At 46.5% G+C, this 56,711-nt stretch carries 56 protein-coding genes, 1 other RNA gene, 4 pseudogenes and 1 other annotated feature (1 of these 62 cut by a window edge); of the genes and pseudogenes, 20 read left to right on the top strand and 41 right to left on the bottom strand.

From position 1 onward, the window contains the following. Positions 1-255: the 5' portion of a sensory rhodopsin transducer gene (locus tag MHB72_RS18555; RefSeq protein ID WP_023856290.1), read on the bottom strand. 135 nt of this gene lie to the left of the window's left edge; only the first 255 of its 390 coding nucleotides appear in the window; the start codon lies at positions 253-255; its stop codon lies beyond the left edge, outside the window. 54 nt (positions 256-309) lie between these two features. Further along, on the bottom strand, positions 310-2,379 hold the full coding sequence (locus MHB72_RS18560) for a bifunctional aldolase/short-chain dehydrogenase (protein ID WP_216919499.1): 2,070 nt from the start codon (positions 2,377-2,379) through the stop codon (positions 310-312). Between the two features lie 357 nt (positions 2,380-2,736). On the opposite strand from MHB72_RS18560, the gene MHB72_RS18565 reads away from it, so the two are divergent. Then, positions 2,737-3,936, top strand: coding sequence for an MFS transporter (locus MHB72_RS18565; RefSeq protein ID WP_216919497.1), 1,200 nt, complete (start codon positions 2,737-2,739; stop codon positions 3,934-3,936). A 19-nt stretch (positions 3,937-3,955) separates the two neighbouring features. Here MHB72_RS18565 and MHB72_RS18570 read toward each other — a convergent pair whose 3' ends face one another. Beyond that, on the bottom strand, positions 3,956-5,182 hold the full coding sequence (locus MHB72_RS18570) for an MFS transporter (protein ID WP_216919495.1): 1,227 nt from the start codon (positions 5,180-5,182) through the stop codon (positions 3,956-3,958). 525 nt (positions 5,183-5,707) lie between these two features. Between MHB72_RS18570 and MHB72_RS18575 the strand changes: the two genes are divergently transcribed. Both MHB72_RS18575 and MHB72_RS18580 read left to right on the top strand, forming a co-directional pair. After that, on the top strand, positions 5,708-6,457 hold the full coding sequence (locus MHB72_RS18575; protein WP_025810757.1) for a tRNA-dependent cyclodipeptide synthase: 750 nt from the start codon (positions 5,708-5,710) through the stop codon (positions 6,455-6,457). Then, entirely contained in the window at positions 6,454-7,674 is a 1,221-nt protein-coding gene (locus MHB72_RS18580; RefSeq protein WP_216919493.1) for a cytochrome P450, cyclodipeptide synthase-associated, read from the top strand. Before MHB72_RS18575 ends, MHB72_RS18580 begins: the two co-directional genes overlap by 4 nt. Here MHB72_RS18580 and MHB72_RS18585 read toward each other — a convergent pair. From MHB72_RS18585 to MHB72_RS18595, 3 genes are all read right to left on the bottom strand, one after another. Next, complete coding sequence (locus MHB72_RS18585) at positions 7,671-8,126, bottom strand: metallopeptidase (protein ID WP_105979781.1); 456 nt, start codon at positions 8,124-8,126, stop codon at positions 7,671-7,673. The genes MHB72_RS18580 and MHB72_RS18585 overlap by 4 nt on opposite strands. A 16-nt stretch (positions 8,127-8,142) precedes the next feature. Continuing rightward, positions 8,143-8,622, bottom strand: coding sequence for a MarR family transcriptional regulator (locus MHB72_RS18590; RefSeq protein ID WP_254121973.1), 480 nt, complete (start codon positions 8,620-8,622; stop codon positions 8,143-8,145). A 114-nt stretch (positions 8,623-8,736) separates the two neighbouring features. Beyond that, positions 8,737-9,915: an amidase gene (locus tag MHB72_RS18595; protein WP_025810754.1), complete on the bottom strand. Its 1,179-nt coding sequence runs from the start codon at positions 9,913-9,915 to the stop codon at positions 8,737-8,739. Positions 9,916-10,098: 183 nt separating this feature from the next. On the opposite strand from MHB72_RS18595, the gene MHB72_RS18600 reads away from it, so the two are divergent. Then, a complete protein-coding gene (locus MHB72_RS18600) occupies positions 10,099-11,148 on the top strand; it encodes an oxidoreductase (protein WP_048350124.1) in 1,050 nt (349 codons plus the stop codon). A 31-nt stretch (positions 11,149-11,179) separates the two neighbouring features. Here the strand turns inward: MHB72_RS18600 and MHB72_RS18605 are convergent, their stop codons facing one another. The 4 genes from MHB72_RS18605 to MHB72_RS18620 form a co-directional block, all read right to left on the bottom strand. Beyond that, positions 11,180-11,815: an FMN-dependent NADH-azoreductase gene (locus tag MHB72_RS18605; RefSeq protein WP_020452970.1), complete on the bottom strand. Its 636-nt coding sequence runs from the start codon at positions 11,813-11,815 to the stop codon at positions 11,180-11,182. Positions 11,816-12,255: 440 nt separating this feature from the next. After that, on the bottom strand, positions 12,256-13,224 hold the full coding sequence (trhO, locus tag MHB72_RS18610) for an oxygen-dependent tRNA uridine(34) hydroxylase TrhO (protein ID WP_105979775.1): 969 nt from the start codon (positions 13,222-13,224) through the stop codon (positions 12,256-12,258). 196 nt (positions 13,225-13,420) lie between these two features. Then, positions 13,421-13,576: a hypothetical protein gene (locus tag MHB72_RS18615; protein WP_228767692.1), complete on the bottom strand. Its 156-nt coding sequence runs from the start codon at positions 13,574-13,576 to the stop codon at positions 13,421-13,423. A 25-nt stretch (positions 13,577-13,601) separates the two neighbouring features. Next, a complete protein-coding gene (locus tag MHB72_RS18620) occupies positions 13,602-14,195 on the bottom strand; it encodes a sigma-70 family RNA polymerase sigma factor (RefSeq protein ID WP_020452972.1) in 594 nt (197 codons plus the stop codon). A 157-nt stretch (positions 14,196-14,352) separates the two neighbouring features. Between MHB72_RS18620 and MHB72_RS18625 the strand changes: the two genes are divergently transcribed. The 5 genes from MHB72_RS18625 to MHB72_RS18645 all read left to right on the top strand — a co-directional run bounded on the left by MHB72_RS18625 (position 14,353) and on the right by MHB72_RS18645 (position 18,364). Continuing rightward, positions 14,353-14,502, top strand: coding sequence for a YvrJ family protein (locus MHB72_RS18625; protein WP_020452973.1), 150 nt, complete (start codon positions 14,353-14,355; stop codon positions 14,500-14,502). A 93-nt stretch (positions 14,503-14,595) separates the two neighbouring features. Continuing rightward, positions 14,596-15,750: an oxalate decarboxylase family bicupin gene (locus MHB72_RS18630; RefSeq protein WP_020452974.1), complete on the top strand. Its 1,155-nt coding sequence runs from the start codon at positions 14,596-14,598 to the stop codon at positions 15,748-15,750. Positions 15,751-15,822: 72 nt separating this feature from the next. Further along, positions 15,823-16,221 carry a YrvL family regulatory protein gene (locus tag MHB72_RS18635; protein ID WP_020452975.1) on the top strand — a complete coding sequence of 133 codons (399 nt, stop codon included), beginning with the start codon at positions 15,823-15,825 and terminating at the stop codon, positions 16,219-16,221. A gap of 64 nt (positions 16,222-16,285) precedes the next feature. After that, on the top strand, positions 16,286-16,771 hold the full coding sequence (locus tag MHB72_RS18640) for a DUF6022 family protein (protein WP_023856306.1): 486 nt from the start codon (positions 16,286-16,288) through the stop codon (positions 16,769-16,771). 147 nt (positions 16,772-16,918) lie between these two features. Then, complete coding sequence (locus MHB72_RS18645; RefSeq protein ID WP_216919489.1) at positions 16,919-18,364, top strand: alpha/beta fold hydrolase; 1,446 nt, start codon at positions 16,919-16,921, stop codon at positions 18,362-18,364. Positions 18,365-18,540: 176 nt separating this feature from the next. On the opposite strand, the gene MHB72_RS18650 is transcribed toward MHB72_RS18645, so the two are convergent. After that, positions 18,541-19,764: a glucuronoxylanase gene (locus tag MHB72_RS18650; protein WP_105981375.1), complete on the bottom strand. Its 1,224-nt coding sequence runs from the start codon at positions 19,762-19,764 to the stop codon at positions 18,541-18,543. 100 nt (positions 19,765-19,864) lie between these two features. Further along, entirely contained in the window at positions 19,865-21,412 is a 1,548-nt protein-coding gene (locus tag MHB72_RS18655; RefSeq protein WP_161513282.1) for a glycoside hydrolase family 43 protein, read from the bottom strand. A gap of 990 nt (positions 21,413-22,402) precedes the next feature. Between MHB72_RS18655 and MHB72_RS18660 the strand changes: the two genes are divergently transcribed. The 4 genes and pseudogenes from MHB72_RS18660 (at position 22,403) to MHB72_RS18675 (ending at position 23,629) form a co-directional block, all read left to right on the top strand. Beyond that, positions 22,403-22,945, top strand: coding sequence for a YcxB family protein (locus tag MHB72_RS18660; RefSeq protein WP_216919487.1), 543 nt, complete (start codon positions 22,403-22,405; stop codon positions 22,943-22,945). Between the two features lie 88 nt (positions 22,946-23,033). Continuing rightward, positions 23,034-23,132: pseudogene (locus MHB72_RS18665) on the top strand (T7SS effector LXG polymorphic toxin); the annotation flags it as partial. 11 nt (positions 23,133-23,143) lie between these two features. Beyond that, positions 23,144-23,239 (top strand): annotated as a pseudogene (locus MHB72_RS18670) (hypothetical protein); the annotation flags it as partial. Between the two features lie 99 nt (positions 23,240-23,338). Continuing rightward, positions 23,339-23,629, top strand: coding sequence for a hypothetical protein (locus tag MHB72_RS18675; RefSeq protein WP_216919689.1), 291 nt, complete (start codon positions 23,339-23,341; stop codon positions 23,627-23,629). Positions 23,630-23,685: 56 nt separating this feature from the next. Here MHB72_RS18675 and MHB72_RS18680 read toward each other — a convergent pair. The 8 genes and pseudogenes from MHB72_RS18680 to MHB72_RS18715 form a co-directional block, all read right to left on the bottom strand. After that, positions 23,686-23,811: pseudogene (locus MHB72_RS18680) on the bottom strand (peptidoglycan-binding domain-containing protein); the annotation flags it as partial. Positions 23,812-23,939: 128 nt separating this feature from the next. Beyond that, positions 23,940-24,295, bottom strand: a transfer-messenger RNA (tmRNA) gene (ssrA, locus tag MHB72_RS18685). A gap of 116 nt (positions 24,296-24,411) precedes the next feature. Continuing rightward, positions 24,412-24,885: an SsrA-binding protein SmpB gene (smpB, locus tag MHB72_RS18690; protein ID WP_009329604.1), complete on the bottom strand. Its 474-nt coding sequence runs from the start codon at positions 24,883-24,885 to the stop codon at positions 24,412-24,414. Between the two features lie 115 nt (positions 24,886-25,000). Beyond that, a complete protein-coding gene (gene rnr / locus MHB72_RS18695; RefSeq protein WP_216919485.1) occupies positions 25,001-27,304 on the bottom strand; it encodes a ribonuclease R in 2,304 nt (767 codons plus the stop codon). Positions 27,305-27,317: 13 nt separating this feature from the next. After that, positions 27,318-28,064 (bottom strand): alpha/beta hydrolase, encoded by a 747-nt coding sequence (locus tag MHB72_RS18700; protein ID WP_216919483.1) that lies wholly within the window; start codon positions 28,062-28,064, stop codon positions 27,318-27,320. Between the two features lie 140 nt (positions 28,065-28,204). Continuing rightward, the gene (gene secG / locus MHB72_RS18705) at positions 28,205-28,435 is read right to left on the bottom strand and encodes a preprotein translocase subunit SecG (protein ID WP_003185418.1); all 231 of its coding nucleotides are present in this window, start codon (positions 28,433-28,435) and stop codon (positions 28,205-28,207) included. A gap of 163 nt (positions 28,436-28,598) precedes the next feature. Then, the gene (locus MHB72_RS18710; protein WP_020452985.1) at positions 28,599-28,880 is read right to left on the bottom strand and encodes an AbrB/MazE/SpoVT family DNA-binding domain-containing protein; all 282 of its coding nucleotides are present in this window, start codon (positions 28,878-28,880) and stop codon (positions 28,599-28,601) included. A gap of 28 nt (positions 28,881-28,908) precedes the next feature. Then, positions 28,909-29,142 carry a helix-turn-helix domain-containing protein gene (locus MHB72_RS18715; RefSeq protein ID WP_085959538.1) on the bottom strand — a complete coding sequence of 78 codons (234 nt, stop codon included), beginning with the start codon at positions 29,140-29,142 and terminating at the stop codon, positions 28,909-28,911. Positions 29,143-29,294: 152 nt separating this feature from the next. Between MHB72_RS18715 and MHB72_RS18720 the strand changes: the two genes are divergently transcribed. Together MHB72_RS18720 and MHB72_RS18725 are read left to right on the top strand one after the other, a co-directional pair. Next, complete coding sequence (locus MHB72_RS18720) at positions 29,295-29,696, top strand: transcriptional regulator (protein ID WP_020452987.1); 402 nt, start codon at positions 29,295-29,297, stop codon at positions 29,694-29,696. A 172-nt stretch (positions 29,697-29,868) separates the two neighbouring features. After that, the gene (locus MHB72_RS18725; RefSeq protein WP_023856314.1) at positions 29,869-30,267 is read left to right on the top strand and encodes a helix-turn-helix domain-containing protein; all 399 of its coding nucleotides are present in this window, start codon (positions 29,869-29,871) and stop codon (positions 30,265-30,267) included. Between the two features lie 48 nt (positions 30,268-30,315). Here the strand turns inward: MHB72_RS18725 and MHB72_RS18730 are convergent, their stop codons facing one another. The 4 genes from MHB72_RS18730 to MHB72_RS18745 are packed head-to-tail and all read right to left on the bottom strand — an operon-like array spanning position 30,316 to position 33,755. Next, the gene (locus tag MHB72_RS18730; protein ID WP_020452989.1) at positions 30,316-30,993 is read right to left on the bottom strand and encodes an ABC transporter permease; all 678 of its coding nucleotides are present in this window, start codon (positions 30,991-30,993) and stop codon (positions 30,316-30,318) included. 16 nt (positions 30,994-31,009) lie between these two features. Further along, positions 31,010-31,927 (bottom strand): osmoprotectant ABC transporter substrate-binding lipoprotein OpuCC, encoded by a 918-nt coding sequence (opuCC, locus tag MHB72_RS18735; RefSeq protein ID WP_020452990.1) that lies wholly within the window; start codon positions 31,925-31,927, stop codon positions 31,010-31,012. Positions 31,928-31,940: 13 nt separating this feature from the next. Further along, entirely contained in the window at positions 31,941-32,594 is a 654-nt protein-coding gene (locus MHB72_RS18740) for an ABC transporter permease (RefSeq protein ID WP_145654554.1), read from the bottom strand. Between the two features lie 21 nt (positions 32,595-32,615). Beyond that, positions 32,616-33,755, bottom strand: coding sequence for a betaine/proline/choline family ABC transporter ATP-binding protein (locus MHB72_RS18745; protein ID WP_020452992.1), 1,140 nt, complete (start codon positions 33,753-33,755; stop codon positions 32,616-32,618). Positions 33,756-34,012: 257 nt separating this feature from the next. Here MHB72_RS18745 and MHB72_RS18750 point away from each other — a divergent pair, with 257 nt between their 5' ends. Next, positions 34,013-34,552 (top strand): GbsR/MarR family transcriptional regulator, encoded by a 540-nt coding sequence (locus tag MHB72_RS18750; RefSeq protein WP_340903593.1) that lies wholly within the window; start codon positions 34,013-34,015, stop codon positions 34,550-34,552. Between the two features lie 51 nt (positions 34,553-34,603). On the opposite strand, the gene MHB72_RS18755 is transcribed toward MHB72_RS18750, so the two are convergent. Next, the gene (locus MHB72_RS18755) at positions 34,604-35,236 is read right to left on the bottom strand and encodes an NAAT family transporter (protein ID WP_020452994.1); all 633 of its coding nucleotides are present in this window, start codon (positions 35,234-35,236) and stop codon (positions 34,604-34,606) included. A 160-nt stretch (positions 35,237-35,396) separates the two neighbouring features. Between MHB72_RS18755 and MHB72_RS18760 the strand changes: the two genes are divergently transcribed. Beyond that, positions 35,397-36,176: a zinc ribbon domain-containing protein gene (locus MHB72_RS18760; protein WP_026580124.1), complete on the top strand. Its 780-nt coding sequence runs from the start codon at positions 35,397-35,399 to the stop codon at positions 36,174-36,176. A 42-nt stretch (positions 36,177-36,218) separates the two neighbouring features. Here the strand turns inward: MHB72_RS18760 and MHB72_RS18765 are convergent, their stop codons facing one another. Then, positions 36,219-37,997, bottom strand: a complete 1,779-nt coding sequence (locus MHB72_RS18765) for a zinc ribbon domain-containing protein (protein WP_216919480.1) — start codon at positions 37,995-37,997, stop codon at positions 36,219-36,221. 130 nt (positions 37,998-38,127) lie between these two features. Continuing rightward, entirely contained in the window at positions 38,128-39,075 is a 948-nt protein-coding gene (locus MHB72_RS18770) for an ABC transporter substrate-binding protein (RefSeq protein WP_065644304.1), read from the bottom strand. A 173-nt stretch (positions 39,076-39,248) separates the two neighbouring features. Between MHB72_RS18770 and MHB72_RS18775 the strand changes: the two genes are divergently transcribed. Then, positions 39,249-39,638, top strand: coding sequence for a hypothetical protein (locus MHB72_RS18775; protein WP_101561450.1), 390 nt, complete (start codon positions 39,249-39,251; stop codon positions 39,636-39,638). A 307-nt stretch (positions 39,639-39,945) separates the two neighbouring features. Here the strand turns inward: MHB72_RS18775 and MHB72_RS22925 are convergent, their stop codons facing one another. From MHB72_RS22925 to MHB72_RS18810, 8 genes are all read right to left on the bottom strand, one after another. After that, positions 39,946-40,029 (bottom strand): putative holin-like toxin, encoded by an 84-nt coding sequence (locus tag MHB72_RS22925; protein WP_412057055.1) that lies wholly within the window; start codon positions 40,027-40,029, stop codon positions 39,946-39,948. A gap of 188 nt (positions 40,030-40,217) precedes the next feature. Next, the gene (locus tag MHB72_RS18780; RefSeq protein ID WP_026580127.1) at positions 40,218-40,850 is read right to left on the bottom strand and encodes a type 1 glutamine amidotransferase family protein; all 633 of its coding nucleotides are present in this window, start codon (positions 40,848-40,850) and stop codon (positions 40,218-40,220) included. A 136-nt stretch (positions 40,851-40,986) separates the two neighbouring features. Then, positions 40,987-42,279 (bottom strand): phosphopyruvate hydratase, encoded by a 1,293-nt coding sequence (gene eno, locus MHB72_RS18785; RefSeq protein ID WP_020453001.1) that lies wholly within the window; start codon positions 42,277-42,279, stop codon positions 40,987-40,989. A gap of 22 nt (positions 42,280-42,301) precedes the next feature. Next, positions 42,302-43,837 (bottom strand): 2,3-bisphosphoglycerate-independent phosphoglycerate mutase, encoded by a 1,536-nt coding sequence (gpmI, locus tag MHB72_RS18790; RefSeq protein ID WP_020453002.1) that lies wholly within the window; start codon positions 43,835-43,837, stop codon positions 42,302-42,304. Then, positions 43,830-44,591: a triose-phosphate isomerase gene (gene tpiA, locus MHB72_RS18795; protein ID WP_020453003.1), complete on the bottom strand. Its 762-nt coding sequence runs from the start codon at positions 44,589-44,591 to the stop codon at positions 43,830-43,832. The genes gpmI and tpiA overlap by 8 nt, the downstream gene beginning before the upstream one ends. A 30-nt stretch (positions 44,592-44,621) precedes the next feature. Further along, complete coding sequence (locus MHB72_RS18800) at positions 44,622-45,806, bottom strand: phosphoglycerate kinase (RefSeq protein ID WP_020453004.1); 1,185 nt, start codon at positions 45,804-45,806, stop codon at positions 44,622-44,624. Positions 45,807-45,980: 174 nt separating this feature from the next. Next, complete coding sequence (gene gap, locus MHB72_RS18805; protein WP_020453005.1) at positions 45,981-46,988, bottom strand: type I glyceraldehyde-3-phosphate dehydrogenase; 1,008 nt, start codon at positions 46,986-46,988, stop codon at positions 45,981-45,983. Between the two features lie 33 nt (positions 46,989-47,021). Further along, complete coding sequence (locus MHB72_RS18810; RefSeq protein WP_020453006.1) at positions 47,022-48,062, bottom strand: sugar-binding transcriptional regulator; 1,041 nt, start codon at positions 48,060-48,062, stop codon at positions 47,022-47,024. A 292-nt stretch (positions 48,063-48,354) separates the two neighbouring features. On the opposite strand from MHB72_RS18810, the pseudogene MHB72_RS18815 reads away from it, so the two are divergent. Continuing rightward, positions 48,355-48,453, top strand: a pseudogene (locus MHB72_RS18815) (hypothetical protein); the annotation flags it as partial. A gap of 89 nt (positions 48,454-48,542) precedes the next feature. On the opposite strand, the gene MHB72_RS18820 reads toward MHB72_RS18815, so the two are convergent. Both MHB72_RS18820 and MHB72_RS18825 read right to left on the bottom strand, forming a co-directional pair. After that, entirely contained in the window at positions 48,543-49,550 is a 1,008-nt protein-coding gene (locus tag MHB72_RS18820) for an LLM class flavin-dependent oxidoreductase (RefSeq protein ID WP_216919478.1), read from the bottom strand. Positions 49,551-49,689: 139 nt separating this feature from the next. Continuing rightward, positions 49,690-51,057 carry an amino acid permease gene (locus MHB72_RS18825; protein ID WP_195258336.1) on the bottom strand — a complete coding sequence of 456 codons (1,368 nt, stop codon included), beginning with the start codon at positions 51,055-51,057 and terminating at the stop codon, positions 49,690-49,692. A gap of 61 nt (positions 51,058-51,118) precedes the next feature. Next, positions 51,119-51,375: a binding site (T-box leader), on the bottom strand. Between the two features lie 314 nt (positions 51,376-51,689). Between MHB72_RS18825 and MHB72_RS18830 the strand changes: the two genes are divergently transcribed. Further along, positions 51,690-52,163, top strand: coding sequence for a hypothetical protein (locus MHB72_RS18830; protein WP_096748327.1), 474 nt, complete (start codon positions 51,690-51,692; stop codon positions 52,161-52,163). 413 nt (positions 52,164-52,576) lie between these two features. Here the strand turns inward: MHB72_RS18830 and MHB72_RS18835 are convergent, their stop codons facing one another. From MHB72_RS18835 to MHB72_RS18850, 4 genes are all read right to left on the bottom strand, one after another. After that, positions 52,577-53,503 (bottom strand): ABC transporter ATP-binding protein, encoded by a 927-nt coding sequence (locus MHB72_RS18835; protein WP_020453010.1) that lies wholly within the window; start codon positions 53,501-53,503, stop codon positions 52,577-52,579. Further along, a complete protein-coding gene (locus MHB72_RS18840) occupies positions 53,503-54,192 on the bottom strand; it encodes an ABC transporter permease subunit (RefSeq protein ID WP_195258334.1) in 690 nt (229 codons plus the stop codon). Before MHB72_RS18840 ends, MHB72_RS18835 begins: the two co-directional genes overlap by 1 nt. Positions 54,193-54,528: 336 nt before the next feature. Next, entirely contained in the window at positions 54,529-55,251 is a 723-nt protein-coding gene (locus MHB72_RS18845) for a LutC/YkgG family protein (RefSeq protein ID WP_145930010.1), read from the bottom strand. Further along, complete coding sequence (locus tag MHB72_RS18850; RefSeq protein WP_145930009.1) at positions 55,248-56,681, bottom strand: LutB/LldF family L-lactate oxidation iron-sulfur protein; 1,434 nt, start codon at positions 56,679-56,681, stop codon at positions 55,248-55,250. The genes MHB72_RS18845 and MHB72_RS18850 overlap by 4 nt, the downstream gene beginning before the upstream one ends. Between the last annotated feature and the right edge of the window lie 30 nt (positions 56,682-56,711).

Raw genomic sequence — 56,711 nt, forward strand, 5'->3', positions numbered from 1 at the left:
ATAAGGAACATTTTCAGGAATGCGTTCTCCTGCTCGGTGCAAAGAACTTGTGCGAATATGCTTCGTTCTCTTGCCCTGAACCGTCTCGGGAATGCCTTCGAGCGGCGGACGGTCTTCAAAGTATACTGTGATCGCAAGGTTTGCGTCTTCTTCATGGCAATTTAAAACACAGATGGCTTCATGGCTCGTCAAGCTTCCGGAACTTTCCGGAGGAATAAAACCGTCCGGTATGATCCAGTGGGTCTCGCCCTTCATCTCCCTTTTCCCCCTTTGTTTTCTGAAAGGACGGCCGAAGCCGTTCCTTTCCAATTACCTTGAAAATGCGGCCGGCACTCCCCCGTCAACCGTCAGCATGCATCCCGTCGTTTTTGCCGTTTTTTCTGAAGCGAAATAAGCGATCGCTTCGGCGATGTCGGCGGGATAAATGTTGACGGAAAGAGTCGTACGTTTGCGGTAATGCTCTTCAAGCCGATCGGGTTCAATCCCGTAAGCGGCGGCTCTTTCTTCGCGCCACTTGGAGTCCCAGATGGCCGACCCTTGAAGCACCGCATCCGGAAGCACTGAATTCACGCGGATTCCATACGGTCCGCCTTCAGCGGCGATGCATCTCGCCAAATGAACCTCAAGCGCTTTTGCAGAGCTGTATGCCGAAGCGTTTTTGCCTGCATAAACGGAATTTTTCGAGCCGATAAACACCATGCTGCCGCCTGAACCCTGTCTTTTCATTTGCTTAAAAGCTTCTCTGGCGACGAGAAAATATCCTGTTCCAAGTACATTCATATTCAAATTCCATTCTTCGAGAGTCGTTTCATCAAGCGGGCTGGATGTCGCAAGCCCCGCGTTGTTGACGAGAATGTCGATCCCGCCGTAATTAAGGACGATTTCCTCGAATGCCGCCTGAACGTCCTCTTCTTTCGTCACATCCATACGGACGGCGGATGCTCGTTCCGCACCGTATTGTTCATTAATCTCTGCGGCTGTTTTTTCTGCACCTTCTATATTAATGTCAGCAACAGCAACATGCGCACCTTCTGAAGCAAGGCGGCGGCAGGTCTCGCTGCCGATTCCGCCCGCTCCTCCCGTCACAAATGCGATCTTGCGGGAAAATTCGGCTTCCGGCGGAGCAAGCGTTAATTTATAAAGCTCAAGCGGCCAATATTCGACATTGTAGGATTCCTCCTCATTTAGAGATACAAAGTTTCCAAGGACTTCTGTTCCCTTCATGACAGCAATCGCCCGCCGATATAAATCTCGGCTGACCTTTGCCATCGCCAGGCTTTTACCTGCTGCCACCATGCCGATTCCCGGGATTAGCATCACGCGCGGCGCCGGTTCAAACATCTCGTCTCCTTCATGCCGGTTTCTTTGAAAATAGGCGGCATACGATTCTTTAAACCTAGCAATCTCGGTTTTGATCCGTTCGACCAGCTTCTCTGTGTCCTGTTCAGCGGGATTCCACGGAATATAGGCAGGCGTCCGCTTTGTATGCACAAGGTGATCCGGACATGCGGCGCCGACCTGTGAAAGCGATGGAGCGCGCCTGCTGTTCGTGAATTCGAGTACATCATCAGCATCGCACCATGTGAGCAGCATGCGTTTCTCTCCGCTGACAGCGCCGCGGATAATTGGCAAGATATCGGCTAAAATCCGTTTCCGGTCCTCCGGTGCAAGCGGCTCGACCATCTGTCCGCCAAACGGCTGATGATCTTCTGAACGGCTTTTAATGTATGCTTCCGCTTCGCGAATCACAGCAATCGTCTGATCATAGCTTTCTTTCGCCGCTTCCCCCCAGGTGACGAGCCCATGCTTCTCCATTAAAACAAGCTCTGCATTCGGGTTGTTTTTCACACCTTCTGCTATCAGCTTCGATAAAGCGAAGCCCGGTCTGACATAAGGCACCCATACAAAGCGGCTGCCGAATATCTCCTCTGCGATCTCTTTTCCATTATCAGCGCAGCAGATGCTGATGATCGCATCGGGGTGGGTGTGATCGACATGCGGAAACGGCAAAAAAGCATGAAGAAGCGTTTCGATCGACGGCCGCGGGTGCTTTCCGTCCATCATGCAATGGGACAAATATGCCGTCATTTCTTCATCGGTCATGCTGCTCCGTTCCATCAGCGGACGAATATCATCGAGCCTCAGCCCGGTAAATTGGCCCGCTGACATCGTCGCCAAGTCCGAGCCGCTGCCTTTCACCCACATCACCTCGATGTCCCTGCCCCTAAAATCCTTTTCCGTCGTTTTCATCGATGTGTTTCCCCCGCCCCAGTTGCAGACCGATCGGTCAGAGCCGATCAGGTTGGAACGGTAGACGAGTTCGTCAAGACCCGGGCGCAGCGATGCAGCCTCAGTTTCTGACCATAAATATTCCACCATACGTATCACTCCGTTTTTGTTTGTTTATTTTTGAATATGTTTGTTTAAAGGGTAACATATTTTGTTTTGTTTTGTAAGCGCTTTTTTCAGAAGCCATTTTATGATAGAGCTGTTTCAATCGGTCTATAAATAAAAAACCCCCAACAGCAGGCAGCCGTAGGGGGGCAGGAATGTGGAATGTTTTAACCTTTGAAAATAAAATGTCAGATTTTAAGAAAGCGCTGGCATCATGATGATGACGCTTTTTGTCCCGCCGGCTAACCGTTTTGGGAACATATTGATCCACAACAAACGATTGAAAATCGGCTTTTAATCTTTTAATATATAAACTCATGTTTTTTAAAAGGAGGGGTCAGGATGAATAAAACACTGCACGCACCAGTCAAACTGATTATCGCAATTTTTATGATTTGCACATTTTCTATCGGCTTTACAGAGTACGTCGTTATGGGTATATTGACTTCCATTTCAAAGGATCTCTTTGTTCCGATTTCATCTACCGGCTTATTGGTAACGGCATATGCGGGAAGCGTTTGTCTGACGGGGCCGATCGTCACCATATTGTCGGTAAAAATGCCGCGAAAACCGGTATTGATCGGCTTGATGAGTGTGTTTGTACTGTCGAATGCGCTCAGTTTCCTGGCGCCGAACTTCACCGTTTTGTTGATCTCAAGAATCCTATCCGCTTCCATTCATGGCGCATTTTTTGCAACGACGATGGTGTTCGTCAGCGAAATGGTACCGCCCGAAAAGCGGGCCGCCGCTGCCGCTTCAATGAACGGCGGCTTGACCATCGCCCTGATGCTCGGCGTTCCGTTCGGTTCTTATTTAGGCGACCTTTTCAACTGGCGGATCGTTTTTCTGATGATCGCATGCCTCGGATTGATCGGCCTCGCCGGCATTTGGCTGACGGTGCCGCACAGAAAACCGAAAGTCGTCCCTAAATTGATCCATGAATGGGATGTGTTTAAAAATAAACAAGTTCTTTTCTCTTTTGCTATCACAATTTTCGGCTATTCAGGTGTATTCATCGCCTACACGTTTATTGAACCGATGCTGCGGCATTCTACCGGTTTTGGCAGCCTCGGCATTACAGCCGCCCTTTTCGCCTACGGATTTGGCGGAGTCGTCGGCAATTTCTACGCCGGAAAGGTGCCGTTTCACCTGTTAACCCGCTCCATGATCGGCGTGATGATCGCGCTCATGGCGATCCTTGCGGCCTTCCCTTTTGTCAGCGGACACCCTGCCGGCGCCATCATCGTGACGTTTTTATTCGGAGCCGGCGCTTTCGGAACGGTGCCCCTTTTGCAAACAAAGGTCGTGGCTGCGTCTGAACACGGAACAACGATCGCCACCTCTGTCAGCATCGCTGCATTTAACTTGGCCAACGCGCTCGGCGCATGGATCGGCGGACTCATTCTTCATGCATCAGAGTCCTACACATACCTTGCCACAGGCGGTGCGCTTATGACCATGTGCGGACTGACGCTGACGATGTTCGCCTTTGTGTCTGAGAAAAGACAAGTGAAAGAAGAAATGTGGAGAACGGATCTGTAATTAAAAAAGCTGCCCGGTTTTAAGACCTGGCAGCTTTTTTGTTTGGTTCTTGCAGCGTCTTTGTCTGAGCTGCTTTCCGCATGATCGCGATCATCAAAAGGGCGGACGCGGCATAGACGATGCCGAAACAGCCGAAAACGAAAACAGAAGATGACATTCCTAATAACACGCCTGATAGAACAGGACCGCAGGCCATTCCCGTATACCTGATAAAATTAAACATGCCCATCGCACTGCCGCGGTTCTCATCAAATTCATTTGCCATCATCGTAGAGAACAGCGGCGGGATCAGCCCCATCGTGACGCCGAAAAGAACGAGGGCCGCCGACAACGCGAAAAGTGAAAACGAGTGGGTAAAGCCAAAACAGACGACGCTGGCCGCGGCGGTCAGATTGCCGATCAGAAACAGGCGTCCGAGCGACAATCTCTTTTGTATCCACTTAAACAGCACGCTGCCGGCAACCGTACTGACCGCTATCGGCAAATACAGCAAGCCGACGATCTGCAGATCAAGGTGATAATGATCAGTCAGCAAAATCGGCAAATATACGATCACTGAAAAATAAATAAAGAAAAGAAGATAGCTTAATATCAAAACGGCATTTCCCGTCCTGTTTTTGAAAATATCCTTATAATGCGACAACAGGCTGCCCGCGCTGAGATTGGTCTTTTTCTCCGCATGGCTCTGCGGAAAGCAAAACGCATTTCCGAAAAGCAAAAGAACAGACAAGACTGTCAAAAACCAAAAAATTCCCGGATAATTATAGCGCTCCCCGATAAAACCGCCGAGAATAGGTGCCGCTGCCGGTGCAAGGGAAAGCAGCATTTGATAAGTCCCCATCGCACTGCCCCGCTTCGTTCCCTGGAACAGAGATCCGATTGTGGTTGCCGCAATTAATGGAAGCGCTGCCGTCCCTAAAGCCTGCAACACCCTGAAAAAAAGAAACAGTCCAAAGTCCCGTGCGACGGCGCAGCCGATTGTAGCAATGACCGTTACGATCATGCTCGCCATCATCACAAACCTCGATCCTTTAAAGTCGACAATTGAGCCGACAATGATCTGCATCACAGCTGTAATGAAGATGAACAGCGAGACGGACAGGTTGACCATCGATACGGAAACGTGAAACGAATCTCTGATTAACGGAATGATGGGTGAATAAATATTTTGATTCAACGATGCGAAAAAGGCGCTGATACACACAAAATACATAATGAAAGAAGCATTTAATTTCATTGGTCTCATGTCAAACCGCCTGCCTTGTTTTTGTTTATTCGTTAACAATTCCTTCAATATCGTTCACTGGTTAACAATATTAATTGTAGATGACTCCTTTATCAATGTCAATGAACATTTCTTACTGCAGCTTTAAAGTTTTTACAAACTTTTTACTTATCGGGTTTCTTCACTCGAAAAACGCCTTAAAAAAAGGTTCCTTCTGATCAAAATTCCTCAGATTCACAAAAAACGTTACGAATATTTTCATATTTTGAATTTGATTTGTGTTGACAACTGGAAAAGATAGGGATAAAATGACTATTGTTTACTAGTAAACTTTTATGCTGTACCTTGCCTGATTTTGAGCTCAAACTCTTGCCCTGCTTTAACTATTGAACAAATGTGATACCCCTTCATCATGACCCGCACCATCGCTTATTCTTCTCGATTCATCGTGAAGTTGAGACCAGCCTATTCCCAGCTCGATAAACCGCACGTATCCCATCATTGATTGCAAAAGAAGTCATTCTATGTCCGTTAAGGAGGAAATCAATGACAGAGCTTACAATGGAGAGCAAACACCGGCCATTCAAAACTGAAACTCTTACCCGAAACTGCAATGAAATACTAAAACGCAGACGCCATGTTCTCATTGGCATCAGCCCGTTTAACAGCCGATTTTCCGAAGATTACATTCATCGGCTTATCGGCTGGGCCGTCCGTGAATTTCAACATGTATCCGTGCTTTTAGCCGGAAAGGAAGCAGCCAACCTTCTCGAAGCGCTCGGCACCCCGAATGGGAAGGCCGAACGGAAAGTCAGGAAAGAAGTCTCACGGAACCGGAGATTCGCTGAAAAGGCGTTGGAAGCGCATGGCGGCAACCCCGAGGCCATTCATACATTTTCCGATTTCGCGAACCAGACCGCATACCAGCGTTTGCGGATGGAAGTCGAAGACGCCTTTTTTGACCAGCCGCATTTCCGCAAAGCCTGCCTGGAGATGTCGCATGCGGCGATCCTCGGACGGGCCCGGGGCATTCGGATGGATGTCCAGGAGGTCAGCGCCGCCATGCTGGAGCTGGCTGTTGAATACGTCATCGCTGAACTTCCGTTTTTCATCGCCGCCCCTGATATTTTAGGCGTCGAAGAGACGCTTCTTGCTTATCACCGTCCATGGAAGCTCGGCGAACAGATCTCCCGTCATGAATTTGCCGTCAAAATGCGCCCAAATCAAGGATATCTTATGGTTTCCGAATCGGACGAAAGTGTGGAATATAAAAGCATGCAGGAGGAACGAGTATGAATCAATCGCTAAAAACCTTCACCGTGTTGTCAGAACAATATCACGAGAATCCGTATCAATATTTCTCATACCTTCGGGAATCTGATCCCGTCCATTATGAAGAATCGCTGGACAGCTATTTTATCAGCCGCTACCAGGATGTGCGCCGCGTGCTCCAGAATCAGGACGTCTTTACAACGAAATCGCTTGCCAAACGGGCCGAGCCCGTCATGCGCGGACCTGTGCTCGCCCAAATGAAAGGCAAAGAGCACACGGCGAAAAGGAGAATCGTTCTGCGCCGTTTTATCGGGGAATCCCTTGATCACCTCACGCCGCTCATTAAAGATAATGCACAAAGGCTTTTGGCCCCTCATCTTGAGAAAGGGCGGATCGACCTTGTCAATGATTTCGGCAAAACGTTCGCCGTTTGTGTGACGATGGACATTTTAGGTTTGGACAAGAACGACCACCAAACAGTGAGAAACTGGCACAGCGGCGTGGCCGATTTCATTACCAGTTTGAATCAGGCGCCTGAGGACCGGGAGCATTCCCTTAAATGCAGTGAACAGCTCGCTGAATATTTGAATCCGATTATCGAGGAAAGGCGCAAAAACCCCGGCCATGATTTAATATCCATCCTTTGCACTTCCGAATACGAGGGAGTAGCGATGTCTGACCGCGACATCCGCGCGCTGATTCTCAATATATTACTTGCCGCCACGGAACCGGCGGACAAGACGCTCGCATTAATGATTTATCATTTGCTTCATCATCCCGATCAAATGAATGACGTGCTGGAAGACCGCACGCTCCTGCCTCAGGCCATCGCAGAGACGCTGCGCTACAAGCCGCCGGTGCAGCTCATCCCGCGCCAGCTTTCACAGGACGCGGTGATCGGCGGAGTCGAGCTCAAAGAAGGGACGACTGTATTTTGCATGATAGGCGCGGCAAATCGCGATCCTGAAGCGTTTGAGGAGCCAGACGAGTTCAACATCCATCGCACCGACCTGGAAGTCAAAAGCGCATTCAGCGGTGCTGCCAGGCATCTCGCATTCGGTTCAGGCGTCCACAACTGTGTAGGAGCGGGGTTTGCGAAGACGGAAATCGAGCTTGTCGCAAATATCGTCCTGGATCAGCTGAAGAATATCCAGCTGGAGGAAGACTTCGTTTACCGTGAGACAGGCCTTTACACACGCGGCCCCGTCTCGCTCAACATCAGATTTGATACGAAACATTAATCTTGTGAAAAAGCCTTCTCCTCCCGAGAGGAGGCTTTTTCAATTGCCGCTTCACTGATCTTCGCCAGCTCTTCAAAATCCTCCTTCCCTTCGATCGCATGTGAAAGTTCGTGGCATTGAACGATTTTAAAACCATTCATTTTAAACATCGCGATGATTTCAATTCTCCCCCGGTCTCCGTTTGTTTTGACAACATTGACCGTATACCTGACCGCTGCGCTTTGCAGTCGCTCGTCAAACAAAAACTCATGAAAGGGCGACACCGTTATGGTGCGGGCAACCTTTTTCAGCGTCCTCATGTGATCTTTAAACTGCACAAGGTCAATTTGACTGCCGTCGGTTACTTGAACATAATTCTCGCTGAAGTAATCGGGAATTTTTTCAGTATTCATTTCACTCAAGATGTCCTGATACATGCTGCTTAAAAACTGTTGGGCTTCACTTTTATTCATTCGCTTCTCCTCTTGATTAAATGTGTTTTGACCATTCGTTTAAAAAGCGGATGATGGTTTCCAGCTCGGATTCGGAAAACCGCTCAAACAGCTCGATATAGTGCTGCTTTGCAATTTCGTGCATCCTGTCATGAATGTCGGCCAGTTTCTTCCCCTCGTCTGTTAATCTGTAATACAATTCTTTGTTGTTGTTCGGTTTTTTGTGCGATTCGATCATCCCGTGCTTTGTAAGCACATTGACCGCTTTTGTCACTGCCGCTTTTGATATTTGAAGTTTTGCTGCCAGGAAAGCGTTGTTGACGTCTGCCTCGTTTTCGCTGATAAGCGAGATAATGTGAAGCTGGGTCAGTGTCCAATGCTTCCGGATGCTGTCGACTTCTTGAAAAGCTTCCTTTGCGAGCGCCTGCTGTTCATGCTGAGCCCGCTTTTCTCTTTTGAGAATAAAATCCTGAACGGCTTGAAATGCTTGCTCATACGTCTTGTTTTCCACGATCATCATATCCTTTTCATCATCGTTAACCGGTTAACTGTTTAATAGTTTACCAGTTAACAATAATTGAAGCAAGCAAAAAGCATATGATGCAGAAAAGATCCGCAGCATATGCTTCCCTCATACTTGAAGAGATAACACGTGCTTTTCAGTCCAAGCCAGAAGCTTCAGGTCCTGTTTGCGGCCGGCGATGAATGAAAGCCCCAAAGGCTCGCCGTTTTTTGCCGGTAACGGAACGGTAATCTGCGGAAGCCCGCCAAGCCCGGCAATACACGTCAGTTTCATCGTGCGCGCCCTTCTCTCATGTAATTCGTTTTCCGGCAGCCCGCGGAGCGGCGGCGTGCCGGGAGCAGTTGGAATGACGAGTAAGCCGTCTTCCGCGAGCCATTCCGACAGTCTCCTTTTCACCGCTTCTCTTTTCATAAACACATGCTCATGATCGCTTTTCCTAAGACTTGACGTCCATTCAAATCTTTCTGCGATTCCAGAGCCGAACACTGGATTTGTGCGCTCGATCCAAGCTCCATGCTCCTCCCAAATATCCAGACCCTGCAGCAACTTGAACATCTCCGCCCATTCCGCGAGGCCTCCGTCAGCGGCAATGCACCAGTCGAATTCGCCGTCTATCAGGCCTAATGCATGAGCGTATACTTGTGTCCGGTCGCTTTCTTCAAGCAGGCTCCACGCCTCTTTTTCAAAATAAATCCGCTTGAAACAGGCCCCTGCCTCCTCCTGTCCGCTAAGCAGGACGCGGCCTGCCGCATGAAGAATTCCGATATCTTTTGACATCCATCCGACAGTGTCAAAGCTTTTCGCCAGCGGTATGACTCCATTAACCGGCACCTCGCCGTGCGTCGGCCGAAATCCGAAAATTCCGCAGTAGGAAGAAGGGATTCTGACAGACCCTCCGGTGTCTGTTCCAAGGGCAAAATCGGCCATGCCGGAAGCTGCCGCCACGGCCGAACCGCTTGAAGATCCTCCAGGAATGTTGTCCTTGGCACAAGGATTGACTGGCGTACCATAATGGACATTTTCTCCGTCAAGGCTGTACATCAGCTCATCCGTGTGAGCAGCACCTTTAAGCCTTGCCCCTTCACGCAGCAGCAAGTCAACGGCTTCCGCGTTTTTTTCGGCAGGTTCGTGCGTCCTCAGCCAATCAGGATTTCCCGCCGCATTTGTATGGCCTTCTACCGCAAACACATCCTTTACCGCAAACGAAAGGTTTTTCAAGCTTCCTTCAGCTGATGCCGGCTCGACAGCCAAATCCTTGTTCATAAAAGCGCCCCAATCATACTCCATTTTCAAAATCCCCTCTTTTTGTTTTTAACGATAACCGGACACCTCTTCAAATTGAACAAAATTGTGACAAAATCTTCCGTTCTCCGGTTGAAAAAGGTCTTTAGGTTTGTTCCTATAGGCAAACAGGGTAAAATAAAGGTGTGTTAATTACATATTAAAAACGAACATGGGAGAGGAGAATGAATGGTGAACAAGGTTCGCACAGGAATATTAGGATACGGTTTGTCAGGTTCGGTGTTTCATGCGCCTTTATTATCTGTGTTAGAAGATTTTGAGATTCGAAAGGTGATGACTTCAAGAAAAGAACAAGTCAAACAAGACCTCCCCGAAACAGAAGCCGTCAGCTCGATCGAAGACATCACAAATGACCCTGACATTGATCTCGTCATCGTGACCACGCCGAGCGGCCTTCATTACGAAATGGCGAAAGAGTGCATCCGCGCCGGAAAGCATGTCGTCCTGGAAAAACCGATGACGGCAACAGCGGAAGAAGCTGAAAAGCTCATCAATGCCGCGAAAGAAAAAGGGGTGCTTCTCAGCGTCTACCACAACCGAAGATGGGATAACGACTTTTTGACGATCAAACAGCTCATCAAAGAAGGGCGCCTCGGAGAGGTTAACACATTCCACGCCTCCTACGACCGGTTCCGGCCGAATGTCAGACAGCGCTGGAGAGAGCAGAAAGGACCGGGCTCAGGCGCACTGTACGATTTGGGTTCACACCTGATCGATCAGGTGCTTCATTTATTCGGCATGCCAAACAGCGTCACCGCTCAAGTGACCGCTCAAAGAGCCAATGCGGAAACAGACGATTACTTCCATGTCGTCCTTCACTATGATCAGCGCCAAGTGATTCTCCACTCGGGTTCGATTGTTCCGGCCAACGGTCCCCGCTACCAAATCCACGGTTCAAAAGGAAGCTTTATTAAGTATGGTATCGACGGCCAGGAGGATGCACTCAGAGCGGGTCAAAAACCTGCAGGCGATGAGTGGGGAGCCGATCAACCCAAATATTACGGGGAACTGGCCACAGTCGAAGGTGACGAGGTCATTAAGGAAACAGTGGAAAGCATCCCGGGTTCATACTTAACCTATTACAAGCAGCTTGCTTCAAGTATTCTTGAAGGCGGCAGCCTGCCTGTCACGGCTGAAGAAGGACGCGACGTCATCCGCATCATCGAAGCCGCGCAAAAAAGCAGCGAAACGAATCAAACGGTGTTCTTACACAAATAAAATAAAACCGCGGATCACGTCCGCGGTTTTTTCAAAAGGTCCGGCCCAATTCTTTGGCGCGGGCAATTGCATTTCGTTTAATTTCTTCGGCTTTATCCGGCTCTGCATTATGCCCTTCTATAAATAAACCTTCAAATTCCGGCACTCCGAAAAACTGCATCATGATGCTGATATAGCGGTGCCCCATCTCAAGTTCCGCAGCCGGCCCTTCTGAATAGTAGCCGCCTCTCGCCTGGATGTGCAGGGCTTTTTTATCGGTTAACAGCCCGATCGGTCCCTGTTCGGTATATTTAAACGTCTTTCCCGCTACAGCGACCGCATCAAAGTACGCTTTCATCACCGGCGGAAAAGAGAAATTCCAAAGCGGCGTGACAAACACGTATTTGTCTCCCGCGATAAATTGCTCGCTCAGCTCATTCAAACGGCCGACTTTTGCCTTTTCGTGTTCAGAAAGCTGTTCAAATCCCGATCCCGACTGCAATTTTCCCCAGCCGCTGAAAACATCCGCATCAATCTGCGGAATGTTCTCCTTGTAAAGATCAAGATGTATGACTTCATCATCCGGATGAGCTTCTTTGTAAGATTCGATAAAAGCTTTTCCCGCCGCCATGCTGTATGATGCCCTTTCGTCATGCGGGTGAGCGGTAATGTAAAGGGTTTTTGTCATCTCTTTTGCTACCTGCCTTTTTGTATTGTTATTGGATAGTATGGGACGTTTTCAGGCAAATATTCAGAAAAACTCGGCTTATGCTGGAATCATCCGCCGGTCCAAAAACGTATAGCCGGGAATAGCTCGCAGACAGGATGCAAACTTCCCATACGGAAGTTTTACGACGCAGTTTGCACACATTGCTGATCGCCTGTTTCGCATTTTTGCACTAACGGCTGGATCAAAAGCGTTAATTGATACTTTCGTTCAGCAGTCTGATCGCCTGCAAATACTTTCATTCTGCTTGCAATTCACGAATAAAAAAAGGAACGCCTCGATTTTTCAGGTCAAGGCGTTCCTCCATTCAAAACGAAAGCAGACTCCCTTGCAGGAGCAATGCCATTTCTTAGATGCTTGCGGCATCTTCGTTTTTTAGATGATACTTTTATATACAGCTTTTATGACTGCGCTGTATGCCCCTCTTCTTCCAGCTTTTCGAGTCTCTCTTGCACCTCTTCTTCTGAAAGGCCGTGCTCTTTGACATACAGGTTGCGCGGATGAACCCGGCACTCGTGCGTGCAGCCCCGCAAATAGCGGTGTTCATTTTCTTCAGAGCAGATGATCTGCTTGTTGCATTCAGGGTTGGCGCAGTTGACATAGCGCTCGCAAGGCTCGCCGGTGAAATAATCCTTGCCGACGATGACATGCTCTTTCTGGTTGACCGGAACGCTGATTCTTTCATCGAAAACATAGCACTGCCCGTCCCACAGTTCACCTTGAACTTCAGGGTCTTTTCCATACGTCACAATCCCGCCGTGAAGCTGGGACACGTCTTCAAATCCTTCTTTTTTCAGCCATCCCGAAAATTTTTCGCAGCGGATACCGCCCGTGCAGTAAGTCAATATTTTCTTGCCTTCGAGCTTTTCTTTGTTATCACGGATCCATTCAGGCAATTCGCGGAACGCCTTAATGTCCGGTCTGACCGCGCCGCGGAAATGTCCCAAATCGTACTCATAGTCGTTCCGTGCGTCGACGACAATCGTATCTTCCCGCTGCATCGCCTCATAAAATTCTTTTGGCTCAAGGTATTTTCCCGTTAATTCATTCGGATCGATATCATCTTCCAGACGGAGCGTCACAAGCTCATCGCGATGGCGGACATGCATTTTTTTGAAAGCGTGCCCTTCTGATTCATCGATTTTAAACACCATATCTTCAAAGCGGGGATCGTTTTTCATTTCACTCATATAGCGGTCTGTCTGCTCTACGGTTCCTGACACGGTTCCGTTTATTCCTTCACCCGCCACAAGGATGCGCCCTTTCAGGCCCAAATCTTTGCAGAACTTGAGGTGATCTTCGGCAAATTGCTCGGGGTTGTCGATATGAACATATTTATAATACAACAATACTCGGTATTGATTTTTCATGATATCTTACCACCTATCTGATGCATGTTTTTATAGGAGAAAAAATGGAATATCGATCCATTTATTTTATCAAACCTTTGTTCATATTAAAACAAATCATCACCATGATTTCAATGAAGCTGCTTGAACATTCCCTTAATCAAATGCTAGAAATTTTAACACTTCCGGCCGTTTTACGCAAGTAAAACAACTCAGGTTAAAGGACTTTCAGCAATTCTGTTATAAACTCCCAAAACCCAGGAACTTCTTGACATAAAAGCATCTCCGCTTTTTCGCAAATTTTCATCTTCAGCTCCTGTTCAAGATCCTCCCTCTCTTGATAGGATGTGTTGTTTAATTTGCTTTTGATCATCGGCGTGAAATTTTCCAGCAATTTCTCAATCTCTTTTTCGTCGTGCAGACTCACTGTTATCATTCCCCTCTGCTTTAGAATTCAGCAGCTCTCTTATCTTTTCGAGTGCCCTTTTATGAATTCTTGAAATATTTTGCCTTGATTCTCCCAAAGAGTCAGCCATTTCCTGCATGGATACCCCGTGAATGTAAATTTGCGCAAGCACTTTTTTCTGCTTGTCCGTCAATTGCAAAAACGCTTCATAAAGCATCGGGTCTTGCAGATGTTCACTTAAATCCTCTTCCTGTTCCAAGACATCGTCTAACAGGTCCCCTCGGGGCGGCTCGGGCAAAGTCGGACTGTCGTCGATCATCAATGGAAAACGCTCTCGATTTTTCCGGACTCTTTTATCAAAGTCGACGGAGAAAATCCGGATCATCGAGTTGATGTATTTGATCATGCGGATGTTTTTGTAAAACCGCTTAAATTCGCGATCGAGACACTCTGCCTCTTCAGAATCCGGATGTTCCAAAACGTGGTTGAAAAGCCGCTCATACCGGGGGTTGCTCAAAAAATGCTTCACAAGCGGATGCCCTGTGATTTCCTTGATTTTCGCACGCAGTAACGTTTGATCAATCATAAAAACCGCCTCCTATTTATTTAGATGAAAGAAATGTAAAAAAAGTAAACTCATCTCTTCTTATTAACATGCAAACATAAGTTCCCATTCAGAGAAAATAGTTCTTTGCTTACATTTTTCAGACTTTCTTCACTTCTTAACATAGGAGGTGGTAAGAATGGACAGTGCATTCATTGAGGAAGCAGCGAAACAAATCGGCAATGTCGGCTTTCCAGCTGTATTGGCAATTTACCTGCTGACGCGTTTTGAAAAGAAAATCGATGAACTGATCGAATTGATCAAAGAAAAAAGTGACACCGATGATTGACATCGGCCTCACTTTTTTCACTTAACATGACAGAAGGGGAAAACGAAAGGCCTTTCAGCTCTCCTTTACATTTTGAGAAAGAGGGGATATCACATGGAAAAAAACAAATCAATTCCACAGCCGATCAGAGGAGAAAAAGGAGCGGAAACGAAAATTCCGCATAACGTTGAGCGCGATCGCCAAAATCCGGACATGCTTGCGCCGCCGGAAACCGACCACGGAACGGTGTCAAACATGAAATTTTCATTTTCCGATGTCCATAACCGACTCGAAAAAGGCGGATATGCACGGGAAGTCACCGTTCGCGAGCTGCCGATTTCAGACAAGCTTGCCTCTGTCAACATGAGGCTGAAACCTGGAGCCATCAGGGAACTTCACTGGCATAAGGAAGCCGAATGGGCATATATGCTGTACGGAAAAGCACGGATTACGTCTGTTGACCAAGACGGCAGAAATTTTATTGAAGATGTGAAAGAAGGAGATCTCTGGTACTTCCCGTCAGGTCTGCCGCATTCAATCCAAGCGCTTGAAGACGGCTGCGAATTCCTGCTCGTCTTCGATGACGGCTCTTTCTCTGAAAACAGCACCTTCCAGGTGACAGATTGGCTGGCCCATACGCCTGATGAGGTAATTGCCGCAAACTTCGGCATTTCAAAAGACGTCGTAGCATCTCTTCCAGATAAAGAAAAGTATATTTTCCAAGAAGTGATCCCTGGATGTCTTGAGAAAGACAAAGTCGAAAGCCCGAACGGAACGGTGCCTCAATCTTTCAGCTACAATTTGCTTGAACAGGAACCGATCGTATCTAGCGGCGGTAAAGTATGGATTGCCGATTCCACGAATTTCAAAGCGTCGAAAACAATCGCTTCTGCGCTGGTGGAAGTCGAACCTGGAGGCATCCGGGAGCTGCACTGGCATCCGAATACAGACGAATGGCAGTATTATATTTCCGGACAAGCGAAAATGACCGTTTTCGCGTCCGACGGGCATGCCAGAACATTTAACTACCAGGCCGGAGATGTCGGCTATGTGCCGTTTGCAATGGGACACTACGTCCAAAATACAGGAGACGAACCGCTTCGCTTCCTCGAAATCTTCAAAGACGACCACTATGCTGACGTTTCGTTAAACCAATGGCTCGCGCTCGTTCCGGAAGAGCTTGTCCGCCAGCACCTCGACGTCGGCAGCGAGTTTACAAACATGCTCTCTAAAGAAAAGCATCCGGTCGTGAAATTTGATAAGAAATAACCAGCCAGGCTTGCAGGAGACATATCCTGCAGGCCTTCGGCTGCTGTGTACATATTTAAAAGGAGTTGTATCATGAAACATTTCGTTATTTGCTGCTTATCGGTAATGTTCGTTTTTTTCGCCCACTTTCTCGGCATTTCGATCCTGTTTCATCTGCCGGGCGCATTTTATCAAACAGTCGGGTCCCTGCTTTTGTTTACGCTTTGTTATACCGCACTGACCTTTGTCCTGGAACCGGCTGAAAAGCTGCTCATCCACAGTATGAAGCTGCTGGGCATCAATCGGCGGATCACGTTTTTTGCAGCGGAAATGCTCACAATCGGATGTTTATGGGCCGCGATTTTTACAGCGGACGAATTGCTGGACGACGTTCTGCTGACCTCTTCGGCGGAAATCATGATTGCCGTTTCGTTTTTTACCATTGATAAAATCCTTTATCCACCGCAGAGGTCCGGTTCGCTCTTATATTGAGAATCCACTGTGCAGGAGAATGTTATATAATGGATTTCAAGTAATCAAAAGGAGGTTTTCGTTCTTGTATAAGGTACGTTTTAGACCCGACATGTCGATCAAAGAAATCGGTGAACAGGTGCAAAGCTATGTCGCCGCCAATTGGAAACAAACGCTTGACGATCATCGCGAAGCGCTTTTAAAGGTGTTTCCCGAATTGGAAGACGCGACTTACGGCGTCTACTTGGACCACCTGCTGCCTCCTGTATTTGAAAGCCTCGAACAGTCCGGCTTTACAACGATTCAAGATGCGGGAAAAGGTGATTTTTTCATCGGAAAAGGCTTAAACTTTAGACAGTCCATGGAAAAATGGGGAGCTGACGACTGCCGCTCACGGGTGTTTTGGGCTGTCATCTCCGATCAGCAAGAAAAGCCTGCCGGGACGCTGCTCTTTGACTTTTTTCACTCTCACGCCGGGTTTGACGTGCCTCTTTCTCCGAAGATTTACACATTGGAGGAAACAGAGAGAGACAGAATTGTCGCTCACGTGAAACAGATAAAGGAAAACTAGCTGATAGCGCCCCACAACATCATAAGCTGCAACCGCTGGGTAACCCGGCGGTTTTTTTAATGCAGAACAAGGAATATTTTTGCAACCAATCAAACCACACATTCGTTATGTATAAGACCACCAACATCTTACATAAGGGAGAAAATCATGAGAACTTTCGAAATATTATTAACACTCCTGTCTTTTGTCATGCTGTTTCAGCAAAAAATGCCGAGAAAGCTTGCGGCGGCAGCCGGATTTGCGAGTATTGGCGTGTTGGCGGGACAGCTTTTTTTTGAGGGATACAGATGGCAAATGGTTTTGATCTATCTGATCTCCGCCGCCCTCGCCTTTATCGCGATCTTCGGTAAAAGGCTTCAAATCAAGATGTGGAAGCCGCTGAAATATGGCTTGTATGTTCTAACATTCGCCATGCTGGCAATCTCCGTCTTCCTGTCTGTATACCTGCCCGTCTTCGATTTGCCTAAGCCTGACGGCGCTTATTCTGTCGGGACGAAGACGTTTCATTTGACCGACCGCGACAGAGAAGAAACGCTGACAAAAAATCCGCACGATAAAAGAGAACTGATGATCCAAGTATGGTACCCCGCCCAAGGTTTGCATGGACAGAAACGGGCACCTCTCTTTCCCGAAGACGCAAGCACATTTCACGAATATATCGAGAAGTTCGCAGATGGATTCGGTCTTCCCCCGTTTGCTTTGGACTATTGGCGCTACATCAAAACAAACTCATACGAAAACGTTGCGTTCTCATCAGCTGAAGCCCGATATCCAGTCGTCGTAATCAGCCACGGCTTCGGAACAAGCCGGCTGCTGCACGCTTCCCAAGCCGAACATCTGGCAAGCCATGGGTTTGTCGCAGTGGCGATCGATCATACGTACAGTACGATGGCAACGGCTTTTCCAGACGGACGGATGACAGGCTTAACAACCGAGCGATATATGAACGGAGTTTCCGAAAACAGCAGCAAGCTCGGGAACATTTGGACGCAGGACGCCGACTTTGTCATCAACCAGTTGGATCAGCTGAATCGCGATGCCTTTAAGGGAAAACTCGATATGGACAACATCGGGATGATGGGTCACTCATTCGGCGGCGCCACGGCGTTTAACGCCGCATATTCAAATCCCAAAATTAAAGCCGGAATCAACATGGACGGTTCACTGTACAATGTCAACGGCAAGCAGGCGATTTCAAAGCCGTTTCTATTCATGGAATCGAGCAGCTTTATGAACATTAAAGACAAGGCGCTCAGCGGAAAAATTTCTGATGAAGAAATCAAAAATTCGGGTTTAACGAAAGAAGAATTCAACAAGATGATTGAGGAACGAAAAAAGGAATACAAAATCATTGATCAAGCGTCAATGGTGTATATTGAAGGAACGGAGCATTACAACTTCACCGACTTGCAGCTTTATTCAAAACTTTTGAAGCAGCTCGGCATGACGGGCGACATCGACGGCGAACGAAGCGCGGATATCGTGAACCGGTACGTTTTGGATTTTTTCAACAAGCATTTAAAAGAAACCGGCGGCGGCTTGATCAGCAAGCCGAATCCGTCATATCCGGAGGTGAAGTTTCCGAAGGAATAAACCGAAAACGACAGAAAGGGTGCCGGCGGCGGCACCCTCTTTGTCTCATTAACAGATACACCCTGGATTGCTAGAACTAAATATTTTTCGTATGCCTTTTCACTAAATGGCCGCTAAGCCCGGCATATCGGAACTGTGCAGCTTGTAACTCCGCTTCATGCGCGGCGTCGTTAATATTAGCGGAGGTTAGCGACAAATGTTGTCACACTCTGAGCCGGAAGATGCGCCCAAAAATGATTGTCTGTTACATTGAGATTCGTTCCAGGTTGAAGGTTGCTGCTGCTGCTCGTGATCCATCTGGATACTTGAGAAACAGATCCATTCTGCAGAACGAAGTTTTGGTTAACCCCTGAGTTGTTTTTATTAATGGCAACTATAACGACTTTGTTGTCACCTTTATAGGCAGATACGTAAACGTTTGAAGCGGGGCTCTTTGTCGCATCAACCCTGACATAACCGGGACGGACAAACTTCGAGAAATGAGCCATATTGTAACCGCGCTTGCTGATCGTACCGTCTTCTTTCATAGGACCGTATGATCTGCGGATGTACCACCATACATAAGCCTGAAAATCTCCCTCTACCATCGAATTGTGAATATGGTGCGAAACATCCAATGCCTCAGGCCAGCGGTCCGCAGAATTATTGTCACTGTTCGGATAATATACTTCCGTCATCCAAAGATCTTTTCCTGCTCCTTTTTGTTTGAACAGTGGATAAGCGAAATTGTTAAGCTGTGTACCATAAAGATGAGCGCCAAGAATATCCATATTGGCAAGCGCCTTCGGATCATTCAAAATCGGATCCGATATATTTTTTAAGTATTGAAACGACTCAGGCGCGATGACACGGGCATTAATCGAGCCGGCGTTCTCTTTCATAAAGCGAAGTATTTCTTGCGGTGTCCACCACGTCCAGTCGTGTGCGTAATCAGGCTCGTTTTGGACGGAAATCGCATACAGATTCACGCCATTATTTTTCATGAAGGTAACAAAGTCGTTAAGATGCTTCGCGTATGCGGCGTACTTATCGTATCTCAGCCGTTTAGCTGATGTGTCTCCATTCCGATTGAAAGTCTCAACCATATCGCTTGGCGGATTCCAGGGAGAAGCAAAAACGATTGCTCCGTGTTTGATCGCACTCTTTGCCGTCTCCACTTCTCTGTACCAATTGTTTCTATTTTCATCAACATGAATTCTTAAAATTGAAAAGCCTAACTGATTCTGTCCATTGCCAAAGGCGGTTTCTCTTTGAGCTGCTGTAAGATCCCCGATCCAAGCCGGGTGATTCATCCCTCCAAAACCGCGAATCACTTGTTTTTCTGCAGATAGACGAACTGTTGCGTCACTGGCTGCTGAAACTTCAGAAGCGGCAGGCCCGGTTAACATGAGCGACAGCATCGTTACATATGCCAACAATACACAAATTAATTTTTTCACATGCTTTCATCCTCTCATTGTTGTGGTATATGAAAACCCTTCTGAGACCACCTTTTTGCTGTTACCGGTGCTCATTTTGTGTAAACTGCCAGTAATCAACATTAAACAAGTTGCCTGAACTGTTTCCGGTAAATACAAAATAGACGTTGTGAACACCGGTTGCGCCGCTCACAGTGGTTTCTATTTCTCTCCAAGTCTGCGCTCCGCCTGTGGAAGGTACATTCAGAGTTCCCACAAGCTTACCTGTTACACTGTCGAGACGGACTTCAATTTTACCGCCTGCAGTGGAAGCGACATTGGCTTTAAATGTCCTCGCTCCGCGCGTGCCGAAGTCAGCATTTCCTACAGCAATCCAGTCTCCGTTATGAATGCTTGTGACATTTTGATTATTTTCCGGTCCGCCGGGTGCTGAGGATTTCTCCGTCAAAATGCGTCCATTCCAGGCAAACGTTTCAGCTTCTACCCGGTTATACGGATTCAAATTGGCAAGCTGAGACACTCCCCTGTAATTTGCCGCCACCTCTTGAATGGACCCGTCTGCAAGATGGACCAGCTTATTGATATGGGGAGAACGGTATCCTTTGCCGGCTCCGAACAAAGCGAAACTGACAGTTTGAGCATGGTACACCACATACCACTCGTTTTTAAAATTGAAAACAGCATGATGGTTGTTTCCGCCAGCCCCGAAGAATGCACCCGGATTTTTCAGGAAATGCCCTCTATACGTAAAGGGCCCCATGGGACTTGAGCTGGTCATGTAGCCGATTTCACCCGGTGGTATATTGGCCGGGTGCGCACCGCTGAAATTGATGCAATAGGAATAGTAATATTTTCCGTTATGTTTATGAATTCCCGAGTCTTCAAACATGAAAGGCGCATCAATCACAGACGCGCTTCCAACAACGCTGGTCATACCGGTCCCCAATTTTATGACTCGTGCTGTTTTAGGATTTGCCCATTGCTCCTGCGTTGGATTTGAACCGCCAGGGATGCCTCCGCCGGCATACAGATAACCGGTGCCGTCGTCATCTACGAACACTGCCGGATCAAATAGCCAAACAACGCCGGACATTCCCGGTGTACTTGTTGTAACCAACGCTTTTCCGATCGGATCTGTCCACGGCCCGGTCGGGCTGTCTGCGGTGAGGACCCCGATACCTCCGCCGCCGTTTGCAAAGTAAAGGAAGAATTTATCCTTACCATTTATCTTTTTAACTGCAACTGACGGGGCCCAGGACGCGCCTGCCCATTTCGCAATCCCCCGGCCGCCATTAGCCCCGTTGGCACCTGCCACCGGAATGGCTCCGTGATCTGTCCAGTTCACCATATCCGCTGAAGAGATGACGAACACTTTGTTCAAATTGGCAAATGAATTATCCTTAATCGTTCCGTTGCTGTTATATTCATAATCGTCACTGGACATGTAGATGTAGACTCTTCCGTTATAGGTCAGCGCAAAGGGATCCGCTCCTAAATGATGGTCTATAAGCGGGTTAGAATTCCCTACATGTTTTGCAATGGTTGTGCTGGCAGCAAGTACAGATTTCCCAGGTATACAGCTCATGAATAGCACAAGAACCAATAAACATGCACCGCACTTCATTTTCATGACCAACATCCTCCTTTTATCTATAAAAATCAGGCGAGTTGCCGATTTTTCCGGCAGAAGCCCCTGTCTTTGGAAAGTGCGATCCGGCTTTGGGGCGATTTCTAATCTTGAAGCAGCTTCTTTCATAGCTCTATTCCTTCGCGAAGCCGGGCCTAGCCCTCTTCCGGAAGAACGCGTTCAGAATCTTGGCCAACCGCAATAACCTGACCGGTGATTTATCTGCCGGCGCTTTGCTCTTCTTTCTCCGCATCCCCTCCTGTAGTTCATATTTAATAACCGTTTTGCATAAGCGTTGATCATACAAACTTTTACATTTAGCACCTTCAAAAACTTACCATAATTTTTTAAGCATATTAAGTGTCTTTTATCATTTCTTTTTTGCACATCTAAAAATTAATTCTTATGAACTAATTTCATTTCAATTAAAAGAAAAAAGGACAAAGGTTTGTTTTGTAAACTGTTGGCGTAGAGGTGATTCATAATGCGGAAAGAAAAAGGAGCAGAAGAACATCTGCAGGCGACTAAGCACAGATATTGCAATTATTAAAGGAACGGGCGGCGACTTGACAAGCGAGCTGAATCCGGAGGAATGACCGAAAAGCTGAGTGCCGCTGAGGAAAGCGGCAACCTCTTATAATCAGGAGAAAATAAAGAAAAGACTTAAAGCAATCGCAGTCTGAACAAGCGAAATCAAAGCCAAGTGTCCAAACGGAGTCTTGGCTTTTTTAATGTATGTATCATAAATGAAATTAACAATAAAAAAGCAAACGTATCCTATTAGTGATTCAATGATGAGCATAGTAGACCTCCTTTTGGTCAGTTCTTTCGAATGTATATATAACCAAAGTTCGACATCATGCCCTCTGATCCCTTTTTAGCGATTACACGGTGCCTCTGCCATGCCGACTCCAATGAAAGAAAAGCCAATTTCTGCGAATAAATGGGGCTTTATGCTAAAATTAAAGGAAAACGTTGAGGTGCAGTAAACTTATGATCCAACACAGTGTCTTTCTTGAGGGAGAATATACATTACAGGATATGAAATCTTTCTTTTTTTATTGGCTTAAAAAATACGCATTCCTTTATTTTATTCTTATTTTTCTATTGTTTGTCTGGGTGTTTTCCGTCGATGGGAAGATGCCGATTACCGTTTATCATAGTGAAACACTCGAATTGCTGTTGAATGGCCTTCTCATTATTGTACTTTCAATAATATTAACCTCACTTTTAATTGGGTTTTTTTATATCCGGATGCAAATTGTCTATCGAAAAAATGAACGGCTAAAACGTAAAAGAACTTACACTATCAATCCACAAGGAATCCAGATTCAATTTAAGAATTCCGATACGTTGTTTCAATGGTATGAAGTGACAGCAGTAACAGAATATAAACGCCTCATCCTCATGAAAACGTCAAGCAGCCAGATGATTTTGATACCGAAACGCTTTTTCACATTTGAAAATGAACTTCATTCTTTCAGAGAGCTTGTGACTACATATGGGCAGGCCAAAAAATTAAAATTGCAATCATAAGAAGAAGGATTTCTCCTTTTTTGTATTTCCATGTTCATTACATAAAAATGAGCAGTGATTGTAACAAAATGTATTAAAGGAGAATGCCATGAAGACTCTGGATGTTCAGGCGTTGCACAATGCAATTGATCAAACGCTGGAACAATTAAAACAACAATCAGACGAATTCGCTAAAGTTAAAAAAAGCTCAAGAGTTGCTTGATAAATACGCTGACACGGGAGATTTCCCAAGAAAGGAAAGTTGTTGACTTTGGCCAAAAAATAGGTAAAGCATATGACATGAAAACCGGAAAATATATTGTAACTACCAGAGGAACAATACATTATTCAAAAGACGGTGCTCATATAGTTCCTATAAAAACCATTAGAACCATAAGAAAAGGATTGATACTTATGGAATATAACTCTTTAATAAAAACATTAGATGAATATGGTGGTAGAGAACTGCGATTAGAATGGGAAAATGGATTAGAGGATGAAGATATCAATTACACAGAATATTATGCAGTTGCCTTTAGAGTGAATCACATTATATCCCACCTTACTAAAAACGAAGGCAGTGTATATGATTGGTTAAGTCAAGGGGAGGAAAGCTCCTTGGTTGAGATCTCTCTTTATGATAATCCACCGAATAAAATTTTAGTGGGTGGTCAGACAGTATGGGAATTGGACAGTAATAAATAACTATAGACAAATTATAAAAACTGAGCCCTCGTGAAAGAGGGCCTTTTTGTATTAATTCAATAGTGATCAAGTTTTACCTTTTTCTGCGGCTCGTAAATGCCGTCAGAAGAAAACCTGTGCATCAGTTGGAACCGTTTGACCGCATTCGTTGTTTTCGACACGTAAAAGCCATCAATGCCGTCCTTGAATTTTCTCATGGCATGACTCCGACGTATTCCACGGTATCATTCATATGTTCATTAAACCGTTTACCACTCTTACACAAACATCAAAAAATCCCCCAAAAAACAAAAAACCACCATCATATGTATGGTGGAGACGGTGGGAGTCGAACCCACGTCCAGAAACGTCGATTGCTTCAGCGTCTACGAGCGTAGCCCTGCATATTTAGTTTCGCTCATCTTCGTGCCTGCGGGCAGGCCCTCGGAGAGCTAGTCTGAAGAGTCTCTTCCTGCGCCCTCAGACGGGAGCGCAAGCGTAGCCTACTTCGTTATGGGCTCTTAACCGGCACATAGGCGATGCGGGCAAGAGCTCGCTGCGCTAATTAGGCAGCTAGTGCTAAGTTCTGGTTAGATTTGCCAGTTATATTTAGGTGCGTTTTTACGAGATCGCCTCTCGGCTCGCAACTCAAGCTCGATCCGTCCCTGTCGAATCCGTAACGTCCCCTTGGATGAAAAGGAAGTCGGATAACTGGCTGCATCACTATTATAACAAGATCACGCGTCAATTCCAAATGGTAATGTCTGTGATCACGTTCATATAGGATAACATGGGTTCCGGCTTTAGATCAAGCCTTTTTGCCTGTCGCGGAATGCTCTTTCGATTTCGCGTTTGGCGTCTTTGCGCTTTAAGTCTTCGCGTTTGTCGAATTTCTTCTTCCCTTTTCCGAGTCCGAGCAGCACTTTCGCAAAACCGTTCTTCAAATAAATCTTGAGCGGTACGAGCGAGTACCCCTGCTCTTTCGTCAAACCGATCAATTTGTTGATCTGCTTGCGGTGCATCAAAAGCTTTCTCGTCCGCAACGGATCATGGTTGTAGCGGTTCCCCTGCTCATACGGGCTGATGTGCATATTGTGAAGGAACACTTCCCCGCGCTCAATTTTAGCGAACGCGTCCTTTAAATTCACCCGTCCGGCGCGAATGGACTTGATTTCCGTACCTTGAAGCACGATGCCTGTTTCGTATGTTTCTTCTATAAAATAATCATGATTTGCTTTTTTATTTTGGGAAACAACCTTCCCTTCTCCCTTTGGCATACGGCAACCTCCTCCCGCCTTCAATCTCACATTCAAAAGGGCGGCGAATACGTATTATTCTATCAAATGAACGTTCGCCTTACAATTTCGCCGCCCTTTTTTTGACGTGTGCTGTCTATTTTTTCTTTTTCTTTCGTTTTTGTTTCGGCGCGTTTTGAAAACCGCGTTTTTTCTTTACTTTTTTCTTTTTCGGCTTGGTGAACCATTCCCCTTTGTCAGCCGATGGAGCATCCTTTTTAGGACCCTTTTTCTGTTTTTGCTCCGGTTTCTGCCGGCGGCGGGAGCCTTTCATGCCGACGATTTCAAAATCGATGTTCCGCTCGTCTTTATTGACGTCAACGACGCGGACCGTAATCTCATCGCCGATCCGGTAGACGTTGCCCGTACGCTCGCCGATCATGGCATAGTGCTGTTCATCATAACGGTAAAAATCGTCCGTCATAAAGCTGACGTGGACAAGCCCTTCGATCGTGTTCGGCAGCTCGACAAACATGCCGAAGTTCGTAACGGAACTGATCACACCGTCAAATTCTTCACCGATCTTATCCAGCATAAATTCGGTTTTTTTCAGATCATCCGTTTCCCGCTCGGCATCTACGGCATTGCGTTCCATATTTGACGTATGCTCGGCGATCTCAGGCAGTTTTTCGGCCCATTTCTCCCTTGTCGCTTCGTCTGTCTTGCCCTGAATCAAATACGTCCTGATCAGCCTGTGGACGATCAAGTCAGGGTAGCGGCGAATCGGTGACGTGAAATGGGTGTAGAATTCAGTCGACAAGCCGAAGTGTCCGAGGCTTTGCGGATCGTATTTCGCCTGCTTCATCGATCTGAGCATAACCGTTGAAATTACGGCTTCTTCAGGACGATCCCTGACTTCTTCAAGCACGCTTTGCAGCGCTTTCGGATGGATGCTTCCGGCCGTCCCTTTGACGACATAGCCGAATGTCGTAACGAACTCAAGAAATCTCTGGAGCTTTTCTTGATCCGGATCTTCGTGAATCCGGTAAATAAACGGAACATTCATCCAATGAAAGTGCTCGGCGACCGTTTCATTGGCGACAAGCATAAATTCTTCGATCAGCTTTTCTGCTGTCGACCGTTCTCTCAAGACGACGTCCTTCGCTTTTCCTTCTTCGTCGACGAGTACCTTCGCTTCCTTAAAGTCAAAGTCGACGGCACCGCGTTCCATCCGCTTGCCGCGCAGAATCGCAGCCAAGTCTTCCATGTCTTTGAACATCGGGACAAGCGCCTCATATTTCCGCTTCAGCTCTTCATCGTCATCGACTAAAATCTTGTTCACGTCAGAATAAGTCATCCGCTCGGTCGTTTTAATGACACTTTGAAAAATTTCGTGTTCGACGACTTGCCCTTGAGGATTAATGAGCATTTCGCACGACAAAGTCAGCCGGTCGACCTTCGGATTTAAAGAGCAGATTCCATTCGACAGCCTGTGCGGGATCATCGGAATCACCCGGTCGACAAGATAGACGCTCGTGCCGCGTTCATATGCTTCCTGGTCAATCGGAGACCCTTCTGTGACATAATGGCTGACATCGGCAATGTGGACGCCGAGTTTATAATGGCCGTTTTTGAGTTTTGTGACGGTAACGGCATCATCCAAGTCTTTGGCATCTGCGCCATCGATCGTGACGATCGTCTGATCGCGCAGATCCCGTCTGCCTTCAAGATCTTTTTCATCGATTGTATCAGGCGTATTGCCGGCTTGTTCCATCGCCTCAGCCGGAAAGTCTCCCGGGAGGCCATGCTTATGAATGATGGAAAGGATATCGATGCCGGGGTCGTTTTTGTGGCCGAGAATCTCGATAACTTCCCCTTCCGCACTCATCCGGCCTTCAGGATAGCTTGTCAGGCGGACGACGACTTTGTGCCCCTCGACGGCGCCGTTTTTGGCGTGCTTCGGAATAAAGATGTCATTCGTGATTTTTTTATCGTCGGGAATGACGAAGCCGAAGTTTTTCGTCTCTGTATACGTGCCGACAATCTTCTGAATGCTGCGCTCAATGATGCGGATGATGGCTCCTTCTTTTTTTGTACCTCCGGACTCCGTACTCAGGCGGACAAGCACGGTATCTCCGTTCATTGCCGTATTCAGCTCAGACGGCGGAATGAAGACATCGTCAAGCGAGGAATCTTCGGGGAGAACAAACGCGAAGCCTTTCGCGTGCGCCGACACCTTCCCTTTGATCAAATTCATTTTTTCGGGCAAACCGTAGCGGTTGCTTCTCGTTCTGACGACAAGCCCTTTTTCTTCAAGGGTTACAAGAGCTTTGACAAGCTCTTTGTATTCGTCCGAATCGGTGATTTCCAGCATCTCTTCCAGTTCCTGAACTGTAAGAGGTTTATACGCTTCTTCTTTCATAAAGGAGAGAAGCTTATCCATAAATTCTTCTTTTTCCACTAACCAGACCTCCTTATGTCTGCCAATCCAGCGTTTCTAAAAATTGATACACATCCTTGTGCAGTGTTTCGCGTTCTTTATCCAATGTAATGGCATGACCGGATTCTTCATACCATTTCAGCTGCTTATCATCCGTTTCAACTTCATTGTAGATGATATTCGCGCTGTCCGTATTAATCATATGATCGTGGCGCGCCTGCACGACAAATGTAGGCGAATAGATCATGTCCACATGCTCTCTGACATCGGCAATCAAATCCTGCAGTGCTTTCAACGTGTTCATCGGCGTTTTTTTGAATTCTTCCATCTCAGCGTCAATCTGTTCCGCTGTCTTGCCTTCAAATTTCTTATAATTGCGTGCATACTCAAGCACACCCTCGTACATCGTCTCTTCGCTTTTGATATACATCGGCGCGCACATTGGAACAATTCCCTTTATGGGTACAGTGTAACCCAATTTCAATGAAAAAACCCCTCCGAGAGACAGACCGCAAGCGGCGATTTGTTCATACCCTTCCGATTTCAAATATTCATACCCGTTCATGACGTCTTTCCACCAGTCTTCCGGCCCTGTAGAAAGAAGTTCTTCCGGAGGCACGCCGTGGCCTTTATATTGGGGCGCATGGCATGTGTAGCCTTTTTCATTCAAATATCTTCCGAGCATTCTCACGTCCGCCGTGTTGCCGGTAAATCCGTGCAGCAGCAGGACTGCTTTTTTTCCGCCTTTAAATGTGAAAGGTTGTGGTTTGACGATTTTCATGATTCACTATCTCCTTTTCATATGTATTCTTCCACGTTTAGTCTTGAAACAAACTTTATCAATCGGCCGGTCTCTTCATACAAAGACCTGCAAATAGGAAAAAGGCCTGACTTGAACATCAGACCTCATGCTTCATTGTCTTATACAAAGTAAGCAAGCGCAATCGTTAAGAAAAAGAAAAGCACGGTTAAAACGACCGTCATCCGGTGGAGAATCAAATCAAGTCCTCTTGCTTTCTGCTTTCCGAAAAGCTGCTCGGCTCCGCCGGAAATTGCGCCTGATAATCCGGCGCTTTTGCCGGATTGCAGTAAAACGACAACGATCAGTACGATACTTACAATCACTAATAAGACCGTTAAAAATGCGGCCATAACCTACACCTCCAGACAAACTGGCTGACAATAGTTTTATTTTACATGAAAAGCAAGCGCATGTCACGAGCGTTTCGAACAGCTTTTTTTATTTTTTCCCAGCGCCTGAATAAGGTATACAAAAAAAGGAGCGGCTATGCTCCCTATCAGGCGGAATATGTAATCATTTTTCTGACAAGGCCGCCATCATATCTTCCAGCAGCATTTCTGCTCCCCTTGGGCTGAGTACGATTTTGCCGCCCGCATACGTTTTATTTTTGGTGGTGATGTCGCCGGTCATCAAGCATGCCATGTTGGCGGCGTATTTTGTCAAAATGATGTTTTCTCCGTCGGTGTATATTTCGAGCGGGTCCTTTTCATTGATATTCAGCACCCTGCGCATTTCGACCGGGAGAACGACTCTGCCGAGCTCATCGATTCTCCGGACAATTCCTGTATTTTTCACGTTTGAAAAGCCTCCTTTTTTCCTTTGTTTATTGACTTTTGTCAACATCTTTATAATAAAAGAGATCTTCAAATTTTTTGTTGAAATACTGAATCATCTTTCCGATCACAAGCTGTCCGGGCCTCCTTTCGCCATTTAAAACTCTGCTCAGAGTCGCCGGGGATACGCCGATTTCAATGGCAAGCTGATTTAAGGAGAGATTGTGTTCAATCATATACTGGAGAACAAAATCTCTTTTGATATGAATCTTTTTTACCATGATTACTCCCCTTTCTAATCTCTTATGTTTCTTTTTGTCTATATTGAACATAAACGATTTGTTAACTTTTGTCAATGCTTTTATCATCCATATGTTTCCTATAGGCAATATTCGTACTAAAATATTTTATAATAAGAGATTGCGAGGTTTTGGCCATGACGAACTTTGGATACCATTTACGACAATTAAGGGAACGGAAAAAACTGACCGTCAATCAGCTGGCGATGTATTCCGGCGTCAGTTCGGCCGGCATTTCGCGAATTGAAAACGGAAAGCGCGGCGTGCCGAAGCCGGCGACGATCAGAAAACTGGCGGACGCTTTGAAAGTCCCGTATGAGGAACTGATGGCATCCGCAGGCTATATCAGCGCATCTACAGTCCAGGAAGCAAGAAGCAGCTACGATTCCATTTACGACATCGTTTCACAGTACGATTTAGAGGATCTTTCTCTGTTTGACAGCGAAAAGTGGAAGGTGCTCTCAAAGAAAGACATCGAAAACCTGGACAAATATTTCGACTTTCTCGTGCAGGAAGCAAGCAGCCGAAACAAAAACTGAATACCTTCTCCGCAGCGCACGCCCCCCTTTTTATCATTTTCGTCTGTTTTCGACCCTGCTGTTATTTTATCCCTTATATTAACTTTTGTCAATATTTTTCCTGTCTAAGTATTTCCTTTAGTCAACATTTGTATTAAACTGTTTATATCATGAATTTGCGGGGGAGATGGCGATGACAATGTTCGGCGAACGACTCAAAGAGCTGAGGGAACAAAGAAGCCTGTCTGTTAATCAGCTTGCTATGTATGCCGGTGTGAGCGCCGCTGCCATTTCCAGAATCGAAAACGGCCACCGCGGCGTTCCAAAGCCCGCGACGATCAGAAAATTGGCCGATGCTCTGAAAATGCCGTACGAGCAGCTCATGGATATTGCCGGTTATATGAGGGCTGACGAGATTCGCGAACAGCCGCGCGGCTATGTCACGATGCAGGACATCGCGGCCAAGCATGGCGTCGAAGATCTGTGGCTGTTTGAGCCCGGAAAATGGGACTGCTTGTCCCGCGAAGACCTGCTCAACCTCGAACAGTACTTTCATTTTTTGGTCAATGAAGCGAAAAAACGCCAATCATAAAAAGCCGAATTTCTCTTTAGCAGAAATTCGGCTTTTTTCGGCTGCCATTTAAGCGGCATCCGGATTCGGCGTCTTGCCTTTATGATGCTTAACGGGGCTCAGCGCACGTTCAAGCCATCCCATGAACAGATCGGCGATGATCGCCATCAGTGCCGTCGGGATCGCGCCTGCCAGAATGATCGCTGTTCCGTTGGTCGCGTTTGACCCCCTGACAATGATGTCCCCGAGGCCGCCAGCGCCGACAAACGTGCCGATGGCCGTGATGCCGATCGCGATGACGAGCGCGGTTCTGAGCCCTGCCATAATGACCGACAAAGCGAGCGGAAGCTCCACCATCCGGAGCACTTGAAATTTCGTCATGCCCATCGCCTTCCCTGATTCAAGGTAGGCGTGCTCAATGCTGACGATTCCCGTATATGTGTTTCGAATAATCGGCAAAAGCGAATACAAAAACAATGATAGAATCACCGTGTTGGCGCCGAGTCCCATGACTAGCATCAAGACGGCGAGCATCGCAAGCGCCGGAATCGTTTGAATGACATTGGTGATGGAAAAGACCCATTTGCTGATCTTCCGGTATCTGGCGATGAAAATACCAACAGGGATGCCGACGACGGCGGCGAATAATACGCCGTATGCCGACATTAAAAAGTGGCGGTAAAATTCCCCCAGCACATAGCTCCCGTTTTGCGCATAATACGTCCAAAGCTGCTGCAGCACTTCCATTTGTCAGCCCCTCCTTTTACTCAAAATAATTGTGCTTCTTTAAAAATTCGGCCGCGACGACAGAAGGCTCTTTCAGTTTTCCATCAACTTCGTAATTGAGCTCCTGCATCGTTTCGGTATCGATTTTTCCGATCAGTTTATTGATGGTCTCTTTTAGCTCTGGATGTTCCTTCAGCACTTTTTCCGGCACGACCGGCGAACAGTCATACGGCGGGAAAAAGCGTTTATCGTCTTTTAACAGCTTTAAATCATAGGCTTTGATCCTGCCGTCCGTTGAATAGGCAAGAACGATATCCATTTTGCCGTTTTTGACGGCGTCATAAACGAGTCCGATCTGCATTGGAAAGGTCGAGCCGAATGAAAATCCGTATTCCTGTTTAAATCCCGGATATCCGTCGCCTTTTCGTTTCAGCCAGGCATTGTCAACGCCAAGCTTCAGTTTATCCGCGTCTTTTTTCAGATCGGATATGGTTTCATAGTTCCCTTTTTCAGCGAGTTCTTTCGTGACTGTAAAAGCGTACGTATTGTCAAATCCGTAAGAATCAAACCATTTGTAGTTGAATTTCTTTTTAAAGTCCTGCTGTACGATGTGAAGCGCTTTTTCCGGGTCTTTCTCCGCTTCCCTTCCAAGCGTGCTTGTCAGATCGGTTCCCGAATAGCGCGTCGCTGAAATGTCGATGTCTCCGCCGAGCATGGCCTGGTGCTGCACATAGTTTGAGCCGAGGTTTTTGACAAGCACCGTATTGAGATCTGTATCATGCTCGATCAAAAGCGAGATCATATTGGCAAGAATTTCGGATTCGGTCAGGTTTTGCGCCCCGATTTTGATCGTTTTATCGGAAGCCCCGCCAAGACCCGGCAGCGCACAGCCGCTGATCAAAAGCGAGAAGACCAGCATGACGGCGCCGAGCCGTCTCAATTTTTTTGTTTGCATAAGAGCCAACTCCTTATGATACTTCCTTCATCCCTTTTAATCCTTGGGGCGTGACTTTGTCTTCGGTTTTCGACAGCATATAGTCGATCACAATGGCCAGTATCGTAACCGGCACCGCTCCGGCGATAATGTACTCAGGCTGGTACAGGTTGAGCCCGATAAAAATATAGTCGCCGAGTCCGCCGCCGCCGATAAAAGCCGCGAGCGTCGCCCAGCCGATTAAGTAAACGGTGGAAGTCCGGATGCCTGCCATGATCACCGGCACCGACAGCGGCAGTTCGATCAGGCGGATTTGTTCCCATGCAGTCATACCGATTCCCTTTCCTGATTCAAGCAAATTTTGATTGACGCCTTTTACGCCCGTGTAAGTGTTTCTCAGAATCGGTAGGACTGAATAGAAAAACAGCGCGACAATCGCCGGAATCTTTCCCACTCCGAGGAGCGGAATAAAAAACGCCAGAATCGCCAAACTCGGCAGCGTTTGAATGATATTAACAATTCCAATCACGATGCCGGCCCCTTTTTTCATTCTCGTTAAAACGACACCGAGCGGAACCGCGATAATGATGCCGAGCAGCACCGCAAAAATGGATATATATAAGTGCTCCCATGTTTTATAAAGCATTTCCCCGCCGTTGTTCTGGAGAAATTGGACGATCTGATTCATGATTGATGCACCTCCCTGCATTTAACGTTGGACAAGGGTTTCTTCATCTCCCCAAATCGAGTCGTACACGATGTCGACAAGGTTTGCCCTTGTGACAATTCCGACAAGGCGCCCTTCTTCATCAAGAACGGGAACATATTTGAATCCTCTTTTCAAAATTTTTCGGACGGTATCTCTGATGAGCGTGCCTTTTTGAACGGAGTAGACATTCTCATTGACAACCTCTCCGACCGTGACGGCTTTTTTCCGGTATTGATCGATGATTTCAACATCGATATATCCTTTTAAGACATTGCGTTCGTCCACAACAAGCAGTGAATCGACGCGGCGCTCCCTCATCACTTGAATCGCTTCAGTCAGGTTTTTTTCACTCGTAATCGTGACCGGATTAGGATTCATCACTTGTTCGACATGCTCGATGTCAGGACGGGACTGAAGAAGCCGTTCTTTTCCGATGAACTCCTCAACGAATTCATCCGCCGGATTCCGCAAAATGTCGTCAGGCGTTCCGACTTGAACAATCTCGCCGGCACGAAGAATCACAATTCTGTCGGCAAGCTTGATCGCTTCATCCATATCGTGGGTCACAAAGACAATCGTTTTGTCCAGCGATTTCTGCAGCTTTTTGAACTCTTCCTGAAGCGAATCACGGGTGATCGGGTCCAGCGCTCCGAACGGTTCATCCATTAAAATGAGGGGCGGCTCCGCCGCAAGCGCCCGCAGCACGCCGATTCTCTGCTGCTGTCCGCCGCTTAGTTCATGAGGATAGCGGTTCAAATATTCCGGCCCCATATCAACGAGCTGAAGCAGTTCCTCCGCCCGCTTCTTCCGCTTTTCTTCCGGCCATTTCAAAAGCCTTGGAACAAGCGTGATATTCTGCTGAATCGTCATATGGGGAAAGAGTCCGATTTGCTGAATGACATAGCCGATTTTCCGGCGCAGCTCCACCGGGTCCTGATCCATTATGTTTTCTCCGTCGATGTAAATGCTTCCTGAAGTCGGTTCAATTAAACGGTTGATCATTTTCATCGTCGTTGTCTTCCCGCAGCCGCTCGGTCCGATAAAGACGATAAATTCACCTTTTGCTATATCAAGATCAATGTTCTTGACCGCTTTTTTTCCGCCTTTATAAACCTTCGATACATTTTCTAGCTTCAGCAAAACGCACACCTCCATCTGTTTTTTAAAAATTTCAACATCTCATTTATTATAAAATACACTTTGTGAAATAAAAAGTTTACAAAGTGTTTAAATTATATACATAAGACATAAAAATATATGTTAACGGCATCAATCTGCTGGTTATTCTTAAAATTACGGCCGATTTCTTTATTTTCCTGCCGTTTTAGTGTTTTCAACCGCTAGCAAAATTATGATATATTGACAATAAAATTGGCTGCCCGAAGGGATGATGTGCTTTGGAGGAAAACGCTTTAAAGGCGATTAAACAAGCGGAAGAACATTTCATAGAAAAAATCGCGGAAAACATGAATACGTACGGTATATCATCAACTGTCGGCCGCGTGCTCGGGATTATCTATATGAACAGAAAGCCGATGACTTTAAATGAACTGTCAGAAGAAACGGGCATGAGCAAAACGAGAATGAGCCAGGTCGTCCGCGAAATGCTCGATTTAAATATAGCCGAAAAAGTTTTCGAAAAAGGCGTCCGCAAAGATTTGTACGATGTCGAACAAGATTATTACCAAACGTTTATTTCATTGTTTACGGCCAACTGGATCAAAGTCGTCAAAAAGAACAGGATGATCGGGAAGAAAATCAGAAAAGAGCTGTTGGAAGCCCTTGAGGAAGAAGGCCTTTCACCCGAAACCGAAGCTAAAATCAACGAGCTGCTGGCAGAAACAAAACAATGGATCGATTACTGCGAGTGGCTTGACAATCTGATCGCGTTTTTGGAAAGCGAAGAAATCTTCGAGCATGTGCCGAAACCTTCATAAATCGAAAAAAAGCTGCAAAGAATAAAGCAGCTTTTTTTGCTTTTTCTCCAATCATCCCGACAAAACCGGAAACATCCCTTTTAAGCCCGTGCCGATCATGCCGACCGCCACGACCGCCAAAATCAAACCCATCAGCCGGGTGATCACATTCATTTCCGTCTGCCCCAATTTGTTGCTGATCAGCGTCGAATAATGAAAAGCCGCAAACGTCAGCAGGAGGACGGCGGCGATGCCGATGATCATACCGCCAAAATGAACCAGGCTGCGGCTGCCGGCCGAAAGGCTCATCACCGTTGCAATCGTTCCGGGCCCCGAAATGATCGGAATGCTGAGCGGCGTCACCGAGATATCCTCTTTTTCCTTGCTCTCGCGGTGCTCATCATGATGGAGCGACTGAACATGAGACTGCTTCGCATTCAGCAGATTGTAGGCAATTCCGAAAATAAAAATACCGCCGGCAACTCGCAACGCATGGATGTTGATGTCAAAAAGCCTGAAGATGAACTCTCCGAATATGAGAAACGCGATCAGAATCAGAAACGATAAAATTGCTGCCTTTCTCGCCAATGCGGTGCGTTCTTTTGCTTCATAGCCTTCTGTGAGCGCCAAAAAGATCGGCACATTGCCTATCGGATTTGTGACGGCGAACAATGATACAAAAACATGGATGATAAAAGCAAACACGGTTTACCACTCCTTTCTTCGTAAAAAAATATGGGTAATCGATTTTTACCTCCGACGTTGGCCGCTTAAACTTTCAAAAAACAATGTCATCTTGCGGCACTTTCCTTTATAATAATTTTTTATAGGATAAAATAACTATTTCAAAGGAGATTTTATTTTTATGACATGTTCAAAGTGCGGCCATCAAACAGATGGCGGAAAATTTTGTGAGCAGTGCGGGGCAAGCTTGGCAGGCGGCAGTGCTGACAGCAAGGCTCCCGCTGAAACGCCGCAGGCAGCGAGGTACACGGAGGCGGCGAAACAAGCGTCTTCCATGTATTTTTCCTTTTGTTTAAAGGTATTGAAACGACCGTATACCGAAATGAAAAACGCGGGGGAACAGCACGTCCTCAACAGCATCATCACAATGGTGATCTTTGCGCTTACAGTGCCGCTGATGTTTTACTTCGGCCTCAAAGGCTTTTTTGACTCTCTGGGGGACTATTCCGGATTATTCGGCCGATCCTACGCAATGCCGACATTTTTTGATATCGTCGTCAAGCCCGCTTTTACCTTTGCTATTTATATTTTCTTATTATTTGTTTTTACATACGCAGGTGTGCGCATTCGAGGTGTGCAAGCGACATTTAAGGAAGTGCTCGGACGGTTTGGAACGGTGCTTGTTCCTTTCGTCGCACTTCTGCTCGCCGCATTGCTCTTATCATTCATGCAAACGGGTTTGTTTGTATACATTCTTTTCTTTGCCCTTTGCGGTATCGCCTTTTTAATTCCGCCGGCTGTCATCTTGAGCTACCACGAAAAAGCGGCAGGCGCTGTTGATACGATTTACGCGACGCTGATCGTCTATTTGCTGACATTTATGTCTGTGCGGATCATGGGAGATTTGTTTCTTGAATATTTCGGAAGGATCGGAGGCTCTATATTAGGGCGGCTGTTTTAGTGAAGTAAAAAGCCTTTTTCCTCAAAGGAAAAAGGCTTTTTTTTATTCTATTGACGTCAAGAGCAATTGTCCGTTCTCGATGGAGGCATGATATGTCCAATGGTACGTTTTTAACTGTTTTTTTCCGCCTTTAATGATATTGATTTTCTCCGTTGTCTTAATCGTTGCCTCCCGCCCGTTTTGCTTCCAGCTGTTTACGCTGAAATCTGCAACTTCTTCCTGCGTCCCGCTGTTGTACAGTTTAGTGACAAGTTTCTTTTGATCGTTGTACAGCGGACTTCCTTCTTTCAAGCTGTCGCGGACAAGGCCGAAATTGTTTGTGTTGATGGCGCCTTGAAGACCGTATAAATACGTTTCAATGGCGGAAGCAACCTTTTGATCAGTGAGCTCTTCATCTGCTGATGCATTGTTCACAGCTCCTTTTGCCGAAGCCCATGCCGATGTGTATTCCTTCGGATTGTCATTTTTGATTTCTTTTTGATGTTCGATATTGATAACGGCTTCAGGATCGCTTTTTTCGACGAACCACTTTTTCTTGCTTTCTGAATAGACCAGTGTGTACGTATAGCCGTTATCGTTTTCTTCCAGTTCAGGGGCACTGTAGTCGTCATAATAAGCCGATTTATGCTTTTCAATCCCTTTAACCTCTGTTTTCCATTGCCCGTCTTCTTTGTACAGCCGAAACGAATCAAGATCAAATACGGTAGATAAGTAGGTGCCTTTATAGTAGGTGCTGCTGCTTTTCAGCCCGTCCGTGACCTCTTTCAGGCTAGTTTGATAAGACGTCGCGGCCAGTGTCATGCCGCTGACATCGCCGCTTGCAAAGGCCTTTGCTGCTTCTTTTGTATGACTGACGACCGTGGTCATCATCTCATCCATAAATTCCTTGTCTGAAGCAAGATTGACTTCGATTTCCCCGCTTTCAATCGGCGCTTTTTCGCTTTTCAGCTTCCCCCACGGAAATTGCGCCTCAACCGCAGCAGTCATTGAACCGTCAGTCAGCACGGGTCCGAATTCAGTTCCTTTGAACGGGTTGATCTTCATCTCCTGATCATTGATCCAGAGCGTTCCTTTCAAGTTTTCATAGCCTTCTCCAAAGACGAGCTTTGCCATGTGCCCGTCAAGGTCCGCATTAACCTTCACATCACCTTGGAGGGCAGTGACCTTTTCCGCTTTTTCAAGGTCGGCGATTCCGCTTTTCAGCTTTGCCTTCACCTCGTAAATACCGGGAACAAACGGGCCGATTTTTTTCTCGAAGTTTTCTTTTTCTGTTGTGATGACCTTCTCACCGTTAACAAACAGGCCGGTATCTTTATAGTTTGTCTTAACCGTTAAATAGACAGGCACCGTGTTCAAGACATAGTGGTCATAGATCCAAAAACGTCTGCCCTTTTTTTCGATCGTCATCAATGGATGGCCGGCACCGCTCTTTAAGGATGAGATCAGCTCTTTTTCTTCATCCGGATGTTCTTTCAAATAATCGAGGAGCGGCTTGACGTTTTTCTCCGTGACAGCCAGATCCACGTCTGATGATTGAAGCAGTTTTGCTGCTTTCTTGGCATCTTTCTGATCGAGGGCAGCTTCAAAATCGGAAATCAGTTTTTCCTTTGAAGTGAGTGCTTCACCGGTTTTATAGCCGGCAAACAATAAAATCAAGCAGGCCGCGATTGCTGCCATGATGATGATTCTTTTTCGTGTCATCGCACGCTGATACCCTGCCGCCGGATCGGAAGCTCGTTCCTCGTCCACCCGCGCGCCGCAATGCTTGCAATACAGCGCATTTTTTGTTCGTTCCCTTCCACATTCCTTGCAAAAATTCATGACTTTCCTCCTATCGAACTTAAACCTCTTTAGTCATTTTATACTATATTTATCGTAAGAAGGGAGTTAATCTTAAGGCAGCATCAAAAAAAGCCAAACGAATGCGCTGATCCGTTTGACTTTTTTTTCATTATTTTAAAAAGTATTTTTCGATATCATCAAGCATCAGATTCGCTGCAAGGACGCCCCCGGCTGTATTCCAGACGGCATCGCTCACTTTATGGACGTTTCCTTTTTTGGAGACGCTTAAATTTTTAAAGAGCGGATCGTTGACATAGTCTTTCTCAATGGCGCTTGCTTTGTCATTGCCTGTCTCATACGTGTAATAAAAAAGCACGTCTCCATCCATATCAGGAATTTGCTCCTTTGTCACTTCCATTTGTCCGAGATCGTTGGCTTCCTGGCCTTTAGGCCTTGCAAAACCGAGCTGATCCAAAATCGTTCCGGCAAACGATCCCTTGTGATAGATGCGGGTATCGGCATCTGTAAAGCGGACGAGAGAGACTTTTTGCTTCACTTTATCGCCGAGCTTTTCATGAATGTCTTCAACACGCTTATCAAAGTCAGCGATGACTTTTTCGCCTTCTGCTTTTTTATTGAGCGCCTCGGCTGTCAGCTTAAAGTTGTCTTTCCATTCCCCTGACAATGTCTCGGCAAATACGGTCGGCGCGATGGCTTTCAGCTTGTCGTATACTTCTTCTTGGCGGATTTTGTTGCCGATGATGAGGTCAGGGTTCAGGCTCGCGATTTTTTCAATATTCGGCGCAGCTTCCGTTCCGACGTTCTCTACGCCTTTCATTTTATCTTTAATATGATCATACCATGGATCTCCCAGCCAGGATTGAACGGCGCCGATAGGTTTAACACCCAGGGCGAGCACTGCTTCTGTCGCTTCATTCGTCAGCACAACGACTTTTTTCGGAGTGCCGTCAATTGTCGCTGTTCCCATTGCGTGCTTTACAGTATAGGAATCTTTGCTGTCGTTCTTCTCCGCAGCTTGTTCTTTCTCTTGATTTCCACAGGCGGCTAATAAAAGGAAAAGCGCAGCGAACAGCGCAAACCATTTAAAACGTTTCATGATATGCTGTATCCCCTTTTCTCAAATGATTTTCATTATCAATTAGATTATATAATGAAACAACCCAAAGTCAATATGAAATTCCTATAGTTTTTTAGTTCAAACACTAAGATAATTATTCCGCTTTTACTTCTGAATACTTATAGTGTATATTTTCAAGTGGAGGGATTTAAATGAAAAATTTGGCTTTATCCATTCTCTATCTTTTAGGATTTGTGATGTTAAGCAGCTGGTCGGTTTCATTTGGAGAAATGTTCGGAGTCAATGTTTCAGCTATACCTCAGTTTATTTTAGCGATGCTGTTCACACTTATCATAGGAGGCTATACGGGTCTTCCTTTAATTTATATCAAATTCAAAAGATCTGAAACGTTGTTTTTCACGAATCAAAAGGTCTTCCTCATCACCTTAGGATTGGGTGTGCTGCTTTCCTGCGCGGCTTACAGCCTTCAGCAAACGCTCTCTTCCATTGCGATTGCACTGCTGTCGATCATTGGTTTTTTGATCATTGGCATTAGCGGTTTTCTTCCCGCCTGGCTTCTGAAACCTGTGAAAAGTCTGTGATAACGGGTGGGCTTTTTCTTAGGCTGAAGGGTTGTTGGAGCCTAAGGTTGTAAACAGTGCTAGACAAAATGGGGCAGAAAATACCTTTCCGATTCATAAAAACAACAATTTGCTATCACCATTTACAAATTAATGAAAATTCCTTATGATATAGATGTAATCTCAAAAAGCATGTTGTATATACTAAGAAGCGAAGTGCTCCAACACTTCGGTTGTACAAAAAGCCGGCCCTTCGAAGGGGCTTGCTCAGATTGATCTAAAATAGACCACTCCCTATCACTTTCCAGGCTCAAGGGGCGGTCTATTTTTATTTGTTCTTTGACAACATGGCAATCAGCATGCCAAAAGCAATCATTAAAGAGATTGTTTCATATGCTGTCACTTTTATCACCCCCTTTCAGAAGGGGATGAGCAAGACTTCCCTTGAGTGAGCAAAGCTTTTTATACGAGGTAGATTATACCATACCAAGCAGAGTGTTAAATAAAATAAAAAACCCTTTTCCCTCATGAAATTTGCTTTTCCACCGAAAAAAATGCTCCTCCAGCGTCTAAAGCATCGTTCTCCTCATGGTCTTTGAGCTACTTATTGATCGAGTTCATTAACGTGAAGAAATATTCAGGTTGGCCGGTCTTATTGAGCTGATACCATGAATCCAATGTATCCGGTGCAAACACGTCTAATTTTTTCAGAACTTCCCTCGCGAATTCAAGAGGAGCCGTTCCTGATGCAGTAACCAGATTCTCATCAGATACCGCTGGTTCCATCTCATAAAATGGTTCTCCTTTATAATGGGGACAGACCATTTTCATATATGCTAGGTCATTGCTTGTATGCTTTCTTGAATTCAAATATCCGTTATTCGCCAGTCCCGCAGTTGCGCCGCAAATTGCGGCAACCATCGCGCCAAGCTCTAAAGCTTCGCCGGCCTTTTTTAAGATCGGCTGATGAATCTCTTCTCCCCAAGTATTCCCTCCGGGTAAAATTAAAAGATCCGTACTCTCAAGCGTCCACTCATCAAGTGAGATATCCGGTTTGATGCGCAGCCCTCCCATCGTCGTCACCATTTCTTTAGTCACTCCTATTGTCATGACTTTTAAAGGTGCTGCATCTTTTTTGAAATATCTTCCCGAGTTCAGTTCGGCCATTAAATATCCATATTCCCAATCCGACATTGTAGGAAATGCATAAAGATAAACTGTTTTCGACTGCATCCATAACACTCCAATCTCAATTGATACAGCCTATTATAGTCAAAAACCCTGACAGCTCTTGTCAGGGTAAAGAAAAAATTAAGCTTTCACACAAAAAAGAGCTTGGCCGCATCAGCAGCCAAGCTTTTTTTTATGCTTACTTATTCAAGTTGTAGAAAGATTGAATACCGTGGTATTGAGCAGTTTCAGCCAACTGATCTTCGATGCGAAGAAGCTGGTTGTATTTCGCAACACGGTCCGTACGGGACGGAGCACCTGTTTTGATTTGTCCTGCGTTTGTTGCCACAGCGATGTCAGCGATTGTGCTGTCTTCAGTTTCACCAGAACGGTGAGAGATAACAGCAGTGTAGCCTGCGCGTTTCGCCATTTCGATCGCATCGAATGTTTCAGTCAATGTACCGATTTGGTTTACTTTGATCAGGATAGAGTTGCCGACGCCGTTTTTGATGCCTTCAGCAAGTTTTTTCGTGTTTGTAACGAAAAGGTCATCACCGACAAGCTGAACTTTTGAGCCAAGACGCTCAGTCAGAAGTTTGTGGCCTTCCCAGTCGTTTTCGTCAAGTCCGTCTTCGATAGAGATGATTGGGTATTTAGAAACCATTTCTTCGTACCAGTCAACCATTTCAGCAGATGTTTTCACAACGCCTTCGCCGGACAGATGGTATTTGCCGTCTTCTTTGTTGTAGAACTCAGAAGATGCAGCATCCATAGCCAATTTCACTTCTTCGCCAGGTTTGAAGCCGGCTTTTTCAATCGCTTCAACGATTGTTTGAAGCGCTTCTTCGTTAGAACCAAGGTTTGGAGCGAATCCGCCTTCATCACCTACAGCAGTGTTCATTCCTTTAGCAGAAAGAACTGATTTCAAGCTGTGGAAAATTTGTGCTCCCATGCGAAGTGCTTCGCGGAAGTTTTCCGCACCGACAGGCATGATCATGAATTCTTGAATGTCAACGTTGTTGTCCGCATGCTCTCCGCCGTTTACGATGTTCATCATCGGTACTGGGAGCGTTTTAGAGTTGAATCCTCCAAGGTATTGGTATAGAGGAATCTGTAAGAAATCCGCAGCTGCGCGGGCAACGGCCATTGATACACCAAGGATGGCGTTGGCGCCGAGCTTGCCTTTATTTTCAGTTCCGTCAAGTTCGATCAGCAATTTGTCGATTGATACTTGCTCTGTCACATCAAAGCCGATAAGCTCAGGTGCGATGATTTCGTTTACGTTGTTAACGGCTGTTAAAACGCCTTTTCCAAGGTAGCGGTCTTTGTCGCCGTCGCGAAGCTCAACAGCTTCGTATTCACCAGTGGAAGCTCCGCTTGGAACAAGCGCGCGTCCAAAAGCTCCTGATTCAGTGTATACTTCAACTTCAACCGTCGGGTTACCGCGGGAGTCTAATACTTCACGTGCATAAACATCAACAATGTATGGCATGTTTGTTTCTCTCCTTTAAAGCTTATTTTTGAATTAATGACGATCCTGTCATTTCTTTCGGTTTTTCAACACCCAGCAAGTCTAAAAGAGTTGGCGCCAGATCCCCGAGGATTCCGCCTTCTCTTAATGTCACGCCTTCTTTTGTGACGATGACAGGAACCGGATTTGTCGTATGTGCGGTGTGCGGCTTGCCTTCTTCGGTAATCAGCACGTCTGCGTTACCGTGGTCGGCCGTAATAATCGCGTGGCCGCCTTTTGCAAGAATCGCATCAACGACTTCGCCGAGGCACTCGTCAACCGCTTCGATTGCTTTGACCGTCGGCTCGACTTTTCCTGAATGTCCGACCATGTCAGGGTTGGCAAAGTTGAGGATGATCGCGTTATGGTTTTCAGCCTCAATTTCTTTGACAAGCGCATCTTTTACTTCATATGCACTCATTTCAGGTTTCAAGTCGTATGTTGCAACTTTAGGCGAGTCGATTAAGATTCGCTCTTCGCCAGGGAATTTCTCTTCGCGTCCGCCGCTCATAAAGAACGTAACGTGCGGATATTTTTCAGTTTCAGCGATGCGAAGCTGCTTCAACCCGTTTTGGGATAAAACTTCGCCGACTGTGTTGTCGAGATTGACCGGTTTGAATGCCACGTATCCGTCAACCGTTTCACTGAAATGTGTCAAGCAGACGAAATGAAGGTTTTTCGGATGCTTGTCTCCGCGGTCGAAATCGCGGAAGTCATCATTGGTGAACGTGTTGGAAATCTGGATCGCCCGGTCAGGTCTGAAGTTGTAGAAAATGACCGCATCGTTGTCCTTAATTGTCGCAACAGGCTCGCCGTTTTCTTTCGTGATGACGGAAGGAATGACGAATTCATCGTAAATTCCGTTTTCATAAGAATCTTTCACGACATCGAGCGGATTTTCATATTTCGGTCCTTCTCCGTATGCCATGGCTCGGTACGCTTTTTCGACGCGGTCCCAGCGCTTGTCTCGGTCCATTGAATAATAGCGGCCTGACAATGTTGCGATCTCGCCGACGCCGATTTCTTCGATTTGCTCCTGAAGCTCTTTGATGTACTTCTCAGCTGTTTGCGGGCCTACATCGCGGCCGTCAAGGAAGCCGTGAATATAGACGTTTTCAACGCCTTCTTTTTTCGCAAGCTTCAAGAGTGCGTACAAATGTTGAATGTGGCTGTGTACTCCGCCGTCAGACAGCAGTCCGAACAAGTGGAGGTTTGTGCCTTTTTCTTTGACGTGTTTCATCGCGTCTAAAAACGTTTCGTTCCGCTCAAATTCGCCTTCACGGATTGCGACGTTGACGCGCGTCAGGCTTTGATAGACGATCCGTCCGGCGCCAATGTTCAAGTGGCCGACTTCAGAGTTTCCCATTTGTCCTTCGGGAAGTCCGACCGCTTCGCCTGAAGCTGTCAGCGTCTGATGCGGATACTTGTTCCAATAGCGGTCAAAGTTCGGTTTCTTCGCTTGGGCTACGGCGTTTCCGACTGTTTCGTCCCTTAGTCCAAACCCATCCAAAATGATGAGTGCGGCCAATTTATTACTCATATTGACCTGCCTCCAGTAATTGCACGAAAGACTGCGGCTCAAGGCTTGCTCCGCCGACAAGAGCGCCGTCGATATCGGATTCGGCCATATATTCTTTAATGTTCGCAGGTTTTACGCTTCCGCCGTACTGAATGCGGACGCTGTCTGCTGCAGCTTGTCCGAATTCTGATGCAACGGTTTTGCGGATGTGCGCGCATACTTCGTTTGCATCTTGTGCAGTTGAAGATTTGCCGGTTCCAATCGCCCAGATCGGCTCATAAGCGATCACGGAAGCAGCTACCTGTTCAGTTGTTAAACCTGCAAGTGCTTTTTTCACTTGGTCTGCAACAAGCTCGTTTGTTTTGTTTGCTTCGCGCTCTTCAAGCGTTTCACCTACGCAGATGATCGGCACGATGCCATATTTGAATGCAGCATGCGCTTTTTTGTTGACCGTTTCATCCGTTTCAGCAAACATTTCGCGGCGCTCGGAGTGGCCGATGACGCAGTATTCAACTCCGAGGTCTTTCAAAGCCGCAGGGCTGATTTCACCCGTGAAAGCACCGCTTTCTTCAAAGTGCATGTTTTGCGCGCCGACTTTCAGATCTGTACCTTTAACAGCTGATGCAAGCTTTTCAAGGAACAGTGCAGGCGCACAGACAACAGCTTCTGCTTTATCTGCTGCGGGAATGGAAGATTTCACTTCTTCAACGAAGCTGACAGCTTCTGAAAGCACTTTATTCATCTTCCAGTTACCGGCTATAATTGGTTTTCTCATATGCTCCACTCCTTATGCTGTATATTTTGCTTACTTGTCGTTCAATGCTTTGACGCCAGGAAGTTCTTTTCCTTCCATAAACTCAAGGGAAGCTCCGCCGCCTGTTGAAATGTGGCTCATTTTGTCAGCAAGGCCGAACTTTTCTACAGCAGCTGCAGAGTCTCCGCCGCCGATGACAGAGTATGTATCTTTTGCCTCTGCTAAAGCTTCAGCGACAGCTTTTGTTCCTTTAGCGAACGCATCGAGTTCGAATACACCCATCGGTCCGTTCCAAACAACAAGCTTGCTGTTTTTAATGACGTCAGCATATGTTTTTCTTGTTTCCTCCCCGATGTCAAGGGCTTCCCAGTCGCTAGGGATTTCGCTGACCGGCACGACTTTCGTGTTGGCGTCGTTTGAGAAATCGTCAGCAACAAGCACGTCTGTAGGCATGTAGAAGTTCACGCCTTTTTCTTTGGCGCGGTCCATGAAAGATTTAGCCAATTCAATTTTATCTTCTTCAAGCAGGGATTTTCCTACTTCATGGCCCAGCGCTTTAACGAACGTGTAAGCAAGACCGCCGCCGATAATCAGGTTGTCTACTTTCTCAAGAAGACTTTCGATCACGCCGATTTTGTCTTTTACTTTTGCGCCGCCGATGATCGCTGTAAACGGACGTTCAGGGTTAGACAGTGCTTTGCCCAGCACTTCAAGCTCTTTTTCCATGAGGAAGCCTGCAACAGCCGGAAGGTGTTCAGCGATACCTGCTGTTGAAGCATGGGCACGGTGAGCCGCTCCGAATGCGTCATTGACATACACGTCAGCCAGGTCGGCAAACGCTTTAGACAGCTCAGGATCATTCTTTTCTTCTCCCGGATAGAAGCGGACATTTTCCAATACGAGAATATCTCCGTCTTTCATTTCGGAAATTTGCGCTTTTACGGCGTCGCCGTAAGCTTCATCCGCTTTTTTCACTTCTTTGCCGATCAGTTCGCCGAGGCGTGCGGCTACCGGCGTTAAGCGAAGCTCTTCTGAAACCTGGCCTTTCGGACGGCCCAAGTGGCTTGCAAGAAGAACTTTCGCTCCCTGCTCTGTTAAGTATTGAATCGTCGGAAGTGCGGCGCGGATTCTCGTATCATCCGTCACTTTTCCGTCCTTCATCGGAACGTTAAAGTCAACACGGCAGAAAACAACACGGCCTTTTACATCAATGTCTTTTACTGATTTTTTGTTCATGGCTTTTAGGAGATCCTCCTTTTAATGTTTTACAAGCCTGAAAACGGAAATCCCCGGGCGGCTTAATTGGCGCCGATATGGAAAAAGGGAAAGGGAGTGTGTGTCCCCTTCCCTTGTCCGCTTTCATTATAGCGCTTCTCTCATCAAGAACCAAGTCTGATTCTGGTTTCCGGATTAAAGACCTTGTTTTGCGATGTAAGCGGCAAGGTCAACTACACGGTGAGAATATCCGCTTTCGTTGTCATACCAAGAAATAACTTTAACCATGCTGCCTTCCATAACCATTGTAGAAAGAGCATCGATTGTAGAAGAGTTTGCATTGCCGTTGTAGTCTTTAGAAACAAGCGGCTCTTCGCTGTAGCCAAGAACGCCTTGAAGTTCGCCTTCTGCTGCTTCTTTAAACGCTGCGTTTACTTCTTCTGCTGTTACTTCTTTGTCAAGTTCAGCAACCAGGTCAACAAGTGATACGTTTGGTGTTGGAACACGCATTGCTCCGCCGTTCAGTTTTCCTTTCAATTCAGGAAGTACAAGAGAAACGGCTTTCGCTGCACCAGTTGTTGTAGGAATGATGCTTTCAGCTGCCGCACGCGCACGACGGTAGTCTTTGTGCGGAAGATCCAGGATTTGCTGATCGTTTGTGTAAGAGTGAACAGTTGTCATCATACCGCGTTTGATGCCGAATTTGTCGTTCAGAACTTTTGCAAACGGCGCAAGGCAGTTTGTTGTGCAAGATGCGTTAGAGATCACATCGTGGTTAGCCGCATCGTATTTATCTTCGTTAACACCCATAACGATTGTAATATCTTCTTCACTCGCAGGAGCTGAGATGATAACTTTTTTCGCGCCGGCTTCCAAATGTTTCGCCGCATCTGCGCGTTTTGTGAAGAAACCAGTAGATTCAACTACGATTTCAACGCCTTGTTTGCCCCAGCTAAGTTTAGAAGGATCGCGCTCTGCTGTAACTTGGATTGTTTGACCGTTAACAACTAGGTTGTTTCCGTCAACAGAAACCTCTGCGTCCAATTTTCCGTGTACTGAATCATATTGTAATAGGTGAGCAAGCATGTTAGCGTCTGTCAAATCGTTAACTGCTACAACCTCAACTTCAGGATTATTTAATGCTGCGCGGAATACATTGCGTCCAATACGACCAAAACCATTAATACCGACTTTTACTGCCATGATGATTTCCTCCTTTAAGTAAATAAGAGATATTTAATTTATATTGAGGGAAGAAGCTTCCCTTAATAACTGTTTCGCGGCTCCTTCATCAGTGATCAAAACCGTGTTGCGCGGCTTTTTGAAGTACGCCTCTATCGCGTCCGCTTTTGACGAGCCTCCCGCCACCGCAATGATGTTCGGGATTGAATCAAGATCTTCGAGCTGGATGCCAACGCTGTGCACTTTGTGAATGACTTCTCCGTGGCGGTCGAAATAGTAGCCGAACGCTTCTGCAACCGCCTCATTTTCTTCTATTTTCTTCAAATCTTCCTTCGGTGTATTTCTTCGTTCTGCCATTGTTTTAGCATCCCCGATTCCATGGATCACCATACTGGACGATTGAATTGTCTGAAGCACTTCTTTAATAGAAGGCTCTTCAATGATAGAAGAATATGCTTCTTTGCTCAGCTCACCCGGCACAAATAACAGTCTGTATGTACCGGAAGCTTTTTCAGCCATATGGGCGCAAATCGTATTGGCCTGATTCCTGACGTTTTCGCCGAGCCCGCCTCTTGCCGGAACAAAAAGCAGCTTGCGGTTTTTCGAGTCAGGCGTCATCATTTCTGCCACGGCCTCAAGCGTCGTACCTCCGGTTACGGCGACGATATTTTCCCCCGTAAACCTGTTTTTCATGCATGCGACGGCCGCTCTCCCCATCTCTTTTTTGACCCATGGGGACTGGTCGCTGTCTCCCGATACAATGATGACTTCGTCGAGGTTCAACCTCTCTTTTAATGTATTTTCCAAATGGGTTAAACCTAAAACATCCTTCATCGTATCTTCGAGAACTTTCAGCAGGTTGGATCCTTCAAGTGTCAATATCATGCCGGTTGTTTTAATCTCTAGTAGATTTTGTTCTTTTAAAAACTGAACCTCCGCCCTTAAAATCCGCTCGCTGATGCCGAGGCTGGCGGCAAGGCTTCTTCTGCCGATCGGTTCAGTCAGCCTTATGTACTGCAAAATTTTGTACCTTTTCTGCATGACATCGAGAAGATCCGGCAATAATTTTTTTTGAGCCTGTATTAGTTGATTCATGCCAAAACGTTCCTTTCATCTCGTCCTGGACAAATAATGTCCCGTAGTGACTGAAAACGTCCCACCTCAGCCAAAAAAAATTGCTCCTGCTTACATTCCTTATTGTAACAGGGTTAAAATGTTTATTCAACTGTTAAGAATCAATTCTTCGACAACATTCGCGCGAATGTTCACACATCTGTATTAATTATTGTCCCTGTTGATTTCTATACTATACATATTTCATGAAAACGTGCCTCAATGAAAAAAAACTATGAATGCCATTGCGCATTACGGACCGGAAATATTCAAAATGAATCTGGCTGTCCAACGTTCTGGGACGTTAGAATGGGGTGTACATACCGGATGGAGGTCGATGCTCGCGTACGGTATGGTACCGTCCCTCATCTTCGTCTATTTTCAAAAATAAATATATTGCTAAAGTACGTACTCATAAAAAAAGCAACGGGCGGTTTTTCCGTTCCGTTGCTTTGTTGCCGTTTATCCATTTTTCCAGACATCAGCAATGATTTCAAACGAGCGAAGTCTATCAGCATGGTCAAACGTTTCTGAATTGATCATGATCTCGTCCGCCTGAGTCGTACGGATGAATTCTTCAAGCTTTTCTTTCACAGTGTCCGGCCCGCCGATGATCGTTGAGCTGAGCTGCTCATTCACCATCGCTTTTTCACGCGGCGTCCAAATCTGATCCATATCATCTACAGGCGGCTTAAGCTGAGTCGGGGCGCCGCGGACAAGATCCAAAAACTTCTGATAGTGCGATGTTGCAAGGCGCTGCGCTTGCGCGTCCGTATCGGCTGCGATCACGGTCACCCCGACCATCGCATAAGGCTCCTCCAAGACGCCCGGCTTAAACGAACTGCGGTACAGTTCCAAAGCAGGCAGCGTATTGGCCGGCGAAAAATGAGCCGCAAATGCAAACGGCAAACCGAGTTCCCCGGCAAGCCGGGCGCTGAATCCGCTTGAACCGAGAAGCCAAATCGGCACATCAAGCCCTTCGCCCGGTATGGCGCGCACGTGATTTCTTACATTGCCGGACGGCTTAAAATACTGGCGGAGTTCTTCAAGCTGCTCGGGAAAATCCTCCCCGCTGCTTATATTTCTTCTTAATGCGCGGGCGGTTAATTGATCCGTACCCGGAGCGCGCCCCAGTCCTAAATCGATTCTGCCTGGATAAAGGGATTCAAGCGTTCCGAACTGTTCGGCGATAACGAGCGGGGAATGGTTCGGCAGCATAATCCCTCCCGAACCGATGCGCATCTTCTTGGTGCCCCCGGCGATATAACCGATCAAAACAGAGGTAGCCGAGCTCGCAACGCCTTCGATATTATGGTGTTCAGCCAGCCAGAACCTGTGGTATCCCCATCTTTCGCCATGCTGCGCCAAATCCATAGATTGTTTAAAAGATTGTCCCGCATCTCCGCCTTGTACGATAGGAGACAGATTTAATACGGAATACTTCGTATTTTTGAAATGCTGTTTTGACATTGTCTTTCCTTCTTCCTGAAGTGTAGTGGTCATGTAATTAGACGATAACATAATCGTTCAGGTGAATAAAAGAAATTAGTTCGAAAAAAATCGAACTAATGTGTTAAAAGCTTGCCTCCCTGCGGAGGCAAGCCTTTTTTTAAGAAGCGGACGTTTGGCCGGCTGTCTGGTTCCTTCCTTTAAAGAAATAAGCAGCGCTAATGAGCAGATAGATTCCCGCCGTCACCAATGTAATGACAATCGATGTAGTCAGGATGACACCGATCAGTATCGCTGTCAGTGAAATGATTGCCAGCCAAGTCGTATAAGGGAACCATTTGACATAGTAGCCGTTCCCCGCTGTTTGATTCCGTTTCCTCGATTTTAAATGGGCAGCGGCAATCAGCATCCAGATCACAAGGACGGTATAGCCGAGAGACCCCATCAAATATTCAAATGTTTGGCTGCCGGCAAACAGTGAAAACAATACGCCCAAGTATAAGAAAGAAGTACATAATAGAATCGAATAAACCGGCACTTTTCTCACGGAAAGTCTCGAAAAGATTTTCGGCATTCTTCCGTCTGACGCCTGTGTATACAATATTCGGGAGGCGCCGTAAAGCCCTGAGTTCATCGAAGAAATGACCGCCAGTAAAATGACCGCATTCATCAAATGATCGGCTCCGGGAATGCCGATCATCTTAAAGACCATAACAAAAGGACTCTCCGACACACCGTTGACTTGATTCCATGGAATCAAGCTGACGATCACGAAAAACGGCAGAAGATAAAAAGCAATAATGCGCGTCAACGTTCCACGCACAGCTTTAGGCACGACCTTCTCAGGGTTTTTGGTTTCCGCCAGTGTCACCCCGATAATTTCGGTTCCGCCGTAGGAATAGATCACAACTAGCATGGCTGTAATCAGCCCTCCGGCGCCATTCGGGAAGAAGCCGCCATGGTCTGTCAAATGAGTAAAACCAACAGCTGAGTGTTGTCCAAAAGAGAAAAATAACAAGATAAATCCGGATATAATAAAGACGACAATCACTGTGATTTTAATAAGGGCAAGCCAGTATTCCGTCTCGGCAAAGCTTTTGACAGAAAGCAAATTCACGCTCGTAATGACGAGTGAAACGAACAGCGCCAGCACCCAGATCGGCAGCCCCGGCAGCCAGTACTGCAAAAATATCGCGGCGACAACAGCCTCTGCCGCAATATTGAGAACCCACATTTTCCAGTATATCCAGTCTAAAAAATAAGCGGCATACGGCCCTAATATTGATTGAACGAGATCCCTGAATGTTCTGGCTTCACTGTTTCGGACAGCCATCTCGGCAAGCCCCTGCATGATAAACAGCAAAATCACGCCGCCGATCAAGTAGGCGATCATGACCGAAGGCCCCGCCAAATCGATCGCTTTGCTGCTTCCTTTAAATAATCCTGCTCCAATGGCTCCGCCCAATGCCATCATCATAATATGCCGCGATGTCATTGTGCGCTCGAGCTTCTGCATGTCTTTCTCCATCTATGTTCACTTCCTCTAGTAAAATGAAAAAAGCTCACCGTCTCCCTCTTCGATTTGAAGATAAAGAGACGATGAGCTTTGAAGCTTACCGCGGTACCACTCTTTTTGATTCTATGCCAAGAATCCAGCTTTGCGATGCACAGCCATACTGTGCAAACCTGTTAACGAAGGTTAATCGTAATGTCCTCAGGAATTGATGTCCGTCCTTTAGCCAGTCCACTCCCGGGCGAGTTCAAAGGTTCATTGGTCTGCGTCGCACCTACCCGCAGCTCTCTTTGCCAATGCCGATCTTTTACTGCTCCCGTTCATTGTGTTTTCTTCTGCCTGAAATATATTCATATAATATACGTGGCGATCTTGACTTTGTCAACATCAAATCCACTGCCAAAAAATAAAAATTAAAATTTTTCTCTTTTTTCAAGGAAAATCGCCTTTTCCATTGGAAAATACAAGGGAAGATATGCACAACTTTCATGATGATGGAGCATTCCCCAAAAGAGGGAAATATAAAAATCGGCGGATTTCCCCCGAAAAAAATAGTTAAATTGAAATATTATTCAAACTTTACAAAATATTTTAACGATGATAGAGTGTGAACCGAATCATCACTTCAGCTAAAGGAGGAAGAGAACGTGAAAAAACTTTCGTTTATGGTGATCTTGTCCGTATTAACGCTCGTCTTTGGTTCATCGTCCGTAAGCTTTGCGAAAAACATTCCTGAAGACAGATATACAACACCTACAGATGCTGAATTTAGCCAGATGAAAGAGATTTTAAACGACGCTGATATTGAAACCGGCAATTTGCAGAAGGATTACGGCGTGATTGTCAATGATCCTGCTGAAAAAATCGGCGTCATATCAGACACCCCTGCCGAAAAAGATGACTGGAGCCATGTCAGCTTCCATTCCTACTATGTCGACCTCAACAGCAACACTCTTATCGCTGATGTTCAATTTGAATTCACACAAAACGATGACGGCACTTCGGAAACCGAGTACAAAAACGTAACAAACGGAGGCAGGTATTTCGTCAAGATGGACCAAGACGGAAATGTCATTGATGAAGAAACGACCGGCGACATGTCGATTTTGGGGAAATACTAGAAACCGAGCACCCCTTATGGAAAACGCCTTTATTCAAAGGCGTTTTCAGATTGTTGACAAAATCCCAAAGCGACTTTTGTTTTGGGATTTTGTCATCCTTTCAGCGTGATTGAAAACCCTTGCAGTCTAGGAAGGGCGAGCATCGGAAGCTGACTTTCACAGGATGTGATGACGGCGGCGTTTAGGCAGGACGCCTGGGCGGTTAGCCGCCGATCCTTCCTCTATTCGTGAGCACCGACGCGCAGGCCTGACAACGAATGCGAGGGTTTGTCGACACGCTGAAACGCCTTTATTCAAAGGCGCTTTTTTGTTCGGGCATTTAATAGATCTATCCATTGACGCCATTCGCATCTGCAAGACTAAAGGCATGATGCCCGAACAGATCCGGGTTCATTCCTATCAAATTCTTTCTGTCAAGAAACAACGCGTTCCTCAGAGCTGTCCATAAAGATGTCTTCAAGCGACGGTTCATCGACGTGAATTCTGTAGATTCCCACTTTGCAGTTCGTTAATACTCTGACAATGGCGGGAATTTTTTCTTCTGAATTGACGGTGATCGAAATCTCATGGTGATTGAATTGAACGTTTTCACCAGCTGACTCAAGAAAACGGTCGATCAGGCCGAAATGCTGATCGGGAATAGTCGAATGGCGAATGTGAACGCTTATGTTCGACATGAAATGCCTCCTTAATTCATCGAGCGTGCCTTCTATTAAAATGCGGCCGTTTTTCATGATGGCGATTCGCGTACAGATTTTCTCTATCTCATGCAGGTTGTGTGATGTCATAAATACCGTCTTACCTTCTTTTTGCAAATCCATAATCAGCTTTTGAATGTGCAGGGCCGATTCGGCATCGACACCTGATGTCGGTTCATCCAAAAAGATGAGCTCGGGGTCGTGGATGATCGCCTGGGCGATGCCGAGCTTTTTTTTCATACCGAATGAATAGGCGCCCGATTTTTTTTCAGCATGCTCAGTGAACCCAACTCTCTCTAAGACTTCTTCGCACCGCTCAGTCGATACGGCTTGTCCGTTCAGCTTTGCAAAATACTTCAAATGCCCGACTGCTGTCATTGAATCATAGAGGGTCAAATAATCAGGTAAAACGCCGATGCGATGCTTGACGTTTTCAATCGAAGCATCATTTAACAGCAGAAAACTGCCGGCTGTCGGCTCGATAATGCCTGTGATCATATTCATGAACGTAGATTTCCCCGCACCGTTACGGCCGAGGAAACCGTAAATCTCTCCTTTTTCGACTTGGAGGTCGACATGATTGACGACGGTTTTAGCCCCGTAGCTTTTCATCAGCCCTTTTGCCTCGATCACCACATCCATTATAAATCTCTCCTTTTAAACAAAACGATCGCACCGCAAAGAACGATGGCCGCGTAGACAAAGTTGATGAAAACAAAAGAACCGCCCAGCACGGAGTAATAGTACGGTGTTAAATATTTAAACCAGGTGATCATGCCGTTCTCTGAATAAACAGTCCATAAGCTGACCGCGGGAAAGACGAGCGCAAACACGATTCCGAAAAACATGGACATGGCGGGCCTTGAAATCACGATGGAAAATAAAAGGTTCAAAGAGATTGCAGCTGTAAGAAACGCCATGCTGTCTGCATAACTCATCCATAAAAACTCTTTTGAGGCGATCATCACCAAGGTGTACGAAACGAGCATGCAGACAAACCAAAACAGCCAGACGCCAAAAAACTTTCCCAGAATGATCTTGATCCGCGACGTTTTCGTCACAAGAAATCTGACCGTCCGGGCATGGACTTCGCGGTTGATCATGTCATGAGAAAGTCCAGCGATAAACAGGAAACCGAGAGCGAAAACAATAACGGCCGTTCCGATTGCGTTTGCATCGCTTCCTAAATCCAATTCGCGCACGAAGTCCGCAGGCGCCTGTTCGATCAATCCTGCAGTCTTATAGCTCACCCAAAACATAATAATAATGACAATAATCGACTTGATGCTTTTAAAAAGACTGATAAATTCATTCAGACATACCGCCCGCATACGAGTCACTCCTTCACTATTCTCCATTATAGTGAGTGAACATTATCGGGAAATAATCTTATCCTTAACATTACCTTAAATTTTAATAGGCTATTTCTTACAGGGGTGTTTCCGAGAATCATAAATGAGATGCAAGTGGCTTGAACCAGCGGCAGAAATGGGGATACAGAGCCGGAAAACTGATAAAAATACCATTTTAATATAACAAGTTCCGCTATTTTATAACCGGCAAAAAAAGTGGAATGATGCGAAAAATCGGGATATGCCGGAATTGTCATATCGCTAAATAAAAAAAGATTAGCTCTGCATGAGGCTAATCTTTTTGTTATCGTCTAATTACCGGTCAGTCACGACAATATATGCCGCTTTTACCGGGCCGTGGACACCGACTACAAGGTCCATTTCGATGTCGGCTGAATTGCTCGGTCCAGTGACATAGTTGATGCAGGACGGGATGACGTCGCCGTCTGCAACCTTTTGTTTGATCATTGCGCTTGCCTGTGTCATCCGCGGGACGATGGTGCTTTTCGGGACGATCGCAATATATGTCGTCGGCAGCAAGCTGACAGATCGTCCTTTGTCTTTTGAACTGAAGAGGACGACCGTTCCGGATTCAGCAAGCGTGATCTCGCTGAATGTCACGCCGATGTTAGCCTGTTCGGCCCGCTGGATATTTTCATCTCCGGCCGCTGCATTCCATTCCCACACTTTTGTCCCCTCATTCGGCCACTTGTCTGTTAACAGGCCTGACAGTCCGTACTCTTTAAAACGGTCATCTTTCGGAATGATGACCGGCCCGCCTCCAAATCGTGATGCTTGTTCATACAAGGCATCATGCAAGCCGATGACATCCGTTTCAATCAGCTCCGTATGAATCTTCCGGCAGTGGTCCTTTAAGACGCCGACAAGCTCATCCTGTGTATAGCCTTGATATACCCGGTGCTGCGGCTGATACGTATAATCGGGAACGGTGACACCTGCCAAGCGCCTGTTGCGGCCGAGCCTTTCCGCAATCCGGTTCAAAAAACCGTCTTTATTTTGGATTGTTCCGTTTGTCATTTGTCTTCCCCTTTCTCTTTCCGTCTGTCCTCAAACCAGTCGCGGAACCTTGACTTGTTCGGCGCGGGGAAGTCGCGAATCTGGGTCCACTGTTTTAACGGACCCGGTCCCTTCGTTATTTTGCCGTCTTCGTTAAACGGCTTCATGGCTGCCGGCGCCCATTTGGAGCCCATTTTATATAGAGATGGCGCAGAAGTTCCCAAGCCGAACGCTTTCATCGCGAGCTTCTCGGATATCGGTGCGCGCCCTTCTTTTTCAACGATGCGCTGCCGGTGCTTCAGAAGCAGTTCGTGAAGCGGGATTTTTACCGGACATGCTTCAGAGCATGCCGCACATAACGAAGAGGCGTACGGCAGTTCTTTATAATCGTCATATCCGCCGAGCAGCGGCGACAATACGGCTCCGATCGGGCCTGAATAGATCGAACCGTAAGAATGCCCGCCGACATGGCGGTATACGGGACAAACATTGATGCAGGCCGCACAGCGGATGCATTGGAGGACGGATTGAAACTCCGTTCCGAGAATGTTCGAACGCCCGTTGTCAATGATGACGAGGTGAAACTCTTCGGGTCCGTCCGCTTCACCGGGCAGCCGCGGCCCTGTCAGCGCCGTGATATAGCTTGTCAGCCGCTGTCCAACCGCGCTTCTTGTGAGCATGCCGACGAGAACCTCAAACTCGTCGAATGAAGGGACGATCCGCTCCATCCCCATCACGGTAATCTGCGTCTTCGGAACGGTCGTGACGAGACGTCCGTTTCCCTCGTTTGTGACAAGGCTGACAGACCCCGTATCGGCAATCGCAAAATTGCAGCCCGTAATGCCGATGTCAGCCTCGAGAAATTTCTTTCTGAGCACGGCGCGCGCATGCATGACAAGCTCTTCCGGCTTTTCGGTGTTGCGGTAGCCGATCCGCTCTTTGAAGACGTCGCGGATTTGCTCTTTGTTTTTATGCAAAGCAGGTGCGACGATATGTGACGGCGGATCATGATCATCGATTTGGAGGATGTATTCGCCCAAATCGGTTTCGACCACTTCGCAGCCGTCGCGTTCAAGCGCCTCGTTCATGTTGATTTCTTCGGTCACCATTGATTTTGATTTCACGATTTTTTTGCCGTTTTTCTTTTTCACTACATCGCGAATATAGCCTGTCGCTTCTTCGGCCGTCTGTGCAAAGAATACGTGCCCGCCTTTTTTGGCGACATTTTCGGCGAGCTGTTCTAGGTAGTAGTCCAGGTTTTCGAGCACGTGCTGCCTGATTTCCTCGGCCTGAGACCGCCATTCTTCCCAGTTCCCGAGCTCTTCCGCCGCCTCAAGACGGCGCGCTCTCAAGCGCTCCTGCGCACTTGAAACAGCCCCCCTCATAAACTCATTTTCGAGCCCGTCTGATACGCGCTCTTTAAATTTCTGCGTTCCGATCTTCATTGCCATAACGAATGTCCCCCTCTATCTGTGAAATGA

Source organism: Bacillus sp. FSL K6-1284 (assembly GCF_038002625.1).
Classification (GTDB): domain Bacteria; phylum Bacillota; class Bacilli; order Bacillales; family Bacillaceae; genus Bacillus; species Bacillus paralicheniformis.

Coding starts and splice junctions, on each gene's coding strand:
- MHB72_RS18825 (WP_195258336.1), bottom strand. CDS start 51,057: ATGGAGAAAGACATGCAGAAGCTCGAGCGCACAATGACATCGCGGCAT.
- MHB72_RS18630 (WP_020452974.1), top strand. CDS start 14,596: ATGGAAAAAAACAAATCAATTCCACAGCCGATCAGAGGAGAAAAAGGA.
- tpiA (WP_020453003.1), bottom strand. CDS start 44,591: ATGAGAAAACCAATTATAGCCGGTAACTGGAAGATGAATAAAGTGCTT.
- MHB72_RS18760 (WP_026580124.1), top strand. CDS start 35,397: ATGACATGTTCAAAGTGCGGCCATCAAACAGATGGCGGAAAATTTTGT.
- MHB72_RS18730 (WP_020452989.1), bottom strand. CDS start 30,993: ATGGAAGTGCTGCAGCAGCTTTGGACGTATTATGCGCAAAACGGGAGC.
- MHB72_RS18560 (WP_216919499.1), bottom strand. CDS start 2,379: ATGGTGGAATATTTATGGTCAGAAACTGAGGCTGCATCGCTGCGCCCG.
- MHB72_RS18675 (WP_216919689.1), top strand. CDS start 23,339: ATGGAATATAACTCTTTAATAAAAACATTAGATGAATATGGTGGTAGA.
- MHB72_RS18655 (WP_161513282.1), bottom strand. CDS start 21,412: ATGAAAATGAAGTGCGGTGCATGTTTATTGGTTCTTGTGCTATTCATG.
- MHB72_RS18780 (WP_026580127.1), bottom strand. CDS start 40,850: ATGCAGTCGAAAACAGTTTATCTTTATGCATTTCCTACAATGTCGGAT.
- eno (WP_020453001.1), bottom strand. CDS start 42,279: ATGCCATACATTGTTGATGTTTATGCACGTGAAGTATTAGACTCCCGC.
- MHB72_RS18775 (WP_101561450.1), top strand. CDS start 39,249: ATGAAAAATTTGGCTTTATCCATTCTCTATCTTTTAGGATTTGTGATG.
- MHB72_RS18725 (WP_023856314.1), top strand. CDS start 29,869: ATGACAATGTTCGGCGAACGACTCAAAGAGCTGAGGGAACAAAGAAGC.
- gpmI (WP_020453002.1), bottom strand. CDS start 43,837: ATGAGTAATAAATTGGCCGCACTCATCATTTTGGATGGGTTTGGACTA.
- MHB72_RS18585 (WP_105979781.1), bottom strand. CDS start 8,126: ATGAATAAAAGTGAAGCCCAACAGTTTTTAAGCAGCATGTATCAGGAC.
- MHB72_RS18810 (WP_020453006.1), bottom strand. CDS start 48,062: ATGAATCAACTAATACAGGCTCAAAAAAAATTATTGCCGGATCTTCTC.
- MHB72_RS18645 (WP_216919489.1), top strand. CDS start 16,919: ATGAGAACTTTCGAAATATTATTAACACTCCTGTCTTTTGTCATGCTG.
- MHB72_RS18650 (WP_105981375.1), bottom strand. CDS start 19,764: ATGCTGTCGCTCATGTTAACCGGGCCTGCCGCTTCTGAAGTTTCAGCA.
- smpB (WP_009329604.1), bottom strand. CDS start 24,885: ATGCCAAAGGGAGAAGGGAAGGTTGTTTCCCAAAATAAAAAAGCAAAT.
- secG (WP_003185418.1), bottom strand. CDS start 28,435: ATGGCCGCATTTTTAACGGTCTTATTAGTGATTGTAAGTATCGTACTG.
- MHB72_RS18575 (WP_025810757.1), top strand. CDS start 5,708: ATGACAGAGCTTACAATGGAGAGCAAACACCGGCCATTCAAAACTGAA.
- MHB72_RS18590 (WP_254121973.1), bottom strand. CDS start 8,622: ATGATCGTGGAAAACAAGACGTATGAGCAAGCATTTCAAGCCGTTCAG.
- opuCC (WP_020452990.1), bottom strand. CDS start 31,927: ATGCAAACAAAAAAATTGAGACGGCTCGGCGCCGTCATGCTGGTCTTC.
- MHB72_RS18800 (WP_020453004.1), bottom strand. CDS start 45,806: ATGAACAAAAAATCAGTAAAAGACATTGATGTAAAAGGCCGTGTTGTT.
- MHB72_RS18600 (WP_048350124.1), top strand. CDS start 10,099: ATGGTGAACAAGGTTCGCACAGGAATATTAGGATACGGTTTGTCAGGT.
- MHB72_RS18770 (WP_065644304.1), bottom strand. CDS start 39,075: ATGAAACGTTTTAAATGGTTTGCGCTGTTCGCTGCGCTTTTCCTTTTA.
- MHB72_RS18635 (WP_020452975.1), top strand. CDS start 15,823: ATGAAACATTTCGTTATTTGCTGCTTATCGGTAATGTTCGTTTTTTTC.
- MHB72_RS18720 (WP_020452987.1), top strand. CDS start 29,295: ATGACGAACTTTGGATACCATTTACGACAATTAAGGGAACGGAAAAAA.
- gap (WP_020453005.1), bottom strand. CDS start 46,988: ATGGCAGTAAAAGTCGGTATTAATGGTTTTGGTCGTATTGGACGCAAT.
- MHB72_RS18625 (WP_020452973.1), top strand. CDS start 14,353: ATGGACAGTGCATTCATTGAGGAAGCAGCGAAACAAATCGGCAATGTC.
- MHB72_RS18620 (WP_020452972.1), bottom strand. CDS start 14,195: ATGATTGATCAAACGTTACTGCGTGCGAAAATCAAGGAAATCACAGGG.
- MHB72_RS18765 (WP_216919480.1), bottom strand. CDS start 37,997: ATGAATTTTTGCAAGGAATGTGGAAGGGAACGAACAAAAAATGCGCTG.
- MHB72_RS18580 (WP_216919493.1), top strand. CDS start 6,454: ATGAATCAATCGCTAAAAACCTTCACCGTGTTGTCAGAACAATATCAC.
- MHB72_RS18820 (WP_216919478.1), bottom strand. CDS start 49,550: ATGTCAAAACAGCATTTCAAAAATACGAAGTATTCCGTATTAAATCTG.
- MHB72_RS18850 (WP_145930009.1), bottom strand. CDS start 56,681: ATGGCAATGAAGATCGGAACGCAGAAATTTAAAGAGCGCGTATCAGAC.
- MHB72_RS18595 (WP_025810754.1), bottom strand. CDS start 9,915: ATGGAGTATGATTGGGGCGCTTTTATGAACAAGGATTTGGCTGTCGAG.
- MHB72_RS18605 (WP_020452970.1), bottom strand. CDS start 11,815: ATGACAAAAACCCTTTACATTACCGCTCACCCGCATGACGAAAGGGCA.
- MHB72_RS18565 (WP_216919497.1), top strand. CDS start 2,737: ATGAATAAAACACTGCACGCACCAGTCAAACTGATTATCGCAATTTTT.
- MHB72_RS18840 (WP_195258334.1), bottom strand. CDS start 54,192: ATGCGGGCGGTATGTCTGAATGAATTTATCAGTCTTTTTAAAAGCATC.
- MHB72_RS18700 (WP_216919483.1), bottom strand. CDS start 28,064: ATGAAAATCGTCAAACCACAACCTTTCACATTTAAAGGCGGAAAAAAA.
- MHB72_RS18615 (WP_228767692.1), bottom strand. CDS start 13,576: ATGATCAAAAGCAAATTAAACAACACATCCTATCAAGAGAGGGAGGAT.
- MHB72_RS18570 (WP_216919495.1), bottom strand. CDS start 5,182: ATGAGACCAATGAAATTAAATGCTTCTTTCATTATGTATTTTGTGTGT.
- MHB72_RS18740 (WP_145654554.1), bottom strand. CDS start 32,594: ATGAATCAGATCGTCCAATTTCTCCAGAACAACGGCGGGGAAATGCTT.
- MHB72_RS18660 (WP_216919487.1), top strand. CDS start 22,403: ATGATCCAACACAGTGTCTTTCTTGAGGGAGAATATACATTACAGGAT.
- MHB72_RS18845 (WP_145930010.1), bottom strand. CDS start 55,251: ATGACAAACGGAACAATCCAAAATAAAGACGGTTTTTTGAACCGGATT.
- trhO (WP_105979775.1), bottom strand. CDS start 13,224: ATGAAAAATCAATACCGAGTATTGTTGTATTATAAATATGTTCATATC.
- MHB72_RS18835 (WP_020453010.1), bottom strand. CDS start 53,503: ATGGATGTGGTGATCGAGGCAAAAGGGCTGATGAAAAGCTACGGGGCT.